Origin of the sequence: Bowmanella pacifica (assembly GCF_014645355.1) — a bacterium.
GTDB lineage: Bacteria > Pseudomonadota > Gammaproteobacteria > Enterobacterales > Alteromonadaceae > Bowmanella > Bowmanella pacifica.
On the sequence record NZ_BMLS01000001.1, the window covers coordinates 1 to 57,671 of the forward strand.

General features: G+C 49.4%; 52 protein-coding genes and 3 tRNA genes (1 of these 55 running past the window's edge). 22 read left to right on the plus strand and 33 right to left on the minus strand.

Annotated features, from left to right (window positions below):
• Positions 1-491 precede the first annotated feature (491 nt).
• Together IEX02_RS20515 and IEX02_RS00010 are read left to right on the plus strand one after the other, a co-directional pair.
• A complete protein-coding gene (locus IEX02_RS20515; protein ID WP_188688434.1) occupies positions 492-3,662 on the plus strand; it encodes a S8 family serine peptidase in 3,171 nt (1,056 codons plus the stop codon).
• Positions 3,663-3,750: 88 nt separating this feature from the next.
• Positions 3,751-4,281, plus strand: coding sequence for a PEP-CTERM sorting domain-containing protein (locus IEX02_RS00010; RefSeq protein ID WP_188688439.1), 531 nt, complete (start codon positions 3,751-3,753; stop codon positions 4,279-4,281).
• A 34-nt stretch (positions 4,282-4,315) separates the two neighbouring features.
• Here IEX02_RS00010 and pssA read toward each other — a convergent pair whose 3' ends face one another.
• The 4 genes from pssA to rluD form a co-directional block, all read right to left on the minus strand.
• Positions 4,316-5,110 carry a CDP-diacylglycerol--serine O-phosphatidyltransferase gene (pssA, locus tag IEX02_RS00015; RefSeq protein WP_188688442.1) on the minus strand — a complete coding sequence of 265 codons (795 nt, stop codon included), beginning with the start codon at positions 5,108-5,110 and terminating at the stop codon, positions 4,316-4,318.
• Positions 5,111-5,388: 278 nt separating this feature from the next.
• On the minus strand, positions 5,389-7,959 hold the full coding sequence (clpB, locus tag IEX02_RS00020) for an ATP-dependent chaperone ClpB (RefSeq protein ID WP_188688445.1): 2,571 nt from the start codon (positions 7,957-7,959) through the stop codon (positions 5,389-5,391).
• Positions 7,960-8,052: 93 nt separating this feature from the next.
• A complete protein-coding gene (gene pgeF / locus IEX02_RS00025) occupies positions 8,053-8,766 on the minus strand; it encodes a peptidoglycan editing factor PgeF (RefSeq protein ID WP_188688448.1) in 714 nt (237 codons plus the stop codon).
• Positions 8,767-9,741 carry a 23S rRNA pseudouridine(1911/1915/1917) synthase RluD gene (gene rluD, locus IEX02_RS00030; protein WP_188688451.1) on the minus strand — a complete coding sequence of 325 codons (975 nt, stop codon included), beginning with the start codon at positions 9,739-9,741 and terminating at the stop codon, positions 8,767-8,769.
• A 224-nt stretch (positions 9,742-9,965) separates the two neighbouring features.
• On the opposite strand from rluD, the gene IEX02_RS00035 reads away from it, so the two are divergent.
• A complete protein-coding gene (locus IEX02_RS00035) occupies positions 9,966-10,733 on the plus strand; it encodes an outer membrane protein assembly factor BamD (protein WP_188688454.1) in 768 nt (255 codons plus the stop codon).
• 25 nt (positions 10,734-10,758) lie between these two features.
• Here the strand turns inward: IEX02_RS00035 and IEX02_RS00040 are convergent, their stop codons facing one another.
• From IEX02_RS00040 to IEX02_RS00050, 3 genes are all read right to left on the minus strand, one after another.
• On the minus strand, positions 10,759-11,421 hold the full coding sequence (locus IEX02_RS00040; RefSeq protein WP_188688458.1) for a ChrR family anti-sigma-E factor: 663 nt from the start codon (positions 11,419-11,421) through the stop codon (positions 10,759-10,761).
• A complete protein-coding gene (locus IEX02_RS00045) occupies positions 11,411-12,013 on the minus strand; it encodes a sigma-70 family RNA polymerase sigma factor (protein ID WP_188688461.1) in 603 nt (200 codons plus the stop codon). Before IEX02_RS00045 ends, IEX02_RS00040 begins: the two co-directional genes overlap by 11 nt.
• A gap of 69 nt (positions 12,014-12,082) precedes the next feature.
• Positions 12,083-12,670: an LON peptidase substrate-binding domain-containing protein gene (locus IEX02_RS00050; RefSeq protein WP_188688463.1), complete on the minus strand. Its 588-nt coding sequence runs from the start codon at positions 12,668-12,670 to the stop codon at positions 12,083-12,085.
• A 130-nt stretch (positions 12,671-12,800) separates the two neighbouring features.
• Between IEX02_RS00050 and IEX02_RS00055 the strand changes: the two genes are divergently transcribed.
• The 9 genes from IEX02_RS00055 (at position 12,801) to IEX02_RS00095 (ending at position 19,919) form a co-directional block, all read left to right on the plus strand.
• A complete protein-coding gene (locus IEX02_RS00055) occupies positions 12,801-13,226 on the plus strand; it encodes a nuclear transport factor 2 family protein (RefSeq protein ID WP_188688466.1) in 426 nt (141 codons plus the stop codon).
• The gene (locus IEX02_RS00060) at positions 13,223-13,939 is read left to right on the plus strand and encodes an SDR family NAD(P)-dependent oxidoreductase (protein ID WP_188688469.1); all 717 of its coding nucleotides are present in this window, start codon (positions 13,223-13,225) and stop codon (positions 13,937-13,939) included. The genes IEX02_RS00055 and IEX02_RS00060 overlap by 4 nt, the downstream gene beginning before the upstream one ends.
• A complete protein-coding gene (locus tag IEX02_RS00065; RefSeq protein WP_188688472.1) occupies positions 13,936-15,201 on the plus strand; it encodes an NAD(P)/FAD-dependent oxidoreductase in 1,266 nt (421 codons plus the stop codon). The genes IEX02_RS00060 and IEX02_RS00065 overlap by 4 nt, the downstream gene beginning before the upstream one ends.
• A complete protein-coding gene (locus IEX02_RS00070; protein WP_188688475.1) occupies positions 15,198-15,920 on the plus strand; it encodes a DUF1365 domain-containing protein in 723 nt (240 codons plus the stop codon). The genes IEX02_RS00065 and IEX02_RS00070 overlap by 4 nt, the downstream gene beginning before the upstream one ends.
• A complete protein-coding gene (locus IEX02_RS00075) occupies positions 15,920-17,176 on the plus strand; it encodes an SAM-dependent methyltransferase (protein WP_188688478.1) in 1,257 nt (418 codons plus the stop codon). Before IEX02_RS00070 ends, IEX02_RS00075 begins: the two co-directional genes overlap by 1 nt.
• Positions 17,157-17,690 (plus strand): DUF2878 domain-containing protein, encoded by a 534-nt coding sequence (locus IEX02_RS00080; protein ID WP_188688481.1) that lies wholly within the window; start codon positions 17,157-17,159, stop codon positions 17,688-17,690. The genes IEX02_RS00075 and IEX02_RS00080 overlap by 20 nt, the downstream gene beginning before the upstream one ends.
• A complete protein-coding gene (locus tag IEX02_RS00085) occupies positions 17,677-18,180 on the plus strand; it encodes a chalcone isomerase family protein (protein WP_188688483.1) in 504 nt (167 codons plus the stop codon). Before IEX02_RS00080 ends, IEX02_RS00085 begins: the two co-directional genes overlap by 14 nt.
• Positions 18,177-18,743: a DUF3833 domain-containing protein gene (locus IEX02_RS00090; protein WP_188688486.1), complete on the plus strand. Its 567-nt coding sequence runs from the start codon at positions 18,177-18,179 to the stop codon at positions 18,741-18,743. The genes IEX02_RS00085 and IEX02_RS00090 overlap by 4 nt, the downstream gene beginning before the upstream one ends.
• Positions 18,744-18,986: 243 nt before the next feature.
• Positions 18,987-19,919 carry a hypothetical protein gene (locus IEX02_RS00095; RefSeq protein ID WP_188688489.1) on the plus strand — a complete coding sequence of 311 codons (933 nt, stop codon included), beginning with the start codon at positions 18,987-18,989 and terminating at the stop codon, positions 19,917-19,919.
• 59 nt (positions 19,920-19,978) lie between these two features.
• Here the strand turns inward: IEX02_RS00095 and glnB are convergent, their stop codons facing one another.
• Both glnB and nadE read right to left on the minus strand, forming a co-directional pair.
• On the minus strand, positions 19,979-20,317 hold the full coding sequence (gene glnB, locus IEX02_RS00100; RefSeq protein WP_102798264.1) for a nitrogen regulatory protein P-II: 339 nt from the start codon (positions 20,315-20,317) through the stop codon (positions 19,979-19,981).
• 14 nt (positions 20,318-20,331) lie between these two features.
• On the minus strand, positions 20,332-21,168 hold the full coding sequence (gene nadE, locus IEX02_RS00105; protein WP_188688492.1) for an NAD(+) synthase: 837 nt from the start codon (positions 21,166-21,168) through the stop codon (positions 20,332-20,334).
• 319 nt (positions 21,169-21,487) lie between these two features.
• On the opposite strand from nadE, the gene IEX02_RS00110 reads away from it, so the two are divergent.
• Positions 21,488-22,060 carry a GspH/FimT family pseudopilin gene (locus IEX02_RS00110; RefSeq protein WP_188688495.1) on the plus strand — a complete coding sequence of 191 codons (573 nt, stop codon included), beginning with the start codon at positions 21,488-21,490 and terminating at the stop codon, positions 22,058-22,060.
• A 174-nt stretch (positions 22,061-22,234) separates the two neighbouring features.
• Here the strand turns inward: IEX02_RS00110 and IEX02_RS00115 are convergent, their stop codons facing one another.
• The 11 genes from IEX02_RS00115 to murJ all read right to left on the minus strand — a co-directional run bounded on the left by IEX02_RS00115 (position 22,235) and on the right by murJ (position 36,519).
• Positions 22,235-22,702, minus strand: coding sequence for a type IV pilin protein (locus IEX02_RS00115; RefSeq protein WP_188688497.1), 468 nt, complete (start codon positions 22,700-22,702; stop codon positions 22,235-22,237).
• Positions 22,686-26,759: a PilC/PilY family type IV pilus protein gene (locus IEX02_RS00120; RefSeq protein ID WP_188688500.1), complete on the minus strand. Its 4,074-nt coding sequence runs from the start codon at positions 26,757-26,759 to the stop codon at positions 22,686-22,688. Before IEX02_RS00120 ends, IEX02_RS00115 begins: the two co-directional genes overlap by 17 nt.
• Positions 26,760-26,773: 14 nt before the next feature.
• Entirely contained in the window at positions 26,774-27,337 is a 564-nt protein-coding gene (locus IEX02_RS00125) for a PilX N-terminal domain-containing pilus assembly protein (RefSeq protein WP_188688503.1), read from the minus strand.
• Positions 27,334-28,188: a PilW family protein gene (locus IEX02_RS00130; RefSeq protein ID WP_188688506.1), complete on the minus strand. Its 855-nt coding sequence runs from the start codon at positions 28,186-28,188 to the stop codon at positions 27,334-27,336. The genes IEX02_RS00125 and IEX02_RS00130 overlap by 4 nt, the downstream gene beginning before the upstream one ends.
• A complete protein-coding gene (pilV, locus tag IEX02_RS00135) occupies positions 28,185-28,823 on the minus strand; it encodes a type IV pilus modification protein PilV (protein WP_188691656.1) in 639 nt (212 codons plus the stop codon). Before pilV ends, IEX02_RS00130 begins: the two co-directional genes overlap by 4 nt.
• Before the next feature lie 290 nt (positions 28,824-29,113).
• The gene (gene ispH / locus IEX02_RS00140; protein WP_188688510.1) at positions 29,114-30,058 is read right to left on the minus strand and encodes a 4-hydroxy-3-methylbut-2-enyl diphosphate reductase; all 945 of its coding nucleotides are present in this window, start codon (positions 30,056-30,058) and stop codon (positions 29,114-29,116) included.
• Positions 30,059-30,108: 50 nt separating this feature from the next.
• On the minus strand, positions 30,109-30,558 hold the full coding sequence (gene fkpB, locus IEX02_RS00145; protein ID WP_188688515.1) for an FKBP-type peptidyl-prolyl cis-trans isomerase: 450 nt from the start codon (positions 30,556-30,558) through the stop codon (positions 30,109-30,111).
• Entirely contained in the window at positions 30,551-31,048 is a 498-nt protein-coding gene (gene lspA, locus IEX02_RS00150) for a signal peptidase II (protein WP_188688518.1), read from the minus strand. The genes fkpB and lspA overlap by 8 nt, the downstream gene beginning before the upstream one ends.
• Positions 31,041-33,869, minus strand: a complete 2,829-nt coding sequence (gene ileS / locus IEX02_RS00155) for an isoleucine--tRNA ligase (protein ID WP_188688521.1) — start codon at positions 33,867-33,869, stop codon at positions 31,041-31,043. Before ileS ends, lspA begins: the two co-directional genes overlap by 8 nt.
• Positions 33,870-33,940: 71 nt before the next feature.
• Positions 33,941-34,864 carry a bifunctional riboflavin kinase/FAD synthetase gene (ribF, locus tag IEX02_RS00160; protein WP_188688524.1) on the minus strand — a complete coding sequence of 308 codons (924 nt, stop codon included), beginning with the start codon at positions 34,862-34,864 and terminating at the stop codon, positions 33,941-33,943.
• A gap of 71 nt (positions 34,865-34,935) precedes the next feature.
• On the minus strand, positions 34,936-36,519 hold the full coding sequence (murJ, locus tag IEX02_RS00165) for a murein biosynthesis integral membrane protein MurJ (RefSeq protein ID WP_188688527.1): 1,584 nt from the start codon (positions 36,517-36,519) through the stop codon (positions 34,936-34,938).
• Between the two features lie 187 nt (positions 36,520-36,706).
• On the opposite strand from murJ, the gene rpsT reads away from it, so the two are divergent.
• The 4 genes from rpsT to olsF all read left to right on the plus strand — a co-directional run bounded on the left by rpsT (position 36,707) and on the right by olsF (position 40,214).
• Positions 36,707-36,970 carry a 30S ribosomal protein S20 gene (gene rpsT / locus IEX02_RS00170; protein ID WP_188688529.1) on the plus strand — a complete coding sequence of 88 codons (264 nt, stop codon included), beginning with the start codon at positions 36,707-36,709 and terminating at the stop codon, positions 36,968-36,970.
• Between the two features lie 201 nt (positions 36,971-37,171).
• Positions 37,172-37,477 (plus strand): hypothetical protein, encoded by a 306-nt coding sequence (locus IEX02_RS00175; RefSeq protein WP_188688531.1) that lies wholly within the window; start codon positions 37,172-37,174, stop codon positions 37,475-37,477.
• A 114-nt stretch (positions 37,478-37,591) separates the two neighbouring features.
• Entirely contained in the window at positions 37,592-38,386 is a 795-nt protein-coding gene (locus tag IEX02_RS00180) for a UDP-2,3-diacylglucosamine diphosphatase (RefSeq protein ID WP_188688534.1), read from the plus strand.
• A gap of 106 nt (positions 38,387-38,492) precedes the next feature.
• Positions 38,493-40,214: a bifunctional ornithine lipid synthase OlsF gene (gene olsF / locus IEX02_RS00185; protein ID WP_188688537.1), complete on the plus strand. Its 1,722-nt coding sequence runs from the start codon at positions 38,493-38,495 to the stop codon at positions 40,212-40,214.
• Positions 40,215-40,257: 43 nt separating this feature from the next.
• Here olsF and dapE read toward each other — a convergent pair whose 3' ends face one another.
• On the minus strand, positions 40,258-41,427 hold the full coding sequence (gene dapE, locus IEX02_RS00190; RefSeq protein WP_188688541.1) for a succinyl-diaminopimelate desuccinylase: 1,170 nt from the start codon (positions 41,425-41,427) through the stop codon (positions 40,258-40,260).
• Between the two features lie 167 nt (positions 41,428-41,594).
• Here dapE and IEX02_RS00195 point away from each other — a divergent pair, with 167 nt between their 5' ends.
• Positions 41,595-41,768, plus strand: coding sequence for a hypothetical protein (locus IEX02_RS00195; protein ID WP_188688544.1), 174 nt, complete (start codon positions 41,595-41,597; stop codon positions 41,766-41,768).
• Between the two features lie 120 nt (positions 41,769-41,888).
• On the opposite strand, the gene IEX02_RS00200 is transcribed toward IEX02_RS00195, so the two are convergent.
• The 4 genes from IEX02_RS00200 to IEX02_RS00215 all read right to left on the minus strand — a co-directional run bounded on the left by IEX02_RS00200 (position 41,889) and on the right by IEX02_RS00215 (position 45,956).
• Positions 41,889-43,019: a sodium ion-translocating decarboxylase subunit beta gene (locus IEX02_RS00200; RefSeq protein ID WP_188688546.1), complete on the minus strand. Its 1,131-nt coding sequence runs from the start codon at positions 43,017-43,019 to the stop codon at positions 41,889-41,891.
• Between the two features lie 5 nt (positions 43,020-43,024).
• Positions 43,025-44,809: a sodium-extruding oxaloacetate decarboxylase subunit alpha gene (gene oadA, locus IEX02_RS00205; protein WP_188688549.1), complete on the minus strand. Its 1,785-nt coding sequence runs from the start codon at positions 44,807-44,809 to the stop codon at positions 43,025-43,027.
• Between the two features lie 12 nt (positions 44,810-44,821).
• On the minus strand, positions 44,822-45,079 hold the full coding sequence (locus IEX02_RS00210) for an OadG family transporter subunit (RefSeq protein WP_188688552.1): 258 nt from the start codon (positions 45,077-45,079) through the stop codon (positions 44,822-44,824).
• An 800-nt stretch (positions 45,080-45,879) separates the two neighbouring features.
• Positions 45,880-45,956: transfer RNA gene (locus IEX02_RS00215), tRNA-Arg, on the minus strand.
• A gap of 210 nt (positions 45,957-46,166) precedes the next feature.
• On the opposite strand from IEX02_RS00215, the gene IEX02_RS00220 reads away from it, so the two are divergent.
• Both IEX02_RS00220 and IEX02_RS00225 read left to right on the plus strand, forming a co-directional pair.
• Positions 46,167-46,649, plus strand: a complete 483-nt coding sequence (locus IEX02_RS00220) for a DUF6795 domain-containing protein (protein WP_188688555.1) — start codon at positions 46,167-46,169, stop codon at positions 46,647-46,649.
• A gap of 136 nt (positions 46,650-46,785) precedes the next feature.
• A complete protein-coding gene (locus tag IEX02_RS00225) occupies positions 46,786-48,072 on the plus strand; it encodes a lipase family protein (protein ID WP_268237393.1) in 1,287 nt (428 codons plus the stop codon).
• 657 nt (positions 48,073-48,729) lie between these two features.
• On the opposite strand, the gene IEX02_RS00230 is transcribed toward IEX02_RS00225, so the two are convergent.
• From IEX02_RS00230 to IEX02_RS00250, 5 genes are all read right to left on the minus strand, one after another.
• Positions 48,730-48,806: transfer RNA gene (locus IEX02_RS00230), tRNA-Arg, on the minus strand.
• A gap of 37 nt (positions 48,807-48,843) precedes the next feature.
• Positions 48,844-48,933: transfer RNA gene (locus IEX02_RS00235), tRNA-Ser, on the minus strand.
• Positions 48,934-49,147: 214 nt separating this feature from the next.
• Positions 49,148-49,354 (minus strand): carbon storage regulator CsrA, encoded by a 207-nt coding sequence (csrA, locus tag IEX02_RS00240; RefSeq protein ID WP_188688561.1) that lies wholly within the window; start codon positions 49,352-49,354, stop codon positions 49,148-49,150.
• A 149-nt stretch (positions 49,355-49,503) separates the two neighbouring features.
• Positions 49,504-52,101, minus strand: a complete 2,598-nt coding sequence (alaS, locus tag IEX02_RS00245; protein WP_188688564.1) for an alanine--tRNA ligase — start codon at positions 52,099-52,101, stop codon at positions 49,504-49,506.
• 217 nt (positions 52,102-52,318) lie between these two features.
• Complete coding sequence (locus tag IEX02_RS00250; RefSeq protein ID WP_188688567.1) at positions 52,319-52,771, minus strand: regulatory protein RecX; 453 nt, start codon at positions 52,769-52,771, stop codon at positions 52,319-52,321.
• A gap of 49 nt (positions 52,772-52,820) precedes the next feature.
• Between IEX02_RS00250 and IEX02_RS00255 the strand changes: the two genes are divergently transcribed.
• Together IEX02_RS00255 and IEX02_RS00260 are read left to right on the plus strand one after the other, a co-directional pair.
• On the plus strand, positions 52,821-53,972 hold the full coding sequence (locus IEX02_RS00255) for a GNAT family N-acetyltransferase (RefSeq protein ID WP_188688570.1): 1,152 nt from the start codon (positions 52,821-52,823) through the stop codon (positions 53,970-53,972).
• 63 nt (positions 53,973-54,035) lie between these two features.
• Positions 54,036-54,848, plus strand: a complete 813-nt coding sequence (locus IEX02_RS00260) for a substrate-binding periplasmic protein (RefSeq protein ID WP_188688572.1) — start codon at positions 54,036-54,038, stop codon at positions 54,846-54,848.
• Here IEX02_RS00260 and IEX02_RS00265 read toward each other — a convergent pair.
• From IEX02_RS00265 to metH, 3 genes are all read right to left on the minus strand, one after another.
• The gene (locus IEX02_RS00265; protein WP_188688577.1) at positions 54,845-55,438 is read right to left on the minus strand and encodes a DUF938 domain-containing protein; all 594 of its coding nucleotides are present in this window, start codon (positions 55,436-55,438) and stop codon (positions 54,845-54,847) included. The genes IEX02_RS00260 and IEX02_RS00265 overlap by 4 nt on opposite strands.
• On the minus strand, positions 55,431-55,922 hold the full coding sequence (locus IEX02_RS00270; RefSeq protein ID WP_229701952.1) for a WbuC family cupin fold metalloprotein: 492 nt from the start codon (positions 55,920-55,922) through the stop codon (positions 55,431-55,433). Before IEX02_RS00270 ends, IEX02_RS00265 begins: the two co-directional genes overlap by 8 nt.
• A 142-nt stretch (positions 55,923-56,064) precedes the next feature.
• Positions 56,065-57,671 carry the 3' portion of a methionine synthase gene (gene metH, locus IEX02_RS00275; RefSeq protein ID WP_229701954.1) on the minus strand. 1,018 nt of this gene lie beyond the right edge of the window, so 1,607 of the gene's 2,625 nt are visible here — the last part of the coding sequence; its start codon lies beyond the right edge, outside the window; it ends in the stop codon at positions 56,065-56,067.

Here is a 57,671-nt window from a genome sequence, read left to right on the forward strand (position 1 = left end):
CTTCTGCCTTCCTGGCTTGCCGGGGTGCCTTTCAGCCTGGCCCGTCGAAGTGGTGCGCATTCTACAGTTCGACAGAAACAGATCAAGCGCTTTTTGCAAAAAACTTTCCGTTCGCGCAGATATTGAGCAAAAGCCTTATTTTTGTACATTTTCCTTTAGATAGGCAATCCGACTAACAATGTCAGATATTCTTACACATCAAGCAGATACCTTTTTTTTTACACTGTTAAATCAAGTGGATAACAAATGGATTAAATATTGCATTAGCAGTATTCCACTTATGGATTGCCGTAGATGTCCCTCCGAACATTCGCTTCAGCTTAGTGAAGAAGGGCATGCAGCAAGGATGTTCTTCAACTGTGCGACATTAGTCCCCTAGTTCCGAATCATCCTACCTCCATAAGTTTTTAATCACAGGTAGCGGTCTTCAAATACTGATTAGAGCCCTGCCTGAACAGACTATAAGAAAAAACAATAATCAGGAGATAATAATGACGTTTAGGAAGTCACTACTAGGCAGTTTAATCTCGACTGCACTGGTATCTCTCACCACGACAAATGTTCTTGCCTATGAAGTCGATATTGATCGCAGTGCGCTGAAAGCCTCGACTATTACCCCCCTACCAACTTCCAGTACCAACGGAATTGCTACTTATATAGTACAACTCAAGGGGCTATCCGGTATCGCACAGGCGCAAGCGTTGGGAGAATTAACCCCCAGCAATCACCTTGCCGCCAATAAAGGTAATTTATATAACGCACAATCGGCTCGTTTAGTGGCCTACACTCAGAAATTGAAGAGTAGACAACAAAGTGTTGCGCAAGCCATTGGGGCTACCGATGTGTTGTATAACTACACCCATACGTTTAACGGCTTTGCCGCCAGACTCACTCAGCAACAAGCCGAGCAACTTCGCCAACATGCAGATGTTGCTGGAGTTTGGATTGATGAAAAGCAGCAGCTCACCACCGCCAATACCCCCGAGTTCCTCGGATTAAATGGCGCTAACGGCCAGCACACATTGGGAATCAAGGGTGAAGATGTCATTGTAGGCGTGGTCGACTCCGGAATCTGGCCGGAAAACCCGAGCTTCGCGGATGACGGCAGCTATAGTTCAACCGAAAACTTAGGCTGGAGCGGTGTCTGTGATTCCGGCGCCGAAATGGCTGAAGGCACTTTTGAATGTAACAACAAACTTATCGGTGCACGCTACTTCAAAGCGGGTTTTGAATCTGCCTATGAAATCCAATATGCCCTGGGTGAATTTGAATCGCCCCGCGACGCCTCTAGTCATGGCACCCACACAGCCTCAACCGCAGCAGGTAATGAAGGCGTTCCAGTCAATCTATTTGGAACAGACGTAGGTACCGTGACGGGCATTGCCCCAAGAGCGCGTGTAGCCGCCTATAAAGTGTGCTGGAACAGTGATTATGTTAGTCCCGAGGGAGTTGAAGAGCGCGGCTGTTTTGGCTCTGACTCCATGGCTGCCATCGATGCCGCAGTCGCCGATGGCGTGGATGTCATTAACTATTCTATCAGTGGTAGTCGCACCAGCCTGACTCCACCACAAACCGCCGCAATGCTCAGAGCAACCAATGCTGGTGTCTTTGTTTCAGTCTCTGCCGGAAACAGCGGTACTGCCCCCGTGACTGTTGGTACCCCCGCTCCTTGGGTAACGAGTGTGGCTGCTTCGACCTACGATGGCATTCGCTATACCAATACAATAGAAATCGTTTCCAGAGATCCATCTGAAAAACTGCGCTCTACCGAAGGAGCGATTACCAAGCCATTGTCCGAATACGGTGATGTTACCGCTAATGTAGTTATTGCCGAGCCTTTGCTGGGCTGCTTTGATGGCGAGCCAAGCCCACTAGATAATGCAGCAGAGATCGCAGACAGTATTGCATTAATTAAGCGCGGAACCTGCAACTTCTTTGAAAAAGTGGAGCGTGCGCAATTAGCCGGGGCAAAAGCCGTTATCGTCTACAGTGACGACCGTCCTGTGACTGTGATGGGTGGCTCTGGTGCTTATGATATTCCTGGCGTGATGATCAACGGCACAGATGGTGATGCGTTAAGCGCGGCCATTGCTGGCGGTGAAAACGTGACAATTAAAATGAGTGCTGGTTCGTTTGAACAACAAACGGAAGTTGGCAATATTATGGCTGATTTCTCCTCACGTGGCCCAAATGGCAATACGGAGGATTTAATCAAGCCAGATATCACGGCGCCTGGCGTGAACATATTGGCAGGTATCTCTTCTGCACCTATGTTTGGCCCTCAAGGCGAAACTTATGGGTATAACAGTGGCACCTCCATGTCTGCCCCCCATATCGCTGGTATGGCTGCCCTGCTGAAAGGCCAGTACCCGTCCTGGTCCCCAGCGCAGATCAAGTCAGCGCTGATGACCACCGCCAGACAAGATATTGTGGTTATGCATGATGAAAACGAAAATGTCATCGAACCTATTCCGGCGACACCTTTTAACTATGGCAGCGGCCATGCCGCGCCTGCTTCTGCCATGGAGCCAGGACTAACCTATGACCTCAACGCAGGCGATTACTTCGCCTTTATGTGTGGGCAGGGTGAAAACAGCTTTGTTCAAGCCGAATCAGGACGCACCTGTAGTGAGTGGGAGGCTGATGGTTTTGCCACTGACGCCAACCAGCTTAACTATCCGTCCATGGCCATAGGTGCGCTATCCAGTGCCAAGACCCTATCCCGTACGGTGAAAGATGTATCAGGCTTGGGTGGCACTTATGTGGCGACCATTGAAGCGCCGGCCGGTATCGATGTGTCATTACGAACTTTTGACGCCAATGGCACAGAAGCAGAAAACAGTAACCTAGTGGTATTGGCTGACGGCCAAGCCAGCTATGCGCTCACCTTCAGCAAGAACAGCGACGCTGTCATTGGTGAGTGGGCATTTGGTGCCATCACCTGGACCAACGAACATGGTCATGTTGTCCGTTCTCCTATCGCCGTTAAAGCCGCCAGTGACGTGAAGATTGACGTGCCGGAAGCGTTTTCTCTGCAGCTGAATCGCGGTAGAGCATCCTTCCCGGTGCAGATGCTATATAGCGGTGCGACCAGTTTGGACTACGCCGGCTTAGTAGCACCCTTCGGTTCAAGCCGCACAGCGCTGCAGGATCCTGACCAAAGCTATTCGTTTAACGAAGATGGTCTGGGTTTCCACGGCTTCCTGATCCCTGAAGGAACCAAGGTAGCTCGTTTTAGTCTGCGTGACAGCCTGGTTAGCGCACAAGGAACCAATCTGGATATGTACATTTATCGCTGTATCGGATGGAGCTGTTCATTTGTCAGCAGTTCTACTTACGGCGGTTCCAATGAAGATGTCATTCTGACAAATCCAGAGCCAGCGGCGAATGGCGATGTGGGAGATCTGTACATTGCTTTTGTGCATGCCAAGGACCTGGCAGGTAATGCGTCGGTTGACTACACCATGCCAGTTTGGGTAGCCAACCAAGCGGAAAGTACCACCAACGTGCGTTCCACGCCGCGGGCCATAGAGGGACGTTACAACAACGTGTCCATTACCACCCGCGGACTGGCACCTGGCTACCTATATATGGGCGCAATCACTTTCTTTGATGATGAAGGCATTGCCCAGGGAACCACCGTGCTGGAAGTTCAACCCTAAGAAAAATGAAGAAGGGGAGAAATCCCCTCATCTAACAATAAATTGAGGTTGCTCTTAGCAACCTCAGCATAAAAATATTGAGGTAATTATGAAAAGCATAAAAAAAATCTTTGCAGGCCTGGGCTTAATCGCTGCGATGACGTGCAACGCCAATGCGGCACTTATCACCCAAGATCTGATTGAAGTAGCTCTTGATGGCTCAACGGGTGTAATAGGCTCTATCACTATCAACACCGATAATGCCCTGGTTGACCCTGTGCATGGAACAGGTGAGGTGCTGTCCTTCGTGTCGTTTAACTTCCTGGGATACGATATTCCTGTGGATGACAGCATTTTCTTCCAGGCAATCTTTGATACCAACAATATCTATGCCGGTATTGAGTTTCTGGATTTTGATATTGACTTTTCCCTACCAGGCTGGGCATTCCAAGGTTACTTTGATGCCTTCGACAATCCAGACTTCAACTACTTCACTGTTTTTGACAGTGGAAGTGCCGATCTACTATTTGTCAATGGACTGGCGTTAGGTCAAGCTAGTGTTGTATCTGAGCCTGCGACCCTGGCCATGTTTGGTCTGATGCTAGGACTGCTGGGAATGCGACGTAAGATGCAAAAGTAAATACAAAAAAAGGCGCTGATATCAGCGCCTTTTTTTATTCTTTATCCGTTTTAGCTTTATCTTCGGAACCGAATTCCGCATCCACCTGCTCGTCGGCATCTCCGACAACATGCTCAAGCTTAACCTTATCTACACTTCTGAAGGTGTTGATGGGCCCTGCCACCGCATAAAGCAGAAAAGCAATAAACAGTACCAGCGACGGCTGAGTAGCAACAATAACAAATACCAACATCACTAGCAGCAGCGCCACAAAAGGCACCTTACCTTGCCAGTTTACCTCTTTAAATGAGTTGTATTTGAAATTGCTCACCATTAGCAAACCGGCTGCCGCCGTGATAAAAGCAACAATCACACCGTAATCGGCACCAACAGCCTCATACTCAACACCAACCCATACCAGCCCGGCCACCAGAGCTGCCGCAGCTGGACTTGCCAGGCCCTGGAAGTAACGCTTGTCGGCAATACCGATTTGCGTATTAAAACGGGCTAATCGCAGGGCGGCACCCGCCACATAAACAAAGGCCGCCAACCAGCCTAGTTTACCCAATTCAGTTAATCCCCAAGTATAAGCCACCAGCGCAGGGGCAATACCAAATGACACCATATCTGCCATGGAGTCATACTCTGCACCAAACTCACTTTGGGTGTTGGTCATGCGCGCCACCCGACCATCCAGGCCGTCAAACAGCATGGCAACAAAAATAGCCACCGCAGCCGCTTCAAAATGGCCATTCATTGCTGAAACAATGGCATAGAACCCAGAAAAAAGGCCACCGGTAGTTAACAAATTAGGTAACAGATAAATACCTTTACGCTTGGTGTCAGTCATTGATTCCTCCCAGATTGATGGCGAAGAAGATACCACATGTCACGCCCTCTACTCTAGCAATACCCGGGCTTACTCAAAGAGATAAGTCCGGTTTGGTTTTTACTTAGCCTAACCAAGGTAAATGAGCCGGAGTGAACCGACACCAGGTAGTTTGCACAATAAGATAAGTGCAGTTGAGCGACGACGAAAAAAGCGCGCTGTATCAATATCGCCTTACCACACTATTCGCCCAAAAACTAAGGGCCGCTTAGCGGCCCTTAGTTTAACGATGACTAGTATCAATGAATCACAAGCTCTTCGCCTTCCACCTCTACCTGTATCGTGGACTCAGGCAAAATGGCGCCACTTAGCAGTTTCTGCGCCAACGGATTCTCAATTTCATGCTGAATTGCCCGTTTCAATGGTCTGGCCCCATAAACCGGGTCAAAACCCGCATCGGCAAGTTTATCCAAGGCCGCCGGACTTAACGCCAACTGGTAACCTTTCTCACTCAGACGTTTGGTCAGCGAGGCCAACTGAATCTCAGCAATGGCTTTAATCTGCGCATGTCCAAGCGGGTGGAAAACCACAGTATCATCAATCCGGTTAATAAATTCCGGTCTGAAATGCTGGCCAACCACGCCCATCACCAGTGCCTTCATTTCCTCATACTGCCCTTGTGCGGCTTTATCCTGAATAATGTCGGAGCCTAGGTTGGAGGTCATAATCACCACGGTGTTTTTGAAATCCACTGTACGCCCCTGACCATCGGTAAGACGGCCATCATCCAATACCTGCAGTAGTATATTGAACACGTCTGGGTGGGCCTTCTCCACTTCGTCCAACAACACAACGGAATAAGGCTTACGTCTTACCGCCTCGGTCAGATAGCCACCTTCCTCGTAACCAACGTACCCTGGAGGCGCGCCAACCAAACGTGATACCGAGTGTTTCTCCATAAACTCAGACATATCAATACGCACCATGGCATCCTGAGTATCAAATAAAAACTCGGCCAGGGCCTTACATAGCTCGGTTTTGCCTACCCCGGTGGGGCCTAAAAACAGGAAGGAACCAATGGGGCGATTGGGATCCGCCAAACCGGCACGTGAGCGACGAATGGCATTAGACACCACGCTCACCGCCTCGGCTTGCCCTACGACACGTTTGTGCAATACGTCTTCCATACGCAACAATTTCTCGCGCTCACCTTCCAGCATCTTCGAGACAGGAATCCCTGTCCAGCGTGACAACACCTCGGCGATTTCTTCATCGGTCACCTTGTTACGCAACAAACGGGTTTCCTGATGCTGCGTTTCATCGGCCCGTTCCAAACGACGTTCCAGCTCTGGGATGCGGCCATATTGCAGTTCTGACATCCGGTTCAAATCGCCGGCGCGACGGGCTATTTCCAGATCTAACTTGGCCTGCTCTAACTCAGCCTTAATATGCTGGGTGCCCTGCATGGCCTCTTTTTCGGCATTCCAGAGTTTCTCGAACTCTTTAAACTTCACTTCGAGGCCTTCACGTTCCTGCTCAATCAATTCCAAACGTTTATGGCTGGCATCATCGGTTTCTTTAGCCAGCGCCTGTTCTTCAAGCTTAAGCTGAATGATACGACGCTCCAGCCTGTCCATATCTTCTGGTTTGGAATCAATTTGTAAGCGAATACTGGACGCCGCTTCGTCAATCAAGTCAATGGCCTTATCCGGCAACTGACGGTCGCTGATGTAACGATGAGATAGCGAAGCCGCCGCCACTATGGCCGGGTCGGTAATATTCACCGAGTGGTGTAACTCATAGCGCTCTTTGAGCCCACGCAGAATAGCAATGGTGTCTTCCACTGAAGGTTCATCCACCAGCACTTTTTGGAAACGACGTTCTAATGCCGCATCTTTTTCAATATATTGACGATACTCATCCAAGGTGGTGGCGCCGACGCAGTGCAGTTCGCCACGCGCCAGTGCTGGTTTAAGCATATTACCGGCATCCATGGCACCTTCACCTTTACCTGCCCCCACCATGGTATGCAGCTCATCAATAAACAAAATAACGCGGCCTTCTTCTTTGGCCAGCTCATTGAGTACGGCTTTCAGACGCTCTTCAAATTCACCACGGTATTTGGCCCCGGCAACCAGCGCTCCCATATCCAGCGATAACACGCGCTTATTTTTCAGCCCTTCGGGCACTTCGCCGTTCACAATACGTTGGGCCAGCCCTTCTACAATCGCGGTTTTACCCACACCAGGTTCACCAATAAGTACCGGGTTATTCTTGGTACGGCGCTGCAACACTTGAATGGTACGGCGAATTTCTTCGTCACGACCAATCACGGGGTCAAGCTTGCCTTGCTCAGCTCGCTCGGTAAGGTCAGTGGTGAATTTCTCCAACGCCTGGCGCACATCTTCTGCGTTAGGGTCGGTCACCTTCTGGCCACCGCGCAGCTTCTCAATCGCCTGCTCGGCTTTTTGCTCGGTCAGGCCCAACTGGCGCAAGGTTTCACCCAGTTTGCCTTTATCCTGCAAGGCTGCCAGCACAAAAATCTCAGATGTGATGTAATCGTCTTTGCGCTTTTGCGCGATTTTGTCGCACAGATTAAGCAGTACAGCAGTATCTTTACCAAGCTGTACGTCGCCACCGACCCCTTGCACTTGCGGTAGACGTTCGATGATTTCAGAAAGGGCGGAACGCAGCGCATTATTGTTAACGCCAATTTGCTCCATTAATGGGCGAACGGAACCGCCTTCCTGATTCAGCATAGCCATCATCAGATGAGCAGGCTCTATATATTGATGATCACGGCCCAGCGCCAATGACTGGGCATCAGAAATGGCAAGTTGAAACTTGCTGGTCATTTTATCTAAACGCATGAAATACCCTTCAATTCAGAACCAAGTTGTCCTAGTTATGGGTATCTTTTGCACAGGATTCAAGAGTGAAGCAAGGCGGCGGGTTGCGCTGGATCAATGATCCTCTAACCAAATAAGGCTGGCCATACGCCCGGTCTGACCATCTCGGCGGTAGGAAAAAAAGCGACAAGCTTGCTGATGCGTACAGTATTCGCCACCGTATATTTCGTTCACACCGGCTCGCGCTAAACAGGCTCTGGCTAACTGATAAATATCGGCCAAAAACTTACCGGATTTGTCGGTTGACTTGAATGCATCATAGTCAGCGGCAAAAGCCTGCTTTACATCCTCCCCCACTTCAAAAGCATTGGGGCCGATAGCCGGGCCAAGCCAGACCAAATAGTCTTCAGGCTGCCCTGGTAAAGCTGCCAGGGTATTTTCCAGTACCCCAGCCGCTAACCCCCGCCAGCCGGCATGCGCCGCACCGACCGCCAGGCCCTGACGATGGCAAAACAGCACAGGCAGGCAGTCTGCTGTCATGACAGCGCAGGTGATCCCTGTGTCTAACGCAATAGACGCGTCAGCCGACACATTTTGCTCACTACCGACATTGAGCCGGTGCACAGCATTACCATGCACCTGATTCAACCAGATAATCTGTTCACTTCGAGGTAATTGCTGGCGATTAGCAAGCACATCTTTTTCACTATCACCGACATGCATGCCAAGATTTAAACTCTCGAAAGGTGCGCGGCTGACGCCGCCCTGACGAGTGGTGGAAATAGCCTGTACCCTCTTAGGCGCTGGCCAGTCCGGCTGTATAAACACTTACTCCCAATCCTGGTCGTGTGCTTTGGTGTCTGCACGCAGTATTGTCAGCAGGTCAACCATATCTTGAGGTAAGGGAGCCTGCCAGCTTAACCACTCACCACTGATAGGATGGGCCAACTCAAGCTGCGCGGCATGCAAAGCCTGGCGTTTGAAATCACGCAAGGTATCGCGTAGTTCGTCACTGGCAGACTTCGGTGGACGAGGACGCCCGCCGTAGAGCGGATCGCCAACGATGGGGTGATGCAAATGCGCCATATGCACACGAATCTGGTGGGTACGACCGGTTTCCAACTTCAGGCGCAAATGCGTGTGCGCACGAAACTTCTGAATAACCCGATAATGCGTGACGGCAGGTTTTCCCCCTATTCTTACAGCCATGCTGGTTCGCCTGGTTTCATGGCGCGCAATAGGTTCATCTACCGTGCCTCCCGCCACCATAGTGCCGTTAACCACAGCCTCGTATTCACGACTGATTTCCCGTGCCTGCAGCTGTTCAACCAGGTTCGTCTGCGCCGGAATGGTTTTCGCTACCACCATCAGACCTGTGGTGTCTTTGTCCAGACGATGCACTATACCGGCCCGGGGCACAGCACCAATATCCGGTACATGGTTGAGCAAGGCGTTCAATAATGTACCGCTACTGTTACCTGCACCAGGATGCACAACCAGGTCAGCTGGCTTGTTCAACACAAGAATATGCTCATCCTCGTATTGAATATCCAATGCCATGGCTTGCGCTTTGTGTTGCTGCTGTACCTCAATACGGGTTTGAATCAGTACCTGTTCTCCCCCCATCAACTTTTCCCTGGGTTTGTCCCACACTTGTTGATTGATTTGCACATGACCGGCCAGGATCCAATCTTTAATCCGTGAACGCGAATAATCACTGAACAATTCAGCCAAAGCCTGATCTAAGCGTTTACCAATTAACGACTCAGGAACTTCAGCATGTAACTCTAATCTTTCTTGCATCATCAGCTTCGACGGGCAGTTGATTCGCTACAAGACAGCCGTCTTCTGTCTTGTGGAACAATGGCTTACATGGAGCCAGTTGGAATTCGACCGGCAATATCATGTGCATAGGCCAACACAGTCGGGTAGAATGCGTCGATGTGTTGGGCACTTATTTTGAAACAGGGTGTCTATTCTAGCGGAATTTTGCACCCGGCAGAATCGCGTAAACGATAATGAGCGTTATGAATACGAGAGTTTTTTCAAAAAGTATACTGATCAGCGCCGCTTTAGTCTTGTCCGCCTGCTCCAGTTCACCGGAAGAGGAAGACCTGGCGTTGGTTAATCAAGGACCCCAAGCTTTGTACGACAGAGCCAAGGAAAATTTGACTAACGGCAACTTTAATGGCGCCGCCGCCACACTTAGTGCTCTGGACTCCAGGTACCCGTTTGGCCCTTTGTCACACCAGGTACAGCTTGATCTTATCTATTCTTACTATAAGACCAGCAATACCGACCAGGCACTGGCTACCATAGACCGTTTTCTGCGCCTGAATCCCAACCACTCCGATGTCGACTACGTGCAATATATGCGCGGACTGGTCAACATGGATGCCGACACAAATCTGTTTCAGGATTTAATGGGCATAGATCGTTCCGACCGTGATCCGAGCATGGCCCGTGAAGCCTTTAATGATTTCCGCCAACTGCTGGAGAAGTATCCGGACAGTAAATATGCTGCTGATGCGCAAAAGCGCATGATGTATATCAAGGATCGTCTGGCAAAATACGAGCTGGCCATTGCCCGCTATTATATGAAGCGTCAAGCCTATGTTGCTGCCGCTAACCGTGGTCAATATGTTTTGGAGTACTTCCCAGACTCTCCTCACTTGCAAGAAGCGCTGGAGTTGATGGTGGAATGTTACGATCAATTGAATCTGCAGGAGTTAAAGGACAATACCCTTAAAACCCTGAAGCTCAACTTCCCCAACAGCAGCCACGCTGATTCATAAAAAAACGCGCCTCGAGCGCGTTTTTTTATTTAAAGAATAAATGACTGAACGGATTAAGTAAGCGCGCCAGCCCAGAGGTAAAATGCAGCGGCTGATCCAGCACACTGAAAACCAAACAGCCTTCGTCAGCGTCTGTTCTGGGGCTATGAGTATGCTGACCATCGCAGCAGATAAAGTCCCCGGTGTCATAATGCCCTTTACCGTCGGAAAACTCTCCATCCAGCACCAGAGTTAACTCATGTCCTCTGTGGGTATGCTCAGGCACACTGCCACCTTTTTCCATATAGATAAAGTCAGCTCGGCCATGGATCCCCAGATCTACACGGGCCTGCCACAACTTACCGACCATGTGTGACCAGCCATTAATCTTGCTCGCATAACGCTGCAAACTTCTTGGCAGTGCAAAATGTTTGCCGTCCAATTCAAGATAATGCACCTCTGCCGGCGTCGTTGATGCCTGCGGGGTCGCAAGGATCTGCGCCAACATATCCTGCATCTGTCTGTCGGGCAGCGGACTCTGCTCAGTCAACACTTGCTCGGCCAATGCCATCTCCACATTAGCCATCCGCTTTTGACATACAGGGCACATGTCTACGTGCGCCGATATAATCAGGCTCTCACCGGGCGCAGCCTGCCCCTGAGCAAACAGGGTTAATTGTTGGTCTGAAGGATGTAGCTTAATCTTCATCTGACAACATCTCTTTTAGCCGTTGTAATGCCAAACGTGTACGGGACTTTACCGTTCCCAGCGGGATCCCAAGGGCGTCAGCCACTTCCTGTTGGGATTTACCCTGGATGTATATGGCTTCGATCACCTGCTTTTGTTTATCCGGTAGGGCTTCGAACAATTGCCCTACTTGCTCAAGTGTGACCTGTTCATCCAGCTCGGGCTGAGCCAAATCAGCGGTTTGCTCACACAACACCGGCCACAAATCATCTGCGCAAATATCCTCCTTACGGTGCTGTTGTTTACGCAGCATGTCAAAACGGATATTCCGAGCGATGGTAAAAATCCAGGTTGAAGGCGCGCCTTTGGAGGCATCGAACAAATGGGCCTTTTGCCACACGTTCGTAAGCGTTTCCTGTACCAACTCCATCGCCAGTGCGTCATTACCCATTTGCTTTAACGCATAGGCACGCAACCTTGGCGCGAAATAATGAAACAGTCTGGCAAAGGACGCCTGGCAGCGTTTGGCCGCCACGGTGTGAAGACATGCCACCATTTCATTGGTTACGTCGCCTTGGGCTTGATATTTGTTCAACTCAATTCCGACCAGCATGACTCCACCAGCAACCTTGTGATTTTCCCTTGCGATTTGATCATGTATACGTTGCCGGCAGAAAAAGGATCAATGCAGTAATTCTGTCAGAAACAGCAACACTTTGCGGCAATCTTTTTCACTCAATAAGGCTTGCTTAACGGAGGCATCAACAGGTAACAGTTCCAACCAGCGAAAAAGCACCCACATGGCATTACCAAAGTCAGGACTGGGATAAAGCTGCGGTAAATCTGCAAAGCGGGTGAAGATGGCACGAAGCTTATCGGTGGCAAGTTGCAACTCTGCCTGCTCAAGACAGTCTGCACTGTTCCAGACCTGGTCAAATTCGCAGTTGGCAATACGAAGTCCATCTTGCTCCGTTTCAATCTGGTCAACAATGAGACTTGCCTGCCCTTCTACCACAATGCCAAGCAAGCCATCTTGCAGGGTACTAAAATCGATAACCTTGGCGAGCGTACACAGCGGGTAGATATGCTGATTTAATTGCTTGTCGCCTTTGGCATTGAGCATACATACGGCAAAATCCCGCTGAGCGGCGCATGCTTCTTTCACCATGCGCAGATAACGAGGTTCAAAAATCCGCAGTGACAGACGCCCACCTGGCAGTAAGTGGGCAGACAATGGGAACAATGCCACGGGCTTTTGTTCACTGGCCAATATAATCTCCAGTCAGCTATTTATTTCTGTCCTATATACGTAATGTCAGCAAACAAAGATCTATGCCAATAAATTTTGATCCTTTTGACCTGCAATACGTATAAAACAGCAAAACAGGATTGCGAACGTTATGACGCCAATACAATTGAAATTACAGAACTTTTACACATCGCTCAGCGATGAGGCGTTAAATGAACTGAGCGAGATATACAGTCCTGATATTGAGTTTGTCGATCCCGTCGACAGCCATAAAGGGTTAGCGCAATTAACGACTTATTTCTCTCGTCTGCTTAGCCATTGCCATACCTGCAAATTTGATTTCCATGGCTATGATAATTGCGGACAGAAACTGTTCATTCGTTGGACCATGTACTACGCACACCCAAAACTAAAAAATGCCCACCCACTAAGTCTGGACGGCATCAGTGAACTGCACATCAGAGATGAACGGGTGTACTACCAACGAGATTACTACGACATGGGGGCTATGCTTTATGAACATATTCCTGTTGTTGGTGCCATTATTCGTTGGCTAAAACGCAGGTTAAGCCAATGACCCAGATTCTCATAAGCGGTGCCAGTTCTGGCATGGGAAGAGCTTTGGCGCAAAAATGCGCCCAGGCTGGCTGGCAGGTGATTGCCTGTGGTCGGGACCAGGATAAGCTGGCAGAGCTGGAGCAAACCGCGCTTATTTCCACGCTGGCATTTGATATTGCCGACCCGCAAGCTTGCCAGCAGATGCTTGCCCACCTCAAACCGGATATCGTGGTGCTAAATGCTGGTACTTGCGAATATGTAGATATTGATAGTTGGGATCCCGCGCTGTTTAGACGCGTATTTGAGGTCAATTTTTTTGGGGTAGTAAACTGCTTAGTGGCATTGCTCCCTAACCTCGATAAAGGTACAACCCTGGCGATTGTGGATAGCCTTGCCAGGTATCTTCCCTTTACTAAAAGCCAAGCTTATGGCGCCAGCAAGGCGGCATTGCATTACCTGACCAAAACCCTGCAAACAGACTTAAGCGACCGGGGGGTTAAGGTACAAAGTATTTCTCCTGGTTTTGTCAAAACCCCATTAACAGATAAAAACACCTTCAGCATGCCCGATTGCATCACTGCCGAGCAGGCTGCTGAACATATTTTCAACGGGCTGCAATCTTCCCGCTCAAGCCTGTATTTTCCCTGGCGTTTTGCGCTCACTATCCGGCTATTGTCCGGCTTGCCAGAACGCGCCCAACAATGGCTTTGTCAAAGGATGAAAAATCAATGAAGCAACGTATTGCAGTAATAGGTAGCGGTATATCAGGCCTGGTCTGCGCCCATCTGTTGCACAAAGAACATGAACTATGGCTGTATGAAGCAAACGACTATATCGGTGGACACACCCATACTGTTGATGTCAGCGTGGGGGCTGAGTCACAGGCCGTAGACACCGGATTTATTGTATTTAACGACTGGACTTACCCCAATTTTATCCGCCTGTTAGACAAGCTTAAAGTGGCCAAACAACCCACAGAAATGAGCTTCAGCGTACAAAACCAGGCGACTAATCTTGAATACAACGGTCATGGGTTGAACAGTTTATTTGCGCAGCGCCGCAATCTGCTCAGACCCGGTTTCTATCGGATGCTTAGGGACATAACCCGCTTTAATCGGGTGTGCAAACAACTACATGGTCAGGGAGAGGTACCAGATGCCTTGACCCTAGGCGCATTTATTCAGTCTCAGGGATTAGGTGAAGCCTTTACGCAAAACTACATATTACCTATGTGCGCAGCAATTTGGTCGGCCAGTCTGGACGATGTAAAAGCCTTTCCGCTGCGCTTTTTCCTGCAATTTTTCAACAACCATGGCTTGCTGAACATCGTCAACCGGCCTCAGTGGTATACCCTGATTGGCGGCTCCCGCAGCTATATTTCGCCGCTCACCAGCGGCTTTCGTGAACGTATTCTGTTAAATAGCCCAGTACAAAGAGTTGTCAGGCAGCCCAACGGCTATCTAATTCAAGCAACAGGTCAACCTGAACGTATAGTGGACCATGTCATTTTTGCCTGCCATAGCGATCAGGCATTGGCCATGCTGGCTGAATCCACTCCCGCCCAAAGAGAGATTCTGGGGGCAATTCGTTATGCAGCTAATGATGTGGTGTTGCATCTTGATACCGGCCTTCTGCCCAAACGAAAAAGAGCATGGGCCAGTTGGAACTATCGTTTGAAGGGCACGCCAGGCGAGGCACAACAGCCTGCGTCCGTGACGTATAACATGAATATACTGCAGCGCCTGCAAAGCCAGCAGACATTTTGCGTAACGCTCAATAACCGCAAGGATATACAAGATGCCAAGATCCTGCAGACCTTTGATTACAGTCATCCGCAATTTAATCATGTCAGTCACAAGGCGCAGCAGCGCCGTCAAGAGATCTGCGGCCAGCAAGGCATGCATTTTTGTGGTGCTTACTGGTACAACGGTTTTCATGAAGACGGTGTGCGCAGTGCATTAGATGTATGTGAGCGATTTGGAGTGGGATTATGAGCCACCGGCTCTATAGTGGTCAGGTATGGCATAAACGCCATCGGCCTGCGACCCATGCGTTCAGCTACTCACTCAAATTGTTCTGGTTGGATCTGCAGAATCTGCCGCAGCTGGATAGTTACTTTGGACTTTCCTACCGTCGCTGGGCAGCACTTCGCTTTAAGCGACAAGATTACTTAACCGAACCTCAGCGCCCTCTGCATGAAGTGGCCAAACAAAAAATGTCAGAGCTGGCAGGTTTCCCCCTGGACGGCGAGGTTTTTTTGCTTGCCCCACTGCGCTGGTTTGGTTTGTATTTCAGTCCAGTTAACTTTTACTATCTGCGACAAACTGACGGTACCTTCAGTCATGTTATGGCGGAAGTCAGCAATACCCCTTGGAATGAACGTCATTGCTACCTGATTGACCTACGTAATCCTCAGGACACAGACAAAGCTTTTCATGTTTCGCCTTTTAACCCTATGTCCATGCGCTACCAATGGCACTTCAGTACGCCAGCTGAGCACCTTCAGGTCAAAATTGCCTGTGTGACCGAACAAACGGATTTTGAAGCCGGTATACAGATGTCTGAAAAAAAACTGAACCGTACCGAGTTACTGAACGTAATGCTAAACACCATGACCTTAAAAACCCTGGTCGGGATCTATTGGCAAGCTGCAAAGATTTATCTTAAAGGCAATCCGGTATACGGCCACACTTCCAGTCACAAGGAGTCCTGATGCACGCAGGCGAACAACTTATCGAGCAAGCGCAACGACTTAACTGGCTTACAAAAGTTGCCCGCACCACTGTACTTAGCTTGTTGGGGCGCATGACTCAAGGGCGGCTACTCGTTAAGGAACAAGGCAGATTAGTTGAGCAGTTTGGCCAGGCCTCTCACCCATTGCAGGCAGAGATTAATATTCTTAACCCTGAATTTTATACTAAGGTGTTGAGCGGCGGCTCAGTGGCGGCCGGTGAAACTTATACCGAGGGCATGTGGGAAACCCCGGATCTCACCGCCGTGGTCAGGCTATTTGCTGCCAATATCACCCTGTTGGACAAACTTGAGCGAAAACTCAGTTGGCTAAGACTACCTGCCGATTGGTTGCACCGCTTATCCACGGCTAATTCAGTGTCCCGTGCCAAAACTAATATCGCTGCGCATTATGATCTGGGTAACACACTTTACCGACATTTTCTTGATGACAGCATGATGTACTCGTCGGCCATATACCCCAACGCCGCCAGTAGTCTGGCGGAAGCACAGCAGCACAAATTGCGAACCATCTGTGACAAACTGAACCTTGGCCCCGAGGATCACTTATTGGAGATTGGAACTGGCTGGGGAGGCCTGGCTGTATTTGCCGCTAAGCATTATGGCTGCCTCGTCACGACCACCACCATTTCTGAGGAACAGTATCGCTACACCGAAGCCTTGCTTGAAGAGGAAGGTTTAAAAGACAAGGTAACGCTGCTCAAGCAAGATTATCGTAAACTCACCGGTCGATATGACAAACTGGTCTCCATTGAAATGGTCGAAGCCGTAGGCAAAGCCTATTTACCGACCTTCTTCCGCCAATGTAGCCAGCTGCTAAAGCCGGATGGCTTAATGCTATTGCAATCCATCACGATTAGCGAAGCGCGGCTTGCCAGCTACAGCAAAGGGCAAGATTTTATTCAACGGCATATCTTTCCCGGCGGCTTTCTTCCATCCCTGTCATTGCTAACAGATCAAATTCGCGGGGCCTCTGATATGGAGCTCAGGGATTGCCAAGATATAGGCCTTCATTACGCAAGAACGATACAAGACTGGCATCGCGCATTGCATCAGAACCGACAGCCTCTCGCAAAGTGCGGCTACGATGAGCGTTTCATGCGTTTATGGTCGTTCTATTTTTGCTACTGTGAAGGGGGGTTTCTGCAACGCAGCATCAGTACGGTGCAGTTGTTGCTTTCAAAGCCTGAGTACCTCCATGAGACACATCGTTGCTAGTGGAACACACGCCACCCTGTTAAATCTGGTCTGGTTTCAGTTGTGCTGGCTGGTTGCTGTAATAGGTCGGGATGCCTGGCTGGGGTTATTGTTTTTACTGCTGATGTTTCATCTTTGCTGGCCGGCACAGGGCAAACGAGATTGGCCGGCAGTAGGTTGCTGCGGTGTCATCGGTATACTCACCGATGGTGCCCTGACCCAACTGGGACTCTTTTCCTTTTCCCCAGCACCTGATTTCCTTATTCCCTTCTGGCTTGCTGGGCTATGGCTGGCTTTTGCCGGTACATTGAGTTATGGCTTGAAGTGGTTGCAGGATAAACCCTTTCTGGCCGCGTTACTGGGTGCGATTTTTGGTCCCCTTAGTTACTTTGCCGGCATGCAACTCGGTGCTGTCGCATTCGATCACAACCTGACCTTTACCTTAATGATTCTGGCCTTACTCTGGGCGTTACTGATGCCGCTATTTGGCTGGATAACTGCAAGACTGATGGAGCCAACCTATGAAAAAGCTTAGCCTTTGGGTGTGCTTGCTATTTAGCATATTACCTATCCATGCCAGCCCCGTCAGCGACCTTGAACTTGTTGGGCAAGCCAAATTACAGGTTTGGTTCTGGGATGTGTATGAGTCGGCGCTATATAGTCCAGATGGCCTATACCAAGTGGGTAGCTACCCACAGGCTCTGGAAATCAAATACCTACGCGATATTGCAGCCGCTGACCTTATTGACGCCACACGTGAGCAATGGCAGCGCCTGTCGCTATGGTCAGAACAATCACAACGTTGGCTACTTACCCTGTCTGACATCTGGCCGGATATCCGCCGCGGCGATACCTTAGTGATAAAAGTTGACCAACAGGGCGTCAGCCATTTTTATCACAATGGTGACCTGATAGGACAAATTGATGAAACAACCTTCGCCGATAGCTTTTTATCCATTTGGCTATCTGAAGATACCGAATATCCAAAGTTACGCGCCCGGCTGATAGGAGTAACGCCCCCATGAGAAAGAGTATCTTACTGCTGTTTTCGATGTTATTACTGTCATGCAGTTCGTCCTTGCAGGATCATCAAATCATGTCTCCAAGCTTTGATCTTCGGCAATACTTTGACGGCAAGATAACCGCAAGAGGCATAATTCAGGACTACAGCGGCAAACTCACCAGGCAATTCTGCGTAGATATTGACGCCAGTTGGCAAAGTAACCGGGGAACACTGCACGAAACCTTTTATTTCGCAGATGGAGAGAGACAGATCAGAATATGGCATCTACAGCGTCACCCGGATGGCTTGGTTACAGGTAGCGCTGATGATGTGGTGGGCACAGCATCAGGTCGCGCCAAAGGCAACGCATTTAACTGGCAGTATGTGCTAAGGGTGCCAATCGATGAAACTGACTATGACTTTTTTATTGATGACTGGATGTACCTGCTTGACGAACACCACCTTATGAACCGTTCCTATATGCAAAAGCTCGGTATTACAGTGGCGGAAATAAGCATTGTCTTTACTAAGCATCCTGTTGGCATAGCTTGTCAGCAGCGACCTGTTGAGCAGCTAACAACATAATGGCCACAGCCAAGAATATTGCCCAAGACCAGAATACAGATTTCTGACACTACCCCGTCATAAGAAAAACGGTCATATGTCCAGCGTACAGCAGGAGTACATTTGAAATACACTCCCGTCGCTGATAACGTTCACCGCCTGGTACCCATGATTAAACTGGGTGCCGACCAATAAAGCAATGGACAAGCCGCTCGGCCAGACATTTCTTACAGTTGAGTATTTTCGCCTTAACAGGAAGTCATTATGCAAAAGCGAATCAACTTATCCCTTCTCTTTTTTACCTTATTAGTGTTATTCGTCAGTCGACATGCGCTGGCCAAAAACTATCTTAATATTGAGGTAGCAGATGAAATATTGGCATTAGGAGAGGAATACAAAATCTCTTTTATTGAAGGAGGACCGTCTGAGATAACACATCAAGTAAATAAAAAACGCATTACCTTCATGCCTGAAAATGACCGAGTTTTCTATGAGTTCACCGTGTTTATAGAAAAAGGTGAAACAATATGGTATTCCGACTTATTTATCTTTAGCAATCAGAAAAACTTCCTTAACTTTAACACTCTGCTTTTCTCTAAACTTGTTGACCCATCTGATTTTTCTCATTTAAGTCACAGGGATGCGTTTAATTTTTATCAATCCTACAAGCAACACATCCCTGATGGATATGAAAGAATAAGTGCAGAATACCAAAAAAGCATTGAGAGCTACCTTGATTACGTCAACCCAGCAAGAGACTATCAAGCGTTTAGCAAGAATGTGGCACCTTTACAGCAAAAGTTAAAAGAGGCTGCGAGCAAACTAACGGCCAAAGATTTGAAACCCCATCAGGATATCATGCAGAACTTTATCCATGCGGTGAACAGAAAAAGCTCAGTCTCACTCTTGAAATATCGGGATCCCAAATCTCCTGCCGAACACCAAGATATTTATAAACGCGGTTTGAGTACTTTGTTTAGTTATTTTGAAAGAATGGGGAAGCCTACTAAGTTCAAAATAATCCAGGAAAAAGAGTTTAAAAACTTCAATCGCCCCAGCACCAAGTATTTCCTGATAGAAATCCTTGAACATAGTGACCCACTGCGTAAAAAGATAGAGATGGAATTTTACTTCCGAGATTCCTATGGTAAACGTTATATTTATGAATATGACATTACCGGTATTCACTTCAGATAGTAGAACTAAAAAGGGCCGATATCGGCCCTTTTTATTTTCACAATAACGCTAGCTAAAAATTAAACCGCGTCCTCGTTTTCTTCCCCGGTGCGGATACGAATCACCCGTTCTACGTCATAAACAAATATCTTACCGTCACCGATTTTTCCTGTCTGAGCAGTTTGCATTATCGCCTCAATCGCCCGCTCAGCCTGCTCATCCGGCAATACCAAGTCAATCTTTATCTTGGGCAAAAAGTCCACCTGATACTCCGCACCACGATAAAGTTCAGTATGACCTTTCTGACGTCCAAAACCTTTCACCTCGGTGACCGTCATGCCGGTAACCCCAACCTCGGCAAGCGCTTCCCTGACATCGTCCATTTTGAACGGCTTAATTATCGCTTCAATCTTTTTCATCTGCTGTCACCTGTTCAATAAGCATCATAAATGGTTGGAATAGGACGTCGCTTGTGTTGCGTACGCTGATAAATATACAGCAACTTCTCGCTCACACTCGCCGGCACTGCACGTCCTTCCAGGAAATCGTCAATCTGGTCATAGGTTAACCCTAAGGCCGATTCATCTGTCTTTTGCGGGCTCAGGCTTTCCAGATCTGCCGTCGGTGCCTTGTCGATGACCTGTGCTGGCGCTCCCAGTGTTCTGGCAATCAACCGAACCTGACGTTTGTTCAAACCAAACAGGGGAGCCAAATCGCACGCACCATCTCCCCACTTGGTATAGAAACCCGTAATATTCTCAGCGGAATGATCAGTGCCCAGTACCAGCGCATCCAACATGCCGGCGATTTCATATTGAATAACCATTCTTGCCCTGGCTTTAACATTACCTCTGACAAAATCCTGTTTGCCCGGATCCTCAGGTAATAACCCCTCGGATGCGAGGGCTTCTGCGGTTTGCTGATGAAGCGCATCAGCGCCGGGTTGTACATTCACCGCCAGCGACACACTGGGCTGGATAAAATCAATGCTATCCTGGGCGTCCTGCTCATCGGCTTGTGCTGCATAAGGTAAACGCACCGCAACAAAACGATAGTGTTCATGATGCTCGGCATTGAGTTCATCCACCGCAATCTGGGCCAGACGACCCAGGGTACAGGAATCAATCCCCCCACTGATCCCCAGCACCAAAGTATCTAGACCCGACTGACGAAGATGTGACTTGATAAAGTTCACCCGGCGGGCAATCTCAAAGGCGGCATCAATCTCGGGCAATACCCGCATTTCCGCCAATATCGCTTTTACGTCCATTAACCTGCTCGTTTGCTTTTTCCGCTATCATAAGAAAAATCCATACAACTTGCTTGTCTTTATGCCGTGGTCCACCGTTGTGATGGGGATAAATATGAATCGACCAATAACTATGACAGAGCCTACATACCCAACGTAAAGCGGAAACCGTTATGCTAAGGCGTGCAGACCTTTTGAGTATAATTTTTCAGTCGTTGATGGACCGGTGTGCAGAAGCACATAGCACACACTTTAACTCAGCCTTAGGTGGCCGAATGTGCTCAGCAGTTATACTCAAAAGGCCTATACGCCTAGTAAATACAGCTGGAGAGTTAACGCTATGAAAAGGCAAGACACGCTTTATTATTATCATCGGCAGCGAGGCCTAACCCTGCTCGAGCTTATGATCACCCTGGCTATTTCCGGTATTCTGTTGACTATGGTCGCTCCCAGCGTCAGAGATATTCTTATCCGCAATAACATTACCTCTCAGGTCAATGAAATCAGTGGCATTATTCAATTTGCACGCAGTAATGCCATTGATGAACAAAACACCGCCATTGTTTGCCCTACTCCGGATTTTTCCAATTGCAGTACCAACTGGGATCAAGCCAGAATGGTGTTCAATGATCTGGACGGCAATGGTAACCGCAGCGCAGATGAAGAAATTCTGGTTGCCACATCACTGCCAGCCAAAAGCCTGGTTATCACCGGCCCCGCCATCACGGTGCGTTTTAACGGTAATGGCACTGTCTCTACCCCGGCCACCATTAAGATCTGTCATCAGGATGGTGAAGCCAGATTCGCCAGGGCCCTGTTTATCAGTCTGCAAGGACGGGTTAGGTTAAGTCAGGACACGGATAACAATGGTGTTCATGAAGATAGTGCCGGGAATGCACTTAGCTGTATATAAACCGGCAGATGGCCCGCCATACAGAGGGCCTTATCCTTCTTTATTTCATGCAACTAATTCAGTAGGCAACTGATCACCCCATTTACGCTGCGGCGGCGCCCCACTGGTGGTTAAACAAAAAACAAAGGCGCTAATGCGCCTTTCTTTTTCTCCATCGGAGTCCTCAGGAGCGCCTTAGCAGCGCCAGCAATACTCGCTGGCAGAAATACTGCCACCATTGTCCTTATCCCAAGCCTTGCGGCCATCGCTGTAATAAAACAACGCCCCATCACTGGCCTGACTTGTGCCCGACGCCGGCGTTGCCTTAAGCACAAAGTTGCTGCCACTGGCATTGACCGCATCAATGCTCAGAGAATATCTTTTGTTGGTCACAGGTTCTGCCGACGGAGAGTGGGCATGAAAAACCCCCGGGCTACCGGTATCAGCGCCGCCGGTTGCCGCCCCTTTGTATGAAAAATTTGCCGCTCTGTGACGCTCCATTGCACCGGCCAGGGCCATCAAATCTGCCTGCGCTGTGCTGCGATAACCACTAATGGTGTAATTGATATAAGAGGGATACGCCACCGCCGCAATAATGCCGACTATGGCCACCACAATCATTAACTCCACCAGGGTATAGCCCCGACTATTGTTCTCGTTCATGTTCTGTCTTCCAATAACCACGTTGTACCCGTTCGAAGCGACCATAGATATTCTCGGCCAAGCATTCAAAGGCGGAACCACAAGGTTCATTTTCATCAATGACTGCCGATGTACACTCGGTTCCCAGACAAACCACCGGCTTGACAATATCTTCTATCAGAATCTTAGTATCAGGCGCTATACCAGTCTGCTTGAGGTCTGCGTGTCGATCAACATGCTCTTTGTCGCCGTTGTTATTAAAGTCTTTCACTGCATTACCGTTTATCAACTCCACCAGATAAGCTCTGCTGTTGCCGGTTGGCGGTGCACAAAGGCTCTGACTGATAGACGCCGGCAAATAGGTGGTGAAGAACAATTTGTAATTGAGTATCAAAGGTGACGCCAGCACTTTCTCTCCCCCGCCCCCCAGACGGATAAACCATCCTTGCTTGCCAGCAAAGGCGGCAGCTTCCAGTTCCCGTTCAGCCTGATTGGAGGAAGTCAGCAAATGGTCTGTTGCATCATAAAGATCAGCCGTGGTGATAGGCATCTCCGGCAGGCCATAGTTCCCGTCGATATCCAGGGTAAACACCCCTTTATCTTTGATCATGTACATATTGTCCTGAATTTGTGTATTCAGGGGGTGTGCCCGATAACCAGAGCCCAGTGCAACAGCATAATAGTGCTCATTGGCCAGGCTGATTTCCGACACATCCGGGCCGTAGTAGAAACGTCGGTTGTCTTCCACGGTAGCATCGGAAGAGAAGCTGGCCATATGCGCCCCTGTCACAAAATCGCTGCCACTTTGGCCATTATGGATATCCAGACGGAAAAGCTGTCCGCCGGTATCCACCACATACATATGGTCGGCATAACCGTCATTTTCGCGATCAATAACCGAAATTCTGGCAGGAATACTGTATTGCATCGCGTCCAGATTAAGATCGGCACCGGCATTGCTGGCAGACCAAAGTAGAGCGCCAGTGTCGGCATCCACCATATACACCGCGTTACCTACCACATCAGGGCTACGCAGGGCCTTATTGTCTTGCTCTGCGTCATAGCCGCCGCCGAAAATCAGTACGGTTTTGCTGTTGCCGCCGATCCTGACCTTAGTGACCGTTGGACGCGACCAACTTTGTCCCAGTTTTTCAAAGCCGACGCTACCGCCTTCAATCTTGAACAACAGGGAAGGCTCCGTCTTGGTGCTAACGTCAAAGGCATAATAGTTGCGGCCTCCGCGGCGCATACCCACATACAACAGCTTTCTGCCATCGTCGTGCTGGCGCAGCACTAAGTCGCCGTCCAATCCATAAACATGGGTGAAAGTTGAATTATCCTGGTAGAAATCATACAGGTTGCTCATTAACTCTTTAGGCGTAACCGCAAAATTTTCTGCACCGGTTTCTGCATCAAAGGAGTGCAAAAAGCCCTGATTGGTCGCCACCAGAATAGCCGCATCGGTATTGGAGTAGTTAATAATGACGGGCTGCGAGTGAATAGGATCCCCCATCTGCAGTCTGATATCCGTCGTATCACCATCGGCATCGACATCCTGCACATCTACGCCGCGCGTCCATTTAACCACAGTATCTCGCAATAGGTCCTGCTGGGCACTAACAGGGATCCCCAAATCCGCCGGTAAAATACTGTTGTTGTTTTCATGTAATTGATTAGCCGACGTAGTAATAGTGCCGTTACCGCTGAAGAAATACACATTACGTGGCAGGCTCATACGACTGGCTGCCCCCCCTTCCCGCACATCATTGCCATCGGCCAGGGTTGACCAGTAACTGTGAGAGTTGTCATGGAAGAAGCCGGTACTGTCGTCAACGGCGTCCTGCCCCAGGCTATCTAAGATCACATCCCCACTGATTTTGTATTTTTTAAGGTTACCCGGCCAAATCGTTCCTTCGGCAGGTTTAAACAAGGCAAAATACAATTCATCTTTATGGGTCAGGCGGTTCAACTGGTTAACAGCAACCCCTGGCGACACAAAGGTGGCATTCACATCTTTAACGGTTTTCAGAATACTCTGAAACGCATCGACCAGGTTCTCGGTACTATCGGCCGTATAGAAGCCACCGCCACCGTTAATGGCCAGTTGATTGAGGTAATTGTTGGCCGTGGCATTGGCCGCGAAGCCTATGGTGTGCGTAACAATTTTGGTACCAATAACGGAATCCGCCGATTTGGATATATTCTTAACCAAATCAATACCGCATGTTTCACCGCCACTATAGCCCTCTGCACAGGCTTGGTTCAGCAGAGACTGGATCTTATTGACACTGTGATTGCTGTTTGCCTCTCCATCAGATAACAACACAATATGATTATTGGTCTGACATTGCATATCAGTAATAGGCGTAAGATAAGTTGCCCCCGAGGGAATATACTCAGTGATACAGTCATAGTTGGATGGGTCTTCTGCACTGCATCCTGGTGGCAGCACAGCATCCGCCCCGGCGTATGACATTCTATGGCTAACCCGGGTAGAACGACGTACACTGCTGGAAACGTTAGAGTTACCCCTGGTTAAACCATAATCCACATCCAACCCGCCATAATAATTCACCGCTTCGTACAGCGTATCCACAATAGGGGTATAGCCATTGGCACTGAGTTCATCCACTTTATTCAGTAAGTGCTCGCGAACGGTAGAGGCGGTTTCGGGCGTTGCATTCCCTTGGAATTTAACAATCAAACGCGGGGCTTCAGACGGCTTTCCTTTATAGCTGAACGCGGCCCGCTCCCCATCAAAATCAGAGGCAATAAACACCATGGCATTGCCGGGTTGCCAACCTCCGCGGTTGACCACCTGTTGAACAGCACTGGCTAAAGACGGGCTCTGGTAAACCTGATTCTTGCTCCATTTAGGAACATTAGACCAAGTCACACTACTGGTTTTGGCCATGTTTCTGACCATATACCGATAATGTGGATTAAAGTCCGGCGCATCATCCACATTGGCGGCAGATAGCTTGAATGATGCACTATCCCAGCGTTTCTGAGCGCCGGTAAATTCCAGATACGCTTCCTGAACCACCGCACCTTGAGGAATAGTGACATTTTCAAAACGCATACCAATGTAACGGTTATAGTCATTATCAAAGGTCAGCTCGGTACCTGTGGCATCATAGCCATCACCGCGCTCTTCAACGTTGTCAGCGTTCGAGTTCACCTGATAAATCTGTTCGCCCGACACACAGCCTGTGGCACTGGCTTGGTCATAGGCTAACACCAACTGGGCTGACAAACCGCTGCCTTCCTCAAAGCCCTGAATCAAGCGGGTGCTGGCGGCACCTGTACCTTGCCCTGTAATCAGGACGCTAAGACTGTTACCGCCGCACCAGCCATTGAGATCAACAATTTCCTGAATAACAGGACTAATGTCCGGGGTATTAACCAGCTCTCCACTAATTGGCCAATCGTTATCCAGAGTCCAGTCCACGGAAGCCAGGGTTCTGGGCCGAGATGAAATATCATTTGGCGAGGAGGTGAATGTTGTGGAATTAGCGGTCAATTCAGCCTGAAAATTAATGGCAACGGACGCGGTATTAAGCTGTGCTGAGGTAAAACGCAAAAATGCCGACGTTATCACTGCCCCTTGCGGAACCGATACGCCCGAAAAGCGCAAGCCCGTAACAAGCTTATCGGTACCCTCGGCAAGTTTCACTGTGGTGCTGTTTAACGTCACTACACCATTGCGTTCATAGGCATCGTCACCTGGTTGAGCGATGGAGGTAATAAACTCCGGCTCTACCGGCTCATCTACGCCTCGAACCGGATACAACACCGGACCGCCGTAGTCTGAGAACCGCATCAGCCCGGCATTAATATTGGTAACCGACTGCAATACGGTTTTAAGTCCCTGCTGAACTCTGGCCATCCGCGAGGTGTCACCACCGTCCTTATTTGTCATACTGCCAGAGGTGTCCATAATAAACAGGACATTAGGGTGATAGTTAACCTGGCTGTTGCCGGTGCCAAGATAGATTTCCAGATCATCGCCAAAGGCTGACATGCTGATCATGGCTGATAACAGCGCACTCGATACGGATAGGCCGAGCTTGTTCATGGCTTATTCCTCCGTTACTGTCCAGACGGTGCAAATACAGCCGCTTTAAGCGTATTTGCGATAGCAAAAGACTGGCCAGCAACCTGACCACAACCTTTGACTAAAAAAACATGGCAACTGATATTGCTGCCGCCAATCACGTTGCTTGACCCCAAACAAGCTTCCTGTCCCACATAAGCGGTTCTGGACCAACTGTCGGTTGCCGGAAGATTGGCGTAATTGCCAGCGGCCTGATGCACGGTACCGGCTGTCAGACCGGTGGAAGTCAACTGCCTATTTGTCCAATTCTCGACATCAAAACAGCTCAGTTCCTGATTCACCAAATCAATGGCATTACCTTGTCTGGCCTCAGAGATTGGATCCATCATAGCTGCATCGTTCAACACCACAGGATCTTCAGCTTCAAATACCACACCGGCAATGGCAGCCTCTGCCGCATCAAAAGCGACTAGCTGTTTCTCCATCGACACGGCCATTTTGTTTTGCATTAAACTGCTACTCACTGCCGACACGCCCAGGATGGTCAGACTCATAAGCACCAACAGGGCCAATACCAGCACTAAACCTTGCTGTTTCATATCTTTCTACTTCGCATGTGGTTTTTAACATTTCGCAGAGAAATGGTGGATTCAAACTTCTTGAATAACCTTTTCTCTGTCGGTGTGATTGGATCTTCATTTAACAGCTTGAAAGTGGGAGTCGGTTCAATAAGCACCTCACCGTCTCCTTTCACCAGAACAGCAATACGAATAGCCACAATACCTGCATTGCGTATACGCTGAGCTGGCAATTGATCTGCCGTAACGTAGGTAACAGGTTTACCCGAAAAATCATTTGAAACCTGATGATCAGCAATGCCATAAAGCACCTGGAAACTCTGTACCTCATCCAACAAGGTAAAAGCGGCATCACCGTTATTCCCTACCGCTATGCGCTGACCTCTTAACACCCGCCCATCAAAACCCCGGCATTTTAGTTGGTCGCCATCCAGGTAATATTCATTGACCACGAAAAACTCTTCGTTCTGGGCATAACCAAGCTTATAGCCGCGACAATCGCGCGCGCCCTGAAAGGCCACCACCAGCGTATCGCTGGCGCCATTGATACCCTGTTCAGAGCCCAAAGCCGGGCGGTTGATAAAATCGCCAGGCAGGATAACGGGACGGTTTTTCAAAAAAGCACTTTCATCGACTATGTCTACTATTCGGCTCAGGTTTGGCGAATTAGGGTCATATAACCCCGCCATCATTAAGTCATTGCGCATACGGCCGATAAAAAAGCGCCCCCCCTCCTGTGCTGAAGCAATGGCTCGGTTTAAACGCTCGGTGACCTGATTGGATACCATCACTTGCACTATGGCACCTGATATCAGCAAACCAAGCACCATGGTAATCATCAGTTCAACCAGGCTAAATCCTCGTTGTTTCATAAGGTGACATCCAAAACCACGCAATCTTTGGGGTCATCATTACCGCCAGGATTACATGTCGCATTTAACTTTCTATCGATGTTCTGCCAATTTTCGGCAGGCCAACTGATCATAATTCTGTGGCGAGATCCGGCACTGCAAGCATCAGCATCAGCGGCATCATTGTCCGAACAGGTTAAGGAAATCGTTGCGGCCGGATTAGTCCCTACCAGGGAGCAGGACACTTCATAAGCATCAAAGGCAGCAAATTCGCTAGCGGTACAATTACCATTGCTACAATCGGGTATGGCGGCCGGCACTTCCAGGCAGTAACAGCTATAGGGGTTACTGCCGGTACATGCGCCTAAGTTATTGAAGTTATACAGGCTATCCGTAAAGTAGCTGTTATCTACTACCATGCTGCTGTCGGTCGCGGAGATGTCTGCACTGGCTCTTAGTCGCTCAGCTAACTGCTGGGTAATAATCACAGCCTGGGAACGGTTCATGGCATCGGCATTAGAAAAAGAGCCAACAAACTGCAGTGAGGCTACCCCAAGCAAGCCGATAGATAATATAAACAGGGTCACCAGGATTTCTATCATCCCGACCCCACGTTGTTTTGCTAGTACCTTATGCACCGCATATCTGACGAGCATCTTCACCAAGACCCCTTTGTATTGCAGATAATCATCCAGCACCGTTCTGGACGCCATTTCAGCTTAGTACAAGGTACTGCATATACTTGGCTAATTGGTTATGTTCACTTGACGATGGGTATAAGATTCAGATCAGTATGCCTGATAAAAAGCATCTCTGACCAGTTCGTAAAATGGGCCGCAATACCTTGCAACAGCGCCGTTATCACAGCGAGATTAAATAACCTTAGGGCAAAAAAACAGGCGCCAACTGGCGCCTGAACATCATATAAAAGTATAGCTGAAGATACTTAGGGTATTTCCCGCACTCTAAGTTCTTTAGGCACAGCAAATTCAATATTTTCCAAACGTCCGGGGGTTTCCAACACGCTTTGCGCCCCCCATTCCTTCAGACGGTTTACCACGCCCTGTACTAACACTTCAGGTGCCGATGCCCCCGCGGTAACACCGATATGCTGTGCGTCTTTAAGCCAGTCGGCTTGAATGCAGTCTGCGCTGGCGATCAAATGTGCCTTAGCACCCATTTTATCAGCCAGTTCTCTGAGGCGGTTGGAATTAGAACTGTTTTGCGCGCCTACCACCAACAATACATCACAACGTCCGGCTAATTCCCTAACGGCATCCTGGCGGTTTTGCGTGGCATAGCAAATATCATCCTTTCTGGGGCCTTCAATGGCGGGGAAACGTACCCGCAGCGCATCGATTACATCAGCGGTATCATCCACCGACAAAGTAGTCTGGCTGCAGTAATGCAACTGCGCAGGATTTTTAACCTGCAGTGCTGCCACATCCTCCACGGACTCCACCAGATATATGCCACCATTAGGGTTGTTATATTGGCCCATGGTTCCCTCAACTTCAGGGTGTCCCTGGTGGCCAATAAGAATACACTCAATACCTTTATGGCTGGCCCGGGTAACTTCCATATGAACCTTGGTAACTAACGGACAAGTCGCATCAAAGACTTTGAGGCCGCGTCGCTCCGCTTCCTTACGCACAGCCTGAGAGACACCATGGGCGGAAAAAATAACGATACTGTCATCGGGTATTTCATCCAACTCATCCACGAACATGGCCCCACGAGCACGCAAGCCATCGACCACAAACTTGTTGTGCACCACTTCATGGCGAACATAAATAGGGGGTTCGAAAATTTCCAGCGCCCGCTCCACTATGGTTATGGCCCGATCTACACCGGCACAAAAACCTCTGGGATTGGCTAGATGAATTTGCATTATTCTCTCTCTTAATATCCTGCACCAGGCACAACAAATCGCCGGTTAAATTAATCTTCAGATTTGGCGATCTGAATAATCTCTACGTCAAAAATAACCGTCTGCCCCGCCAAAGGATGGTTAAAATCCACCGTCACCGAATCTCCAGCCACTTCCCGAATGATGCCAGGGATCTCAACACCACCCGGCTGGGTAAAGGCAATGATCATACCGGGCGTAGGCGGTGTATCTGCACCGAATTTAGTGCGATCCATATGATGGATATTATCCGGATTTGGCTGACCAAAGGCATCTTCAGGTGCCAAAGTGAAAGCCTTACGCTCGCCAACTTTCATCCCCATCAGACAAGCTTCAAAATTGGCAGTCAAACTGCCGTCACCGATACGCAGCTTGGCCGGCTTATTATGCACTCTGGTACTGTCCGCGGCAGAGCCATCTTCCAGCTTAAGATCAAAATGCAGTACCACTTCACTGTCGGCTGTTACCATCGGCTCATTCATCTGACTTGACTCCGTTATTACGAAACGCATCCAGTACCAGCAAAGCGGCACCTACACAGATGGCGCTGTCAGCCACGTTAAACGCCGGCCAGTGCCAGTTGCCCACGTAGAAATCCAGGAAATCCACCACATAGCCATATACCAGACGGTCAATTAAGTTGCCCAATGCCCCGCCCAAGATCAGGGCAAAAGCACAAGGCAACATCACCTGAGACTTATTACTTTGTTTGAGCCAGTGCACAATCAGCACGCTCACCGTGACGGCAATAGCAGTAAAAAACCAGCGTTGCCAGCCACCGGCATTACTCAGAAAACTGAATGCTGCACCGTAGTTATGCACATAAGTCAGATTAAAAAACGGCACCAGCGGAATAGACTGATACAGTTGCATCGCATCTACCACCGCCAGTTTGGTCACCTGATCAATCAGGATAACCACTATGCTGAGCCACAAAAAACGCAGCCCGGTGTTTTTAAACATATCAAGCATAGTGACGCTGCTCACCTTCACCTTCTACGTTTTCAATACAGCGGCCACATAGTTCTTCATGACCGACGTGAGTGCCCACATCCTCGCGGTGATGCCAGCAACGCACACATTTTTTACCGGCAGCTTTGTTTACAGCCACCCATAAACCCTGTACTTCGGTGTCATCCAATTGTGCGGGACGCGCATCCACGGTTTCGACCCTGGCGGCAGAGGTAATCAGAACGAAACGCAACTCATCTTCCAGGCTGGCAAGCTGTCCGGCCAGTGCAGGTAGGCAAGACAATACCACTTCAGCTTCCAAAGAGCCGCCAATCTGACCTTCGCGGCGCGCATCTTCCAGGGCCTTGTTAACCGCATCTTTAACCGCTAGCGCTTGTTGCCAGAAACTATCGTCATGCTGCTGTTCGATCTGCATGTTATCCAGCACGCTGTACCAACTTTCGGTAAAGACGTACTTAGCACGTTCTCCCGGCATGGCCTGCCAGATTTCCTGGGCAGTAAAGCTCATAATAGGCGCCATCCAACGTACCAAAGCCTCGGCAATATGATACATGGCACTTTGACAAGAGCGGCGTGCAACACTGTCAGCCTTAGCGGTGTATTGTCTGTCTTTGATCACATCCAGATAGAAACTGCCCAGTTCGATAGAGCAGAACTGCATCAGCTTTTGCACCACAACCAGGAAGTCGTAACGGTTATAAGCCGCCACTAATTCTTCCTGCACGGCCTTAGCACGGCTCACCATCCAGCGATCTAATGCCACCATATCTTGCACCGGCACTAAGTCTGTCTTGGGGTCAAACCCATTCAGGTTAGCCAGCAAGAACCTTGAGGTATTGCGGATACGACGGTAAGCATCAGCAGAACGCTTGAGGATCTCATCGGATACCGCGATTTCGGAGCGGTAGTCGGTGGAGGCTACCCACAAACGTAAGATGTCCGCCCCCAGTTTATTCATCACATCCTGAGGTGAAACGGTATTGCCCAGCGACTTAGACATTTTCTTACCCTGGGCATCAACCGTAAAACCATGGGTCAATACTTGCTTGTAAGGTGCATGGCCTTTAGCTGCCACAGAGGTCATCAGGGAAGACATAAACCAACCACGGTGCTGATCCGAACCTTCCAAGTACAAATCTGCACTGGCAGGAATATCATCCCGTCTGTCCACGACAAAATAATGGGTCACACCAGAGTCAAACCACACATCCAGGGTGTCTTTTACCTTCACATAAGTATCGGCATCCGCCCCCAACAATTCGGTCGCATCCAAATCCCACCAAGCCTGAATACCTTTTTGCTCAACGGCTTTGGCAACCTGTTCGAGCATTGCCTGGCTGTTGGGATGCAGCTCACCACTATCCTTATGTACAAACAACGGAATAGGCACACCCCAGGTACGCTGACGGGAAATACACCAATCGGGACGACCTTCCACCATCTTTTCAATACGGCTTTGTCCCCAGTCCGGGATCCATTGGGTATTGGCGATCTCTTTTAGAGAATCAGTGCGCAAGCCGTTTTTATCCATGCTGATAAACCACTGCGGGGTGGCACGGAAAATAATCGGCGTTTTATGGCGCCAGCAATGCGGGTAGCTGTGCTCGTAAGCATGGTGATGCAGCAGGCAACCTTTTTCTTTCAGTACCTCAACCACATGGTCATTGGCCTTAAATACATGTTCACCAGCAAACAGTGGCGTATCTTGCAGATACACCCCATTGGCACCCACAGGGTTTGCCACTTCCAGGCCATAACCCCGACCTACGTTAAAGTCATCCACACCGTGACCAGGGGCCGTATGCACACAGCCGGTACCGGATTCGGTGGTAACGTGATCGCCTAGAATAACCGGCACATCAAAATCATAAAAAGGATGCTGAACACGCAGGTTTTCCAGCGCTGCCCCTTTGCAATATCCCAAGGCGTGGTAATGGCTAGCGCCGAACCTGTCTAAACAGGCATCCATCAACTCGGCGGCCACCACAAAGCGTTGCTTACCTTGCTCGGTTTCAGCTTGAACCAACACATATTCCAGCTTGGGACTGACGGCTACCGCACGGTTTGCCGGTAAGGTCCAGGGCGTGGTGGTCCAGATAACCACAGATACCGGTCCCTCACCCACATGATTCTCAGGGTGTTCAAAGGCTGCCACCATAGCCGCCTCATCAACGGCACGAAATGCCACGTCAATAGAGGGCGATTTCTTGTCCTTGTACTCCACTTCGGCCTCAGCCAGTGCAGAGCCGCAATCGGTACACCAATGTACGGGCTTAAAGCCTTTTTCCAAGTGGCCACTGTCGATGATCGCGCCTAAGGCACGGATAATGTCAGCCTCGGATTGAAAATCCATGGTTTTATAAGGCTTATCCCATTCACCCAGTACGCCTAAGCGAATAAAGTCTTTCTTCTGACCGGCGATTTGCTTCTCAGCGTAGTCACGACAGTGCTGACGAAACTCTGCTTCACTGACCTTTTTACCTGGCTTGCCAATTTTCTTTTCTACCTGCAGTTCAATGGGCAGACCATGGCAATCCCAACCTGGCACATAGGGCGAGTCGAAGTCCGACAAAGTCTTGGACTTTACAATAATGTCTTTGAGGATCTTGTTTACCGCATGACCAATGTGAATATCGCCGTTAGCGTATGGGGGGCCATCATGCAAAATGAACGGCTTATTACCCGCTTTGGCAGCTCGTATCTTGTGATACAGCCCATCTTCCGTCCATTGCTTGAGCATTTCCGGCTCGCGCTGAGCCAGGTTGCCACGCATAGGAAACTCAGTTTCCGGCAAATTCAAGGTATGTTTGTAATCGCTCATCGATCCTCAATTCCACTATAAGAACAGGCGCATCGCGCTGTTGGCATTACGCCGTTTGGGGCAAGTCGCCCTTAAGCCAAGAGTAACTCCCTGGCCTTGCTGGCATCCTGCCCAATCTGTTGTTGCAACGCCTCTAAGGAGGCAAATTTCATCTCATCCCGGATTTTAGCCACCGGCACAACCGCTATACGTCGTCCGTACAAAGACCCGGTAAACGCAAACACATGCACTTCAAGTTGACTGCGCTGGCCGTTAACCGTGGGTCTGTTACCAATATTGGCCACGCCATTATATGTACAGCCATCTATACTGACTTTTACTGCAAAAACGCCAGCCAGTGGTGCCCGGCACCGATTTAACAGTACATTGGCGGTAGGAAACCCCAGCGTGCGGCCTTTCTTGTCACCATGCACCACTTTGCCAATGATACTGAACGGCCTGCCAAGCATCGCCTCGGCACGGTCGAACTGAGATTGTGCCAGCGCGTCACGCACTTCTGTCGAACTAATGCGACAGTCCTGCAACCGAAAACTACGGGTGCTGACTACATCAAAACCACAGCGCAGTCCTTCTTGTTGCAGCATGCTAAAGTCGCCAGAACGCGCTTTACCAAAACGGAAATCATCCCCAACCACAAGAAAACGAATCCCCAGCTTTGACACCAGCAATTGTTCAACAAAATCACAAGCCGACATTTCAGAAAATGCGCGGTCAAAGCGGATACAAAGCAGTCTGTCCACGCCCAATAAGCGCAGTTGCTCGTATTTATCACGCAGGCGACTGATTCTGGCTGGCGCATGCTGAGGGCTAAACACTTCTTCCGGCTGCGGCTCAAATACCATTACGGTAGCGGGCAATTGCATGCTTCTGGCCTTTTCAATCAGGCTGCGCAATACCGCCTGATGACCTAAATGCACGCCATCAAACTTGCCAATGGTCAGCACACATCCCTTATGTTTATCCCGGATGTTATGCAGGCCACGAATCAATTCCACCAGCTACCCCTTGTTGGTTGAGGCTTTCGCCCATGCAAAAATCACGGGATTATAACCGACTGTCCGCTTAATTAAAGCCCAGTGTCAAGCTCCGAGTGATGTGATTTATTCAGATCCGCGGGCCTTACCCCCAACAACAAGGCAACCAAACACAAACAGGCGACACCAGCCCCAATCATCATACTGACCTGCATAATTTGCTCTGACAACGACCAACTGTACCAATCCACCGCGCCGGGCCGCATCCACAATAATAAAATGACCATAGCGAAAGACGCCGCCAGCACTTTAAATAAAAACCACAAGGTATCCCGTTGCATTTGGTATACCTGGCTGCGATGCAGTTTTTGATACAGCAGCGCCGCGTTAAGGGTGGCAGACATCGCCGTGGCAATCGCCAGCCCCACATAACCAAAAGGTACGGCCAAAATAATATTAAACAGCATATTGGCTGCCATGGCCCAAATGCCATAGCGTACCGGCGTTTTAGTATCCTGGCGGGAGAAAAAACCAGGCGCCAATACCTTCACTAGCATAAAGCTGAGTAACCCTGAGCCATACGCCATCAAACTGTATGACGCCATACGGGCGTCTGATGCATCGAATTCCCCCCGCACAAACAACAAACTCAATAAAGGCTCAGCCAGCACAATCAATCCAGCCGCGGCGGGAATGCCCAGCAAACACACCATACGTACTGCCCAATCCATATTGGCCTTAAACTGATGACTGTCGGCGCTGGCATGATTACGCGATAACGTCGGTAGAATCACCGTCGCAATGGCAATACCAAACAAACCGAGAGGGAACTCAAGTAAACGGTCGGAATAATACAACCAACTAATAGACCCCGTTGCCAGAAAGCTGGCAATTAAGGTATCCAGCAAGAGATTGATCTGGCTGACTGATACACCAAATAGCGCGGGTATCATCAAGGTTCTGACTTTGCTGACATGAGGGTCACGCCATCCCCACTGCGGCTTAGCCATCAGTCCAGTACGTAATAAAAACGGTAGCTGAAAGGCAAGTTGCACTACCCCGCCGAAAAACACGCCCCATGCCAAGCCAATAGCAGGTTCATCCAGGCGAGGGGACAAATATAAAGCGGCAGCAATAATACAAACGTTCAGCAATACCGGGGTAAATGCTGCGACAGCAAATTTATTCAGGGTATTAAGGATGGCCCCCGCCAATCCTGTCAGAGTAATAAAGAATAAGTAAGGAAAGGTGATTTTCAGCATCAGCGCAGCCAGCTCAAACTTTGCGCCGCCTTCGCCCCCCTGCCAATAATCAAGAAACCAGCCGGTACCGAATAAAGCCGCCAAAACCGGCGAACCAATCACACCAATAATAGTGACGATCAACACTAAGGTACCCAGCGTACCTGCTGTACGGGCTAAAAACAGTTGCAGTTTTTGCTTATCTCCCTGCGCATGCACTTCACTGAGCACCGGCACAAAGGCCTGAGCAAAGGCCCCCTCGGCGAATAAGCGACGCAAGAAGTTGGGGATCTTGTTAGCGAAGAAAAACACATCCGCGGCGGCTCCCGCCCCCATCAGATTGGCCACTACCATATCCCTGACCAGGCCAAGAATCCTTGACAACAACGTCATAAAACTGACAATCAATCCGGATTTCAGCAACTTAACCGACACATGCGTCCCCAGGTAAAAAACAGCACCCTATTATGAGGGATTCTGGGCGCCAAGAAAAACACAAATACCCAGACAAAATGCTCTGTGTCTATTGCCCAATAAAGCGGCAAAAGCATTTGACAAAGACGCCAATAATGGGAATAATCCGCACCCTTAAATTTGACAAGAATCTTTTGGGAGTTTCACCTTGGCTAACATCAAGTCTGCTAAGAAACGTGCTATCCAGGCCGAAAAACGTCGCCAGCACAACGCCAGCCGTCGCTCCATGACGCGTACCAGCATCAAGAAAGTGCTTGCTGCTATCGCAACTGGTGACAAAGCTGCTGCTGAGACCGCTTTCGCTGCTGCGGTTCCAGTATTGGACCGTATGGCTACCAAAGGCTTGATCCACAAAAACAAGGCTGCCCGTCATAAGAGCCGTCTGGTTGCTAAGATCAACGCTTTAGCCTAATACGCCCGTTCTAAAAATTCTGATTTAAATCAGGATTTGCTATAAAAAAGCGCCTATTGGCGCTTTTTTTGTTGGTTACATTTTCTTACAGTGATATACCGCAAAGGCTGCCGCATATCGAGACAGGCTATAGATGCTTTGCTAAAATGCGTCGCTCCTCAATACTGCAGACCTGACTGCCATGCCACCCGCGAGCCCCTGATGAACAAGGCACAATATGTCACCTTAACCCTAGTGACATTCTGTATTCTGCTGCTGGCAGTTACTTTGGTGCCTATGCCACAACTGCTCACTTATGAACGCGCCAATATCGTGTCAAAAGGCATTTACTGGCCGGGCTTTCACGGCAAGGGACAATTACTTGATGCACGTGCCAGTTTTGTGAAAGTCGATCAGAAAACCAATAACCTGCATGTCTGCCACAGCTTTAAGCATGGCGAAACCTGCCAGCATTACCGGGTGATGGAAACCCAAGGCATACCTGCGGTCATTCTGCATTTACTCTAACCCGCAAATTTTTCAGCCTGATGAAATTGTCATCACTTTTTCAAATTAGCGTCACCTTTCTGTAAGAGGTTCTCCCTTATCTTGGCTTTGAGGTTCAGCAAGGTAGGCTACACCATGACCGAGAAACGCCACTATCGTACCGTTTGGCTGTCAGACATCCATCTTGGCTATAAAGATTGCAAGGCCGAATATCTGTTGGATTTCCTGCGCCACACTCGTATAGACACGCTTTACCTAGTGGGCGATATTGTCGATATGTGGGCAATGAGCAAGCAGTTTATGTGGCCCAAAGCGCACAACCAACTCTTTCACCGCTTAATCTCGCTAGCCAGCGAAGGCACTAAGGTCATCTATTTGCCTGGCAATCATGATGAACCCGCACAAAAATATGATGGCATGGTGTTTGGTGAGGTAGAAATTCACCGCCAATACATCCACACCACTGCCGATGGCAAGAAGCTGTTGCTGCTACACGGCGACCAGTTTGACCAGGAGGTCTGCTTCGGCAAATTTCATGCGTGGATTGGTGACAAAGCCTATGATCTGCTGCTCTTTATCAATCGTTGGTACAACCGGGCCAGAGCTTGGCTCGGGCAACCATACTGGTCACTGGCTGGCTATATAAAAAGCCGGGTAAAAGGCGCCAATGAAGCCATTGGCCGCTATCGCGATATAGGCTGTAGAACCGCCCGGGAAATGGGCATGGATGGGGTAGTCTGCGGACATATACATCATCCGGAAATTACCCGCGGACAGGGGGTATTGTATTGCAACACCGGCGACTGGATAGAGAATTGCTCGGCCCTGACCGAAGATGGGCAAGGACGACTGAGTTTAGTGTACTGGACAAAAATTCAAAATCAGCTTCAAAGCTTACCTCGAAAAACCAATGCTAGGCGGGCTGCCTGAATGGCCAGCCTGGCGATACGCCGTCATTAAAACGCAACAAAAAGCTCACAAAAGCGTCACTCAGGACTCCTACACTCGGTTCAACTAACTGGCCGAGAAATTGCCTATGTTTACCGTTGATGAAGTATTACAAAAACACTATCCCAAACTATCAACTAACCCCTTAGTCTTCAATTCCGCCAAGTTTGTACTGCGACGCCTGTTACATGAGCGGGAATTCCAGGAGTTCGCCAACGACTACCCTTATTTGCAAGGGTTGGAGTTTGTGGAACAGGTACTGGAATACTTTAACTTCAGCTATTCAGTCAGAGACAGCGAGAAAGAACGCATTCCCACACAGGGAAGACTGGTCATCATAGCCAATCACCCCATTGGCACCCTGGATGGACTAGCCCTGGTAAAACTGATCAGTGAAGTCCGTAAAGACATTAAAATCGTCGCCAATGAAATGCTGATGGCCGTTGAACCTTTGCATCCAATGTTGCTGCCAGTAAACAACATGAATGGCGGCACCGCCAAAGAATGCCTGGCCAATATTCAGCGCCACCTGGCCGACGAAGGCGTCGTTGTTATCTTCCCTGCCGGTGAGGTGTCGCGCCTGCGCCCTCAGGGCGTCAGAGATACACGCTGGCGTAGTGGCTTTTTGCGCATTGCCGCCAGTGCCAAAGCACCGGTACTGCCGATATTTATCGATGGTAAAAACTCGCCGCTATTTTACGGTGTATCCATGCTGTACAAACCTCTCGCGACGTTGTTTTTAGTCGCAGAAATGTTTAAGCAACGACAGAAACATTTACCCATGCGGGTCGGTGAGATGATCCCCTTTGGCTCTTATCAGGGCCAGAAAATCTCCAAGCGCCAACAGGTGAAACTATTTAAAAAACACTTGTACCGTATTGGTCAGGATAAAGAAGGCATCTTCCCCACCCAAAAAGCCATTGCCCTTCCTGAAGATCGCCGTGAACTCACCAAAGCCATCCGCAAGGAGTGTGAACTACTCGGCTCCACTGCCGACGGTAAAGACATTTACCTTTACCGATATCAAGGTAGCTCCCCCATTCTGCGGGAGATAGGCCGGTTGCGTGAGGTGGCTTTCAGAGCCGTGGGCGAAGGCAGCAATAAACGCCGGGATATCGATCAATACGATAGCCACTATTACCACCTGGTTTTGTGGGACAAGGACGAACTGGAGATTGTCGGCGCCTATCGTTTCGGTGACGCTAAGCAACTCACCACCAAAACACAGAGCCCAGGCTTATACTCCGCCAGTCTGTTTGACTATGGCCAGGATATGGACAGATACTTCGAACAGGGGCTGGAGCTGGGGCGTAGCTTTGTACAACCCAAGTATTGGGGCAAGCGCAGCCTGGATTACCTTTGGTATGGTATAGGCGCTTTCCTGCTTCGCCATCCCCAATATCGCTATTTATTTGGTCCGGTCAGTATCAGCGGTAGCCTGCCAGCTGCAGCAAAAGACCTGCTGGTTTATTTCTACCAACTTTATTTTGGTGGTGAAGAAGGTATTGCGCGTTCAAACCGTCCCTATCTGATCCCACAAGATCTCAAGGACGCGTTTCGCGGCGACGATTACAAAGCCGATTTTGTCCAGCTTAAACACTTACTGGCCAATATGGGCGCTGCCATCCCTACCCTCTATAAGCAATACACTGAGGTGTGCGAGCCAGATGGGGTGAAATTCCTAAGCTTTGGCGTTGACCCCGACTTTAATGATTGTGTAGATGGTCTGGTGTTAGTCGACATTACCAAGCTAAAAGCCAACAAACGTACCCGCTATATGGCAAATGCTACAAAAGAAAACGCCGCATAAGCGGCGTTCTCTTTGTTATCACAATACATTGCTTGCATTTAAGCTAAGCAAGTAAACGCGCCAATATCTCAGTATAGATATCCTCAAGAGCAATCAAATCGGCAACATGCACTCGTTCATTGACCTGGTGTATGGTTCGATTCGGCACACCTAGTTCAATCACCTGCGTGCCTGGTCCTGCAAAAAAGCGGCCGTCAGAGGTGCCACCCGATGTGGACAGTAAAGGAAACTTCCCGGTATTGTGGAAGATCGCCTGCTCCACCTCATAAATAAGACTGTCAGCTATTCCTTGTTCGGTAAAGTAAGGTTCACAAGGACGTTCCCATTCCAGTTCATAATCACCAGTAACCTGCGCTAAGGTGTGATGCAACAACTGTTGCAGACTCGCCAGATCGTAACGATGACTATAGCGAATGTTAAAACACAGGCTGCAGCGCGCAGGCACGATGTTATCGGTAAAGCCGCCCGAATCAATATGGGTAATTTGCAAACTGGTGCCAGGGAAATCCTCACTACCACTGTCCCAGGCAATATTGTTTAAGGCGGTCAGCACCCGCCCCATCTTATGGATAGCATTGTCAGCGTACTGAGGGTAAGCCACATGTCCTTGCTTACCCCGCACATGAAGCCGAGCGGAAATTGCCCCGCGTCGCCCCACTTTAATGGTATCGCCAGTATGATGAGTTGCCGTGGGCTCTCCCACCAAACAGTAATCCAAATGGATTCCTTGCTCTTTCAGGCAGCGACTCAGCACCTTGGAGCCATGCTCGGCCTCCCCTTCCTCATCACTGGTAATCAGCCATACAAAACGCTGATTAAAGGCTTTACCTGAAGATAGAAAACGCTCGGTAGCAGCAAGCATGGCTGCAATACCGGTTTTCATATCGGCAGCACCACGGCCAATGAGTTCGCTATCAATAATCTGCGCACCGAAGGGATCGGCACGCCACTTATCGACAGGACCTGGTGGCACGACATCGGTATGACCGGCAAATGCCAAGGTCTTTTCGCCCTGTCCCAGCACCGCAAGCAAATTTTTCACCCCTTGTACTTCTATGTGCTGACAGGTAAAACCAAGGGCTGTAAGTTTGGCAGCCAGCCACTGCTGACATCCCTGGTCATCAGGGGTCACTGAAGGCTTACGAATAAGCGCCTGACTATAAGAAACCGAGGGAAACACCTGACTGGATTGACGTAATGCATTGGTGGTCATAACTAACCTCCTACAAGCTTTTAGCCTTATTACAATCGCTGCTTATGACAATGACATGGCGAACAGAAGACAAGCTGATGACAGTAGCGGCGTGAAATTGCCCTTGCCAATGCTTATCAGTGGAATAGAATCAATGCGTTAGTGTCGATCGGCCAGAGGAGATAGCCTTGCTTCGACTGTTATTTTTAATCCCTGCCATTTTATGTCTGATTTGGTATCTATATTTACGCCACAATGGCTACAGCCTGGCGCAAGGCAAACAGGGCTTTGTGTATATCCTGGTTTTTTCAGCCGTCATTGGTGGCTTTTACACCCTGATGCTGTGGCTGACTCACCTGTAGTGTCCCGGGCTCTGACTCAGCATCAACGCCCCGACATAAAAAGGCCGCGTTACGGTTAAGTAAGGCGGCCTTTGTTTAACTGACTCAGCTCAGTCTACGGGGGCAATATACAACGGTTGATTAGCCCACCAGTGCCAACAAGATCCCCGCCGCTACCGCAGAGCCCAGCACACCGGCCACATTGGGGCCCATTGCATGCATCAACAGGAAATTATGAGGATTGGCCTCCAGGCCAACTTTATTCACCACCCTGGCCGCCATAGGCACCGCAGACACGCCGGCTGCACCAATCAATGGATTCACCTTGCCACCACTGAGTCGGTTCAATAGCTTAGCCATCAGTACGCCGGCCGCCGTCCCAATGGAAAAGGCCAATGCGCCCAATCCAAGAATGCCTAAGGTTTCTAGGGTTAAAAACTTGTCTGCGGAAAGTTTGGAGCCCACCGCCAAGCCAAGAAAGATGGTCACAATGTTAATTAACTCATTCTGCGCGGTCTTGCTTAAGCGATCTACCACGCCACATTCGCGCATCAAGTTACCCAGACAGAACATGCCCACCAAAGGGGTGGCGGTTGGCAGGAACAAGATAGTCAGTAATAGAACCGCCAGAGGGAAGATAATCTTCTCTCGCTTGGACACCGTGCGCAGTTGTTCCATCTGAATTTCACGCTCGGCCTGGGTGGTCAACGCCTTCATAATCGGCGGTTGAATGATAGGCACCAGTGCCATATAGGAATAGGCAGCCACTGCAATAGCACCCAGCAACTCCGGCGCCAGTTTAGATGCCAGGAAAATCGCCGTAGGTCCATCAGCGCCACCAATAATGGCAATGGCTGATGCGTCCTTCAGACTAAAATCAAAACCCGGGATAAGATTCAGCAGTATAGCGCCGAACAAGGTGGCAAAAATGCCAAACTGCGCAGCAGCGCCCAGCCACAACATACGAGGATTGGCAATCAATGCACCGAAATCTGTCATTGCGCCCACGCCCATAAAGATAAGCAGCGGAAACACCCCAGACTCGATACCAACCTCATAAATGTAGTAGAGCAACCCACCAGGATCGCTGAACCCCGCCAATGGGATATTGGTCAGGATGGCACCAAATCCAATGGGCAGTAACAATAAAGGCTCATACTTACGGGCAATAGCCAGATAGAGCAGCAAAAGCCCCACCGCCATCATTACCAATTGCCCGCCCTGAAAGTTCGCCAGGGCGGTGGACTGCCATAATATGGTCAACTTCTCCATACGGCTTATCCCAGCGTCATCAGCGGCTGACCGGATTGCACCGCATCGCCGTCATTGACCAACAGTTCGGTGACCGTGCCATCATGGGCTGCACGCACTTCGGTTTCCATTTTCATGGCTTCCATAATCAGCACCACATCGCCTTTGGCAACCTGTTGACCAGGCTTTACCAATAACTTAACGATATTGCCGGCCAGAGGCGCATTTAGGGTTTCTCCCCCTTGTACCGATGCCTGCTGAGGCACTTTTTCTTCGCTGCCCGCCTTAATGTCGGTCAACTCGCCGCTCTCGGCAACCTCGACCTGATAGACCTTGCCATCCACTCGAACAGAGTAGGTAGCCGGGCCTGAGTTAGGTGTGCTGACCTTAGGCTGGACGGCAGCAGGCTTACTCAATGCTTCTTCACCTGGTGCCGGTTCAAAGGCGGCAGGATTGTTGCGATTTTCCAGGAACTTCAAACCTATCTGCGGGAATAACGCATATGTCAGCACATCGTCTACTTGTTCATTGGCAAGAGAAATCCCTTTTTGTGCTGCCGTGGTCTTCAGCTCAGCAGACAATTTCTCCAATTCATCTTCAATCAGATCGGCCGGGCGACAGGTCACCGCCTCTCCGCCGTTCAATACCCGGGCTTGCAACTGTGCATTAACCGGCGCTGCCGTTGCACCATACTCACCTTTAAGTACCGCTGCGGTTTCTTTGGTAATGCTCTTATAGCGCTCACCAGTCAATACATTTAGTACAGCCTGGCTGCCTACAATCTGTGAGGTAGGCGTCACCAGAGGAATAAAGCCCAAGTCTTCGCGCACCGATGGGATTTCACGCAGCACGTCGTCCAGCTTATCTTCAGCACCTTGCTCGCGAAGCTGATTTTCCATATTGGTCAACATGCCACCCGGCACCTGAGCAATCAGAATACGCGAGTCTACCCCACGCAAACTGCCTTCAAACTTGGCATATTTCTTTCTGACTTCACGGAAGTAGGCGGCTATTTCTTCCAGTAACACCAAATCTAATCCGGTGTCTCTTTCGGTTCCCTCAACAATAGACACCATAGTCTCAGTAGCAGAGTGACCATAGGTCATGCTCATGGATGAAATAGAGGTGTCCAACATATCAATACCGGCATCAATGGCCTTTTGATAGGTGGCGGTACTCAGCCCCGTGGTAGCATGACATTGCATGGCAATGGGCACAGCAACGGACTCTTTAAGACGAGTGATCAGCTCTTCACACTCATAAGGCTTCAACAGGCCGGCCATATCCTTAATGCAAATGGAATGCACGCCCATATCTTCCAGCTCACGCGCCATATTCAGCCACAACTCCAGGTTATGCACTGGACTGACCGTGTAGGAAATAGTGCCTTGCGCATGTGCTCCCACCTCAATCGCCGCTTTCACCGCGGTATGCAGGTTACGCATGTCATTCATGGCATCAAAAATACGGAACACATCAACGCCGTTTGTGTGTGCCCGCTCAACAAATTTGCGTACCACATCATCGGCATAATGCCGGTAGCCGAGCAGATTCTGCCCACGCAGCAACATCTGCTGTGGCGTGTTCGGCATGGCCTTCTTTAATTCACGGATACGATGCCAAGGATCTTCACCCAAATAACGAATGCAGGCGTCAAAGGTCGCACCGCCCCAGGATTCCATGGACCAATAGCCAACCTTATCCAGCTTTGGGGCTATCGGTAGCATATCTTCCAAACGCATACGGGTGGCCAACAAGGATTGATGACCATCGCGCAGGACAAGTTCTGTAATGGCAAGGGGTTTAGACATGGGAGCTCCTGCTTATTTTGAATTGCGGTGTTGATGGATAGCAGCACTGATCGCCGCCACTTCAGCCGCTGAAATTCCGGCTGCAACGGTAGGCTTTCTTGGTGTAGCCGCCGTCGTAACATGAGATACAGCCTCGGGGAAACGGCGGCATACTTTGCTGATCAGAGTCACAGCGCCAATCAGCAAGGACAAGAACAGAAACACTACAACCATTCCAACCAATAGTAATAGGCCAGCATCAAGCAGTAGCTGTTGAACATCAGCATTCATTCTGTGGTATCCCTGATTTAAAGAGTGCAGATAAGTATCATGGGGATCAGTAAAAAACAACCAAACCGACCGGTTAAAACGCTATAAGAAATCACTATTTATTCATTTATTCAGCATATTTAATCAAATAGAGCCATAAAACCAGGCAAATTTTGCTCGCCACATATAGTCATTATTCGCGAGACCTTAAACTCTGGGTATGGGCTAGCCCTTTAAGAGGGTCAGCTGTTATTTTGATAAAGCAAGAATATCAGGGGTTAGATGACAGCAAGCTTACCAGCACGATAAAAAGATAAGGAGAATAAGGATAGGCAAGATGGAAAAACCTCTTTCTTTCTACTGGCAGGTTATGGGCCGTGTAGTGACGCACTGGATTATGCAGAGCTTCCTGCCTGGAGCGCAGTGACATTCTCTACGAGCTGACTACAGGTTCGCGTTATAACGTGGAAGGATTACGTCGGGCTATCCTGTCCGCCGCCCTGCGGGCCGTCGCCATAAAACGCGACGTTCAAAAATGCTCCTGGTATTTTTGTCGAACCTGGGAGGTTCTCACCCCGTCCCACGACGGGATATAAAAGAAAAGGCCCCAACTCTTTCGAGTTAGTGACTACGAGGTCGCACAACTGCGTGGAAGGATTACGCTGGGCTATCCTGCCCAGCGCCCTGCGGGCCGTCGCTGTGAAGCGCGACGTTCAAAAATGCTCCTGGCATTTTTGTCGAACCTGAGGAGGCTCTTACCCCATCCCAGACGATATAAAAGAAAAAGCCCCGTTCTTTCGAACGGGGCTTTTTCTTTTATATGGCGCGTGTGGAAGGATTCGAACCTCCGACCGCCTGGTTCGTAGCCAGGTACTCTATCCAGCTGAGCTACACACGCGTGATACTTAAATTCTTGGCTATTTACAGCGGAAATCAATTCACTTCCCTGTCACAGCGAGCGCGAATTCTACATGGCTCGCCGGCAAATGCAATAGTAGTAGGTGATTTTATTTGTGGCAACGCGCTAATCGGCTAAGGTTTGTTCGGCTTATGCGAAATAGTGGCTTATATTCTAGACTGAACCCAGACGAAGAAGGGATACCAATGGATGAAAACCAATATCGCTATTGTGTTGATAGGCTTATTGACGAGCAGCTTGGGAGCGCAGGCCATGGGATTTTTTAAAAAATGTATGTTCTCTGCCGTTGAAGGGACAGTACTATCGGATGGCAAACCTGTTGAGGGAGTCAAAGTCAAACGGCGTTATCTATGGGGAGCTGCCGAAGAAGAGAAAATAGATTACACGACAACAAACTCTGCCGGACGCTTTAGCTTCCCTGCACTTTATAGCTCGTCGCTCTCAGTATCCCTGCTTCCACTGCATGAGGCTGGGGTAAATCAATACATAATCTTTGAATATGACAATAAAGAATTTGACGGTTGGAGTTTTAGAAAACGCAACTATGAGTTGGGTGGAGAAAAAGGGGAATCTCCACTAAATCTGGTCTGTGATTTAACATCATCAGCACAGATAAACGAGGACGGTGGTTACTTAGAGGATTATTACGGGGTCTGCAAGGTGGTTAAATAGATAAAGGATTTAAAATATGGACAGTCTTACGCCTCATCAAAGCGCTTCAATCTGCGATCTAGCTTATGACATAACCGATGAGATTCATACAGCAACAAAAAGCTCAAATGCAAAGTTTCGCGTTCCTTTTGACTATATGAAGAGTGCTAAAAAGAACAGAATATTTGCTAGTTTCGCAAAGCTTCAGTTCTCTCCAATCGATTACTTTCAGGCTAATACGGGCTTAGGTGACGGAAGAACCGCAGCTTTTGGAGTAATAGCAGAAGGAATTGATATATATGGAAATAACCGTAAAGGTGAATCTCTAATTACCATTCGCGGCACCCAATCTTGGGCTGACTGGGGCACCAATTTCCGTACTATGCCGGATTCAAAACAAGGCGTGCATATTCATAGCGGATTTAACCAAGCATTTCAGTCCTTTGCTCATCATATTGATCGCTATCTGGACTGGCATAGCCCCAGCCGTATTCATCTGGTTGGCCATAGCTTGGGCGGGGCGCTCGCCACCTTAACCGCACGACATATTCACAGCCGGGATTCTGCCGGATCCTGTCAGGTTAAGCTATACACCTTTGGTGCACCACGGGTGGGTTTTGATAACTTTAACCAGCAGATGGAAACGCTGATAGGCAAGCAGAATATTTACCGTGTTTACCATGATGCCGACGTGGTCAGTATGATACCCATGTACCCTTTTCTGCATGCTTTCTCGGCCGACAGCGCTGAAGGTTACTGTCTGAACTGGAATGGTAGTCTGGTGTCGGTTCAGGCCCACGATCGCCAGGGCTATATCCGCTCAATTGGCAATAGTGACTGGCAGGGGCTTAAAAACAAGCCGATGGCATGGACCAGTAGACGCCTAATGGCCAGTCTGGGCTCGTATCTGCTGCTGGGACCGGCCTTATTTTCAGCAAAACTGCTAAGCATTATTGGTAAAGCCCTTAACTATATTTTATCCAAAGCCCTGGGAATTGGGCTGGGTACCTTGCCCGGTTACGCCACCACCTTAGACCAAATTAGCTGGTTGCTGGTGCGGGGCATGACAGCGCTAAAGTCGTTGTGGGAACTGGGTATCGGCGCGTTAAAAGCCATACTGGCATTTTTAGGTATTAAAGCCGAGGTAAAGAATCCAACTGTTGCTTTTATTCGCGCCTTGCTGGAGCGGCTCGGTAGTTGCCTGCAATCGCTGGCTTATCAATCTGTTTACCTTACCCATCCAGAAACTGGATTCACCAGTCGCACGCCGCGATCAGGTTGGCAAACGCAACAGGCTTATTTAAGTCGCACGGGATTACTGGAAGACAACATGCCGTTTTCGTCGGGCCACCGTCCCAGACAAAACGCCTATCGCCGCCCGGGTCCTAACAACAAACTCAGCAAACGGCAGTTGGGACCATCAGTCTGGATGCCAGATAATTAAGAGAAAAAGCCACGCGCTTAATTTAGTAGAAAGAGGACTCACGCTTCAGTGTGGAAGACTTACGCTGGGCTATCCTGCCCAATGCCCTGCGGACCGTCGCCAAAGGGCGGTGACGTTCAAAAATGCTCCTGGCATTTTTGTCGAACCTGAGGAGGCTTTACTTCGGCATCCTGCCTACGCCCTTTGGGCCAGCTAAAGCTGTTCTAAAACACTCCCGGTGTTTTAGTTACCCCGTCTCAGACGATATAAAAGAAAAAGTCCGGACTTTTCTGATAGCTGACTGCGGCGCTCGCGTCACTGCGTGGAAGGATTACGCCGGGCTATCCTGCCCGCCGCCCTGCGGGCCGTCGCTGTGAAGCGCGACGTTCCAATTCGTTCCTGACGAATTGGTCGAACCTGGGAGGTTCTCACCCCGTCCCACGACGGGATATAAAAAAAAGGCCCCAACTCTTTCGAGTTAGTGACTACGAGATCGCGCTACTGCGTGGAAGGATTACGCTGGGCTATCCTGCCCAGCGCCCTGCGGGCCGTCGCTGTGAAGCGCGACGTTCAAAAATGCTCCTGGCATTTTTGTCGAACCTGAGGAGGCTCTTACCCCATCCCAGACGATATAAAAGAAAAAGCCCCGTTCTTTCGAACGGGGCTTTTTCTTTTATATGGCGCGTGTGGAAGGATTCGAACCTCCGACCGCCTGGTTCGTAGCCAGGTACTCTATCCAGCTGAGCTACACACGCGTAAACTTTTGAATCCTGCATTTACTCTAAAAGTAAATGGCGGAGAGAGAGGGATTCGAACCCTCGATAGGGGTTAACCTATACACCCTTAGCAGGGGTGCGCCTTCAGCCACTCGGCCATCTCTCCTCAATGTGGGGTCGCAGTTTAATGATTCACTGAAGTAAGTCAAACCTTTTTTATACTGAAAAGAATCGTTCGTTGAGCTTTTAAACAATCGAGGCATTTTTTACACAAAAAGGTCGATTTTTGACAGTTTATTGCTCATCACCGATGAACAATATATTAAAGCGGAGGTAAGGTAACAGAAAAGAAAAAGGCTGGTTACCCAGCCTATTTTGTCTTATGCGTCATCAGATGCGTCTTCACCCGGATACTGAGAGTTTTTCTCAGCCTGGATTCGCATATAAATCTCTTCACGATGCACAGATACTTCTTTCGGGGCATTTACGCCGATCCGAACTTGGTTTCCTTTGACACCCAGTACAGTGACGGTCACTTCGTCACCAATCATCAGGGTCTCACCTACACGACGGGTCAATATAAGCATTCGCTTGCTCCTGTTCCGTTTTTCCAACAAGTCCTTACTTAAACCTAGCGTAATTCTCTGTTATCACAAGAGATTATCTAGTAGCCCTTCCTTGTTTTCCGTGTCACTTCAGAAAACCGGCCCGAATTACTCAAAAAGTGAGCGGCGGATTATAGCTTATCCGCCAGCCATGTCGACACACTGGCAAGCGCTGCATCCAGATTTTCTGGTTGCGTTCCGCCGGCCTGCGCCATATCAGGGCGACCACCACCCTTCCCGCCAACCTGTTGTGCCACAAAATTAACCAGCTCACCTGCCTTAACCTTATCGGTCAAATCTTTGGTTACGCCAGCGATTAAACTGACTTTCTGGTTTTCGGCCACACCCAGCATTAATACACCTGAGCCAAGTTTCGTCTTCAGGCTATCCATTAAATCGCGCAAAGACTTCGCTTCTACGCCATCGAGTTTAGCAGATAACAGCTTAACCCCATTCACTTCAACAGCACTGCTAAGCATATCGGCACCGGCCTGGCTGGCCAGTTTTTGTTTAAGCTGCTGGATTTCTTTCTCCAACCCTTTAGCCTGTTCCAGCAATTGTCCTACTCGTTCAGGTACGGCCTGCACATCAGATTTCAACTGACTCGCCACCCCCTGCAACTGCTGACTCTGTTGTTGACTGTAAGCCAGGGCGGCCTCACCGGTGACCGCTTCAATACGACGCACCCCAGAGGCAATACCGCTTTCGCTGACGATACGCAGTAAACCAATATCCCCAGTACGTTTGACATGCGTACCACCACACAGTTCCATAGAGAAGGCCCCCATGGAAACCACCCGCACTTCATCATCATACTTCTCGCCAAACAGGGCTTGCGCTCCGGCGGCCTTGGCATCCTCAATGGCCATCAATCGTGTGGTCAGGTCGTGATTCTCACGTACCTGTTGATTAACCAAATTCTCAATCTCAACCAACTGCTCTCGAGTGACCCCTTCAAAATGTGAAAAGTCAAAACGTAGCTTATCGGGCTGAACCAATGAGCCTTTCTGATTCACATGCTCACCCAGCACTTTTTTCAGTGCCGCATGCAGCAAGTGCGTGGCACTGTGGTTGAGCTTAATGGCCTGACGACGCGCAGTATCGATTTGCGCTTCCACCTTGTCACCTAGCGCAATGGCAGCTTCTGCCAAACCTTTGTGAGCAATGGCATTGCCTAATTTGATGGTGTCGGTGACCCGGAATGTACCATTCAGCAGTTTCAACACACCAGTATCACCTACCTGACCACCAGATTCGGCGTAAAATGGCGTATTATCCAATACCACAATACCTTGTTCGCCTGTCGCTAAGCTGTTAACCGCACTTTGCTGATTAAACAGTTCCACCACCTCGGCCATGCCTTCATTATGCTCATATCCGGTAAATTCAGAGCTATTCTCACTGGTGAGTTGTGCATTGTAGTCGGCACCAAAGTTACTGGCGGCCTGGGCGCGCTTACGCTGCTCTGCCATGGCGGCTTCAAAGCCCTGCTCATCAATGCTGTAACCTCTCTCACGAGCCACATCGTTGGTTAAATCGGAGGGGAAGCCATAAGTGTCATACAGCTTAAATACCAGCTCACCAGGGATAACCTCGCCATCCAGATTTTCCAACGCATCAGACAGAATCTGCATGCCACGTTCCAGCGTGCGGGCAAACTGCTCTTCTTCGGCTTTCAGTACCCGCTCGATAGTAGCTTGTTGTGACTTCAGCTCTGGGTAGGCCTCGCCCATCTGCGTAACCAATGAAGATACCAACTGATAGAAGAAAATATCTTTAGCACCCAATTTGTAGCCATGCCGTACCGCACGACGGATAATACGGCGCAGTACATAGCCACGGCCTTCATTGGAAGGCAAAACGCCATCCGCGATCAGGAAGCTGCAAGAGCGAATGTGGTCTGCCACAACACGCAATGACTTATCTTCCAGATCCTTGGCCCCCGTCACCTGGGCGGTGTCTTTAATAAGTGCCTGGAATAAATCGATTTCATAGTTACTGTGCACATGCTGCAAAATGGCCGAAATACGCTCAAGTCCCATGCCGGTATCGATGGACGGCTTAGGCAAGGGCTCCATAGTGCCATCGGCCTGACGATTGAACTGCATGAAAACCAGGTTCCAGATCTCGATAAAGCGATCACCGTCTTCTTCAGGCGAACCAGGAGGGCCCCCCCAGATATGCTCGCCGTGATCATAAAAAATCTCTGAGCATGGACCACAAGGACCGGTATCCCCCATGGACCAGAAGTTGTCCGAGGTACTAATACGGATAATCTTCTCAGCGGGAAGACCAATATCCTTTTCCCAGATGGCAAAGGCTTCATCGTCTTCGGCATATACCGTAACCAACAGTTTTTCTTTCGGCAGCTTTAATTCTTCGGTCAAAAAATTCCAAGCAAAAGCAATAGCTTCCTTCTTGAAGTAGTCGCCAAAACTGAAGTTACCCAGCATTTCAAAGAAGGTGTGATGGCGTGCGGTATAACCCACGTTTTCCAAATCATTGTGCTTACCACCAGCACGTACACAGCGCTGAGATGAAACGGCTCTGGTATAAGCGCGTTTTTCCGCCCCTAAAAACACATCTTTAAACTGGTTCATACCGGCATTGGTAAACAGCAATGTCGGATCATCTGCCGGCACCAGTGAACTGCTGGCAACCTTCTGGTGACCATGCCTGGCAAAGTAGTCCAAAAATGCGCTTCGAATTTCGGCAGTGCTAATAGTCATTTAATGTCCCGGAGAAAAACTGTGATAAAAAAACCTGTAAAACAGTGCGGACAATATCATGAAATCTCGCCGCCTGTCAGGTGCAATGATAAGTATATAAAGGGCTTTGCGCGGTCAGAACCAGGTTGTTTTAGCCCTTTTAGCTAAGTTCCCTATTCAAGTGCTCGAATTTACACGTAATCCTAAGACGCCGAGCCGTGAAAGTAGAGAATTCATCCTAGTCAAAGGCTGCGTCGCACGCATAGCGGATCTGCTCATTGCTAAAGCCTTTATACTGCAAATAGCGCATACGTTTTTGTTGCTCTTTCCAATCGCCGGCAGGCTGGCTGTACTTGCGCTGATAGACCAAAAGTGCACTTTCAAACCAGTCAGGACTGAGGGCTTCCAGCGCCTGATAAATATCACTCTCACCAACCTGACGCGCTCTTAACTCAGCACGGATACGCATTTCCCCCTGGCCTTTTGCAACACGCTGGCGTACAAAACTCTGTGCAAACCGCGCATCAGACTGCCACCCCCGCTCGACAAAATCAGCCAGGACCGAGCGACTAAGCGAGGGATCCAGTCCTTTCATAGCCAGTTTGGTCAATAACTCGGCCTGACTGTGTTCTCGTCTGGATAGCAGCGAGGTCAGAGTTTCCCTGATGATCTTGCGATCGGCATCTGTCATAGTTATCTGCATATCAATAAGCCCGACAGTATTGTAACGCTGGCACGCCATGGATCTACAATTCACTTTTATCGATAGTCTTAAACGTATTCAACCTGCAGACTGGCAAACCTTGTCCCAAGGCGCGGGCCCCTTTCTTGATTATGCGTTTTTAACCGCCCTGGAAACCCAGCATTGCGTAGGTGGGCAAAGCGGCTGGCAACCCTGGCATTTGCAAGTGGAGGATAAGCAGGGTCTGGTTGCCCTACTGCCCCTGTATAAAAAGTGGCACAGTTACGGCGAATATGTATTCGACTTTGCCTGGGCCGATGCCTTTGCCAGACATGGGCATGACTACTACCCTAAACTGGTCGCCGGCATTCCCTTTACCCCCGTACCAGGCCCAAGATTACTGACCAGGCAGGATGTCCGTCTCGAGGAGATTTGGCCAAGTGTGCTTAAGCATTTACAACTTATTTGTCAGGCGCAGTCGCTGTCCTCCCTGCATATCTTGTTTTGCCAAAAAACCGAGTCAGATACCTTGGCTGAATTGGGTGTCGTCCAGCGTCACTCGGTACAATTTCATTGGTTCAACCGGGGATACACTGACTTTAACGATTTTGTTGCCAGGTTCACCTCCCGTAAGCGCAAGAATCTGCAAAAAGAAAGACGCCGGCTTAGCGATGCCGGTATCACTTTTCACCGCTTAACCGGCTCAGCCATTAGCACAGAGCATATACAAGCCTTTTATCAGTGCTACCGGCAAACATACCTCAAACGTTCGGGCCACAATGGTTACCTGAATGAAGCCTTGTTTGAAGATTTGTTACGGCACATGGGTGAAAAATTGCTGTTGGTTCAGGCTAGGCGAGATGGTGACATGCTGGCCAGCGCATTATTCTTCTTTGATCAACAGGGGCTATATGGTCGCTATTGGGGTTGTTTGAATGAGATTGACGGACTGCATTTTGAGGTCTGCTATTACCAGGGTATTGAGTTTTGCATTGAACAACAACTGGCATTTTTTAATCCAGGGACTCAGGGAGAGCACAAAATTCAGCGCGGCTTTGAGCCCGTCATTTGTTACAGCAATCATTGGCTGACCTCAGCACAATTTTATACCGCGGTTAAAGATTTCATTGTCCGGGAGAAGCAATATATTTTTGATTATCAAAAGGATACATCTACCCTTCTGCCATTTTCACAGCGCGGTACGGAATAAAGATGTTCCTTGCGCAGAACAGCTGCTAAAGTCGAAAAAAAATACCTAGTACTTAGAATTGTTGTGAAGCCCTTGTATTCTTTGTTCTTGGCGCTGTGTTTGAACTTTCCCTCTGCATGGGCGGATCAAGTAGTGCATATGCATATTGCGGTGTCAGAAAGACATACGCAGGGTTTGTCGCGTCCCGGCGAATATCGCCTGAGCTGGCAATTACTGGAACGTATTTTAGCCGATGATAAACATTTCGAAGTGACCCCATCATCGTTGGCCTGGTCCTGGTCACAAACACAATTACAGCAAGGAAAATTAGACGCCGTTTTTTTTGCAGCCAAGACCGAGGAGCGCAGCAAGTGGGCGCAATTCAGTCCGCCACTAACCGTCTCACGCGCCGGTTTTTATAGTCTGCCTGGCACGCCGCCCAAAACCATTCAGCAACTAAAAAGGGCCTGGCAACCTGTTGGTGTCATTGAAGGGTCGGCACAAAGTCAATTCTTGCGTGACAATGGCTTTGATAATTTTTATGGCCTTGTAGAAAGCGACGCATTATTTCAAATGTTACAAGGCGGTCGTATTGAGCATATCTTTATCTTGCAGAGCCTGGCGAACCACTATTGTTCGCTGAATGCCAGGGAGCATCAGCAGCCCTGTCTAATAGCCGGTGAGATGCCGATGGAAACCACCATACATCTGATGGGCAATCTCGGCGATCCGGCATTTGCCAATTTTTCCATTGCGATAGCCCAAGGGCTGAAAAAGCTTGTTGCATCCGACGATGTACGTCAGTTGTACGAGGAAAACGGCCTGCCGCCTGATAGTTATCAGAAGTGGCTGGCACAGTTCAATGCTTACATCCCAGTTGTGCAACACAGGCGCTAAGGTAACTTTTGCCAAATCAGCAGTTGATTATTGGCTGGCATCTGAACCCTTTGCATTAGTGTCAGCCCAGAGCCATTGAGCCATTGCTGTAATTGCGCCACATCACGTATACCGCCAAATCCCTGACTGAGTAGCTGTTGATCAAAAGCCCGGTTACTGTCACTGGTATACTGACCGTCGATGTTAAACGGGCCATACTGGCAAAATACACCATTATCTGGCAGATGCTTAGCCACCAACTGCATCATAAGTTGGGCTTCACTCACTTGCATAATATGGGTGGTATTGGCGGTAAACACAGCGTCAAAATTCCCCGCCGGCCAGTCATCCATCCCAACGGTAAAGCCAACGGGGCGGCGCAAGTTATCGGCCGGGAAGTCATCTATCCAGGCATTAATACCGGCGTGATTCTCAGCGCGATCGCTGGTATGCCAAACTAAATGCGGCAATTGCGCAGCAAGATACACCGCGTGTTGCCCTGTACCCGAACCGATTTCCAGCAAACTTTTGCTGTCGCCAAGGCGTACTTTCAGTACCTCCAGAATGGGGCCTTTGTTATTCTCACAAGCCTGGCTGTAAGGTTTATTCATGAAATTTGTCTCCAATCCGGCAGTGCTTTAAACGCTGCAAAAAATCCGCTACTTGGGGCTCGCCCTCAGCCGGCGCCCAGCTTGCGACATCTTCAGTAGATAAAGGCTGATACGGACCTTGCTTGACCTCCAAAAAGGTCGCCGCTTGTTCCACTGCGACCACGCTGTGCCAGGTATTAGGGGGGATCTCCAAGCCTCGCAGCGGCCCTTGGGCGCAAAGCTCATGGCGGGCCAGCACCTCGCCTTTTGGACTGAAAACGACAAAAGATGCAGTGCCCTCCAGCATCAGAAAAAACTCCCATTTATCTGATTGGCTATGCCGATGTGGCCTGACGTAAGAGTCAGGCATCAGGGTAATAAATAAGCGCTGCACGGGATCGCTAAGATCACTGTGGATATTATGATTGAGTCGTCTTCTGGGGCTTTGCGCAGCGCCCGCATGCAATTGCTGAAACAGCGCGTCATTAAAAAGTTGAATTGTCACGTTCAATTACCCTGACATCTCACAGAGTGGCAAGCCTAACAGAAAGGCCGATAACTGGGTATGCTGCCAAGCACGAGCGCCTTTGATGGCCATAAAAAAAGGGAGCCTAGCTCCCTTTGTGTTAACTAAATACAACCTGTGCTCAGCTTAAGTTAGGGGCCAGCCACTTTTCGGCGGTCTGGATATCCCAGCCCTTGCGCTGCGCATAATCTTCTAGCTGATCAGATTGAATCTGCGCCACAGCAAAGTACTTGCTCTGCGGGTGAGCAAAGTACCAACCTGATACCGAGGCCCCGGGCCACATGGCATAGCTGGAGGTAAGCTGCATACCAATTCGGCGCTCAACGTCCAGCAGCTCCCAGATCTTCTGCTTTTCGGTATGCTCAGGGCATGCCGCATAACCGGGCGCAGGACGAATGCCTTGATACTTTTCACGGATCAGCTCGTCGTTACTGAGGTTTTCTTCGGCAGCATAACCCCAGATTTCCTTACGCACCCGCTCGTGCAGATACTCGGCAAAGGCCTCGGCTAATCTGTCGGCCACAGCCTTGACCATAATGGCGTTATAGTCGTCGCCATCGGCCTTGTACGCATCGGCCAGTTCATCTTCGCCAATGCCGCCTGTTACCGCGAAAGCGCCGGTATAGTCGGCTACACCGCTGTCTTTAGTGGCGATGAAATCGCTTAAACAATAGTTAGGAAAATCCAGCTTTTCGGTTTGCTGGCGCAGGTGGCAAGCCTTAGTTAACACCTGACTACGGCTGTCATCAGCGTAAATCTCAATATCATCACCAACGCGGTTGGCAGCAAAAATACCCACCACGCCTTTGGCCTGAATTTCACCGGATTGCTCAAAGCGGTCCAGCATGGCATTCGCGTCGGCAAACAGCTTTTTAGCTTCCTCACCCACCACTTCATCATCAAAAATGCGTGGGTATTTACCGGCCAGTGACCAGGTCAGGAAATACGGCGTCCAGTCTATATAGCGGCGCAACGTGGCGATATCCGCAGTAATTTCCTGCACCCCAAGCTGATTGGGTTTTTGCGGCTGATAGTCGCTAAAGTCGAGCTTGACATCGTTAGCGCGGGCCTGCTCCAGACTAACTGGTTTAGTGCGCGGCTTTTTACGGGCATGCTGTTCGCGGACTTTTTCGTACTCCACTGCCAGCTCGGCCGCATACTCGGCGCGGGCGGTAGCAGAAATCAGCTTCTGGCATACCCCCACGGCGCGGGAAGCATTGGGTACATAAACTACCGGGCCATGATAATTCTGCTCAATCTTCACCGCCGTATGGGCCTTGGATGTAGTAGCACCACCAATCAGCAGCGGCAGCTCAAAACCCTGGCGCTGCATTTCTTTGGCCACATGTACCATTTCATCCAGGGACGGCGTAATCAGCCCCGACAGACCAATCATATCGGCCTTTTGTTCACGGGCGGTTTGCAGAATTTTCTCGCAAGGTACCATCACCCCAAGGTCAATCACCTCGAAGTTATTACATTGCAGCACCACACCGACGATATTCTTGCCGATATCGTGCACATCACCTTTTACCGTGGCGAGCAGAATTTTACCGTTGGATGAGCCGGCATTCTTTTCATCTTCGATATATGGCTGTAAATAGGCCACGGCACGTTTCATTACCCGGGCTGATTTCACCACCTGGGGCAAAAACATCTTACCTTCGCCAAAAAGGTCCCCCACCACGTTCATGCCGTCCATTAACGGCCCTTCAATCACATGCAGGG

Bases quoted from the DNA above. Each gene is read 5' to 3' on its own strand.
- IEX02_RS00220 (WP_188688555.1), top strand. From the start codon at position 46,167: ATGAAAACCAATATCGCTATTGTGTTGATAGGCTTATTGACGAGCAGC.
- IEX02_RS00225 (WP_268237393.1), top strand. From the start codon at position 46,786: ATGAAGAGTGCTAAAAAGAACAGAATATTTGCTAGTTTCGCAAAGCTT.
- IEX02_RS00120 (WP_188688500.1), bottom strand. From the start codon at position 26,759: ATGAACAAGCTCGGCCTATCCGTATCGAGTGCGCTGTTATCAGCCATG.
- pilV (WP_188691656.1), bottom strand. From the start codon at position 28,823: ATGCTCGTCAGATATGCGGTGCATAAGGTACTAGCAAAACAACGTGGG.
- IEX02_RS00200 (WP_188688546.1), bottom strand. From the start codon at position 43,019: ATGGAGAAGTTGACCATATTATGGCAGTCCACCGCCCTGGCGAACTTT.
- alaS (WP_188688564.1), bottom strand. From the start codon at position 52,101: ATGACTATTAGCACTGCCGAAATTCGAAGCGCATTTTTGGACTACTTT.
- IEX02_RS00115 (WP_188688497.1), bottom strand. From the start codon at position 22,702: ATGAACGAGAACAATAGTCGGGGCTATACCCTGGTGGAGTTAATGATT.
- oadA (WP_188688549.1), bottom strand. From the start codon at position 44,809: ATGTCTAAACCCCTTGCCATTACAGAACTTGTCCTGCGCGATGGTCAT.
- clpB (WP_188688445.1), bottom strand. From the start codon at position 7,959: ATGCGTTTAGATAAAATGACCAGCAAGTTTCAACTTGCCATTTCTGAT.
- IEX02_RS00080 (WP_188688481.1), top strand. From the start codon at position 17,157: ATGAGACACATCGTTGCTAGTGGAACACACGCCACCCTGTTAAATCTG.
- pssA (WP_188688442.1), bottom strand. From the start codon at position 5,110: ATGACTGACACCAAGCGTAAAGGTATTTATCTGTTACCTAATTTGTTA.
- nadE (WP_188688492.1), bottom strand. From the start codon at position 21,168: ATGGACGTAAAAGCGATATTGGCGGAAATGCGGGTATTGCCCGAGATT.
- IEX02_RS00035 (WP_188688454.1), top strand. From the start codon at position 9,966: ATGAATACGAGAGTTTTTTCAAAAAGTATACTGATCAGCGCCGCTTTA.
- IEX02_RS00110 (WP_188688495.1), top strand. From the start codon at position 21,488: ATGAAAAGGCAAGACACGCTTTATTATTATCATCGGCAGCGAGGCCTA.
- IEX02_RS00065 (WP_188688472.1), top strand. From the start codon at position 13,936: ATGAAGCAACGTATTGCAGTAATAGGTAGCGGTATATCAGGCCTGGTC.
- IEX02_RS00060 (WP_188688469.1), top strand. From the start codon at position 13,223: ATGACCCAGATTCTCATAAGCGGTGCCAGTTCTGGCATGGGAAGAGCT.
- IEX02_RS00075 (WP_188688478.1), top strand. From the start codon at position 15,920: ATGCACGCAGGCGAACAACTTATCGAGCAAGCGCAACGACTTAACTGG.
- IEX02_RS00040 (WP_188688458.1), bottom strand. From the start codon at position 11,421: ATGAAGATTAAGCTACATCCTTCAGACCAACAATTAACCCTGTTTGCT.
- IEX02_RS00090 (WP_188688486.1), top strand. From the start codon at position 18,177: ATGAGAAAGAGTATCTTACTGCTGTTTTCGATGTTATTACTGTCATGC.
- IEX02_RS00180 (WP_188688534.1), top strand. From the start codon at position 37,592: ATGACCGAGAAACGCCACTATCGTACCGTTTGGCTGTCAGACATCCAT.
- IEX02_RS00125 (WP_188688503.1), bottom strand. From the start codon at position 27,337: ATGAAACAGCAAGGTTTAGTGCTGGTATTGGCCCTGTTGGTGCTTATG.
- IEX02_RS00175 (WP_188688531.1), top strand. From the start codon at position 37,172: ATGAACAAGGCACAATATGTCACCTTAACCCTAGTGACATTCTGTATT.
- IEX02_RS00045 (WP_188688461.1), bottom strand. From the start codon at position 12,013: ATGCTGGTCGGAATTGAGTTGAACAAATATCAAGCCCAAGGCGACGTA.
- IEX02_RS20515 (WP_188688434.1), top strand. From the start codon at position 492: ATGACGTTTAGGAAGTCACTACTAGGCAGTTTAATCTCGACTGCACTG.
- IEX02_RS00250 (WP_188688567.1), bottom strand. From the start codon at position 52,771: ATGACAGATGCCGATCGCAAGATCATCAGGGAAACTCTGACCTCGCTG.
- dapE (WP_188688541.1), bottom strand. From the start codon at position 41,427: ATGACCACCAATGCATTACGTCAATCCAGTCAGGTGTTTCCCTCGGTT.
- IEX02_RS00095 (WP_188688489.1), top strand. From the start codon at position 18,987: ATGCAAAAGCGAATCAACTTATCCCTTCTCTTTTTTACCTTATTAGTG.
- IEX02_RS00255 (WP_188688570.1), top strand. From the start codon at position 52,821: ATGGATCTACAATTCACTTTTATCGATAGTCTTAAACGTATTCAACCT.
- IEX02_RS00085 (WP_188688483.1), top strand. From the start codon at position 17,677: ATGAAAAAGCTTAGCCTTTGGGTGTGCTTGCTATTTAGCATATTACCT.
- fkpB (WP_188688515.1), bottom strand. From the start codon at position 30,558: ATGAATGAGCCGATGGTAACAGCCGACAGTGAAGTGGTACTGCATTTT.
- IEX02_RS00265 (WP_188688577.1), bottom strand. From the start codon at position 55,438: ATGAATAAACCTTACAGCCAGGCTTGTGAGAATAACAAAGGCCCCATT.
- glnB (WP_102798264.1), bottom strand. From the start codon at position 20,317: ATGAAAAAGATTGAAGCGATAATTAAGCCGTTCAAAATGGACGATGTC.
- csrA (WP_188688561.1), bottom strand. From the start codon at position 49,354: ATGCTTATATTGACCCGTCGTGTAGGTGAGACCCTGATGATTGGTGAC.
- ispH (WP_188688510.1), bottom strand. From the start codon at position 30,058: ATGCAAATTCATCTAGCCAATCCCAGAGGTTTTTGTGCCGGTGTAGAT.
- olsF (WP_188688537.1), top strand. From the start codon at position 38,493: ATGTTTACCGTTGATGAAGTATTACAAAAACACTATCCCAAACTATCA.
- IEX02_RS00130 (WP_188688506.1), bottom strand. From the start codon at position 28,188: ATGAAACAACGAGGATTTAGCCTGGTTGAACTGATGATTACCATGGTG.
- ileS (WP_188688521.1), bottom strand. From the start codon at position 33,869: ATGAGCGATTACAAACATACCTTGAATTTGCCGGAAACTGAGTTTCCT.
- IEX02_RS00210 (WP_188688552.1), bottom strand. From the start codon at position 45,079: ATGAATGCTGATGTTCAACAGCTACTGCTTGATGCTGGCCTATTACTA.
- lspA (WP_188688518.1), bottom strand. From the start codon at position 31,048: ATGCTTGATATGTTTAAAAACACCGGGCTGCGTTTTTTGTGGCTCAGC.
- IEX02_RS00070 (WP_188688475.1), top strand. From the start codon at position 15,198: ATGAGCCACCGGCTCTATAGTGGTCAGGTATGGCATAAACGCCATCGG.
- rluD (WP_188688451.1), bottom strand. From the start codon at position 9,741: ATGCAAGAAAGATTAGAGTTACATGCTGAAGTTCCTGAGTCGTTAATT.
- IEX02_RS00010 (WP_188688439.1), top strand. From the start codon at position 3,751: ATGAAAAGCATAAAAAAAATCTTTGCAGGCCTGGGCTTAATCGCTGCG.
- IEX02_RS00055 (WP_188688466.1), top strand. From the start codon at position 12,801: ATGACGCCAATACAATTGAAATTACAGAACTTTTACACATCGCTCAGC.